The organism is Dactylosporangium sp. McL0621, from assembly GCF_049995355.1.
In the GTDB taxonomy this organism is placed as follows: domain Bacteria; phylum Actinomycetota; class Actinomycetes; order Mycobacteriales; family Micromonosporaceae; genus Dactylosporangium.
The window spans coordinates 57,672-115,342 of sequence record NZ_CP188259.1 but is presented as its reverse complement, the minus strand read 5'-3'; the positions used below and the strand labels follow the sequence as shown (position 1 = coordinate 115,342).

47 protein-coding genes, 1 tRNA gene, 1 pseudogene and 1 riboswitch (2 of these 50 cut by a window edge) are annotated in these 57,671 nt (G+C 71.1%); of the genes and pseudogenes, 26 read left to right on the top strand and 23 right to left on the bottom strand.

Annotated features, from left to right (window positions below; all coding sequences use genetic code 11):
- The 4 genes from trhA to ACPPVO_RS00500 all read left to right on the top strand — a co-directional run.
- Positions 1 to 67 carry the end of a PAQR family membrane homeostasis protein TrhA gene (trhA, locus tag ACPPVO_RS00515; protein WP_426514480.1) on the top strand. Its footprint begins 563 nt before the window's first position, so 67 of the gene's 630 nt are visible here — the last part of the coding sequence; the start codon falls outside the window, past its left edge; it ends in the stop codon at positions 65 to 67.
- Positions 68 to 172: 105 nt separating this feature from the next.
- Positions 173 to 2,485, top strand: coding sequence for a right-handed parallel beta-helix repeat-containing protein (locus ACPPVO_RS00510; RefSeq protein WP_426509145.1), 2,313 nt, complete (start codon positions 173 to 175; stop codon positions 2,483 to 2,485).
- Between the two features lie 58 nt (positions 2,486 to 2,543).
- A complete protein-coding gene (locus ACPPVO_RS00505) occupies positions 2,544 to 4,889 on the top strand; it encodes a PKD domain-containing protein (protein WP_426509143.1) in 2,346 nt (781 codons plus the stop codon).
- The gene (locus ACPPVO_RS00500) at positions 4,882 to 7,200 is read left to right on the top strand and encodes a PKD domain-containing protein (RefSeq protein ID WP_426509141.1); all 2,319 of its coding nucleotides are present in this window, start codon (positions 4,882 to 4,884) and stop codon (positions 7,198 to 7,200) included. The genes ACPPVO_RS00505 and ACPPVO_RS00500 overlap by 8 nt, the downstream gene beginning before the upstream one ends.
- 61 nt (positions 7,201 to 7,261) lie before the next feature.
- On the opposite strand, the gene ACPPVO_RS00495 is transcribed toward ACPPVO_RS00500, so the two are convergent.
- Positions 7,262 to 7,534, bottom strand: a complete 273-nt coding sequence (locus ACPPVO_RS00495; protein ID WP_426509139.1) for a DUF6458 family protein — start codon at positions 7,532 to 7,534, stop codon at positions 7,262 to 7,264.
- Positions 7,535 to 7,620: 86 nt separating this feature from the next.
- Between ACPPVO_RS00495 and ACPPVO_RS00490 the strand changes: the two genes are divergently transcribed.
- Complete coding sequence (locus ACPPVO_RS00490; RefSeq protein WP_426509137.1) at positions 7,621 to 8,097, top strand: SixA phosphatase family protein; 477 nt, start codon at positions 7,621 to 7,623, stop codon at positions 8,095 to 8,097.
- A gap of 47 nt (positions 8,098 to 8,144) precedes the next feature.
- On the opposite strand, the gene ACPPVO_RS00485 is transcribed toward ACPPVO_RS00490, so the two are convergent.
- From ACPPVO_RS00485 to ACPPVO_RS00470, 4 genes are all read right to left on the bottom strand, one after another.
- Positions 8,145 to 9,998, bottom strand: a complete 1,854-nt coding sequence (locus ACPPVO_RS00485) for an acyl-CoA dehydrogenase (RefSeq protein ID WP_426509135.1) — start codon at positions 9,996 to 9,998, stop codon at positions 8,145 to 8,147.
- A 480-nt stretch (positions 9,999 to 10,478) separates the two neighbouring features.
- Positions 10,479 to 11,585: a PP2C family protein-serine/threonine phosphatase gene (locus tag ACPPVO_RS00480; RefSeq protein WP_426509133.1), complete on the bottom strand. Its 1,107-nt coding sequence runs from the start codon at positions 11,583 to 11,585 to the stop codon at positions 10,479 to 10,481.
- Positions 11,586 to 11,650: 65 nt separating this feature from the next.
- On the bottom strand, positions 11,651 to 12,244 hold the full coding sequence (locus tag ACPPVO_RS00475) for a septal ring lytic transglycosylase RlpA family protein (RefSeq protein WP_426509131.1): 594 nt from the start codon (positions 12,242 to 12,244) through the stop codon (positions 11,651 to 11,653).
- A 245-nt stretch (positions 12,245 to 12,489) separates the two neighbouring features.
- A complete protein-coding gene (locus ACPPVO_RS00470) occupies positions 12,490 to 14,259 on the bottom strand; it encodes a proline--tRNA ligase (RefSeq protein WP_426509130.1) in 1,770 nt (589 codons plus the stop codon).
- Positions 14,260 to 14,309: 50 nt separating this feature from the next.
- Here ACPPVO_RS00470 and ACPPVO_RS00465 point away from each other — a divergent pair, with 50 nt between their 5' ends.
- The 4 genes from ACPPVO_RS00465 to ACPPVO_RS00450 all read left to right on the top strand — a co-directional run bounded on the left by ACPPVO_RS00465 (position 14,310) and on the right by ACPPVO_RS00450 (position 18,269).
- On the top strand, positions 14,310 to 14,846 hold the full coding sequence (locus tag ACPPVO_RS00465; protein WP_426509129.1) for a YbhB/YbcL family Raf kinase inhibitor-like protein: 537 nt from the start codon (positions 14,310 to 14,312) through the stop codon (positions 14,844 to 14,846).
- Positions 14,847 to 14,900: 54 nt separating this feature from the next.
- Entirely contained in the window at positions 14,901 to 15,674 is a 774-nt protein-coding gene (locus ACPPVO_RS00460; RefSeq protein WP_426509127.1) for an endo alpha-1,4 polygalactosaminidase, read from the top strand.
- 73 nt (positions 15,675 to 15,747) lie between these two features.
- A complete protein-coding gene (locus ACPPVO_RS00455) occupies positions 15,748 to 16,308 on the top strand; it encodes a hypothetical protein (RefSeq protein ID WP_426509125.1) in 561 nt (186 codons plus the stop codon).
- 38 nt (positions 16,309 to 16,346) lie between these two features.
- Positions 16,347 to 18,269, top strand: coding sequence for a hypothetical protein (locus ACPPVO_RS00450; protein ID WP_426509124.1), 1,923 nt, complete (start codon positions 16,347 to 16,349; stop codon positions 18,267 to 18,269).
- On the opposite strand, the gene ACPPVO_RS00445 is transcribed toward ACPPVO_RS00450, so the two are convergent.
- On the bottom strand, positions 18,253 to 19,050 hold the full coding sequence (locus tag ACPPVO_RS00445) for an alpha/beta fold hydrolase (RefSeq protein ID WP_426509122.1): 798 nt from the start codon (positions 19,048 to 19,050) through the stop codon (positions 18,253 to 18,255). The genes ACPPVO_RS00450 and ACPPVO_RS00445 overlap by 17 nt on opposite strands.
- Positions 19,051 to 19,110: 60 nt before the next feature.
- Between ACPPVO_RS00445 and ACPPVO_RS00440 the strand changes: the two genes are divergently transcribed.
- Positions 19,111 to 19,902, top strand: a complete 792-nt coding sequence (locus tag ACPPVO_RS00440) for a MerR family transcriptional regulator (RefSeq protein WP_426509121.1) — start codon at positions 19,111 to 19,113, stop codon at positions 19,900 to 19,902.
- A 45-nt stretch (positions 19,903 to 19,947) separates the two neighbouring features.
- On the top strand, positions 19,948 to 21,954 hold the full coding sequence (locus ACPPVO_RS00435; protein ID WP_426509119.1) for a beta-propeller fold lactonase family protein: 2,007 nt from the start codon (positions 19,948 to 19,950) through the stop codon (positions 21,952 to 21,954).
- 8 nt (positions 21,955 to 21,962) lie between these two features.
- Here ACPPVO_RS00435 and ACPPVO_RS00430 read toward each other — a convergent pair whose 3' ends face one another.
- Complete coding sequence (locus ACPPVO_RS00430) at positions 21,963 to 22,595, bottom strand: class I SAM-dependent DNA methyltransferase (RefSeq protein WP_426509118.1); 633 nt, start codon at positions 22,593 to 22,595, stop codon at positions 21,963 to 21,965.
- Positions 22,596 to 22,684: 89 nt separating this feature from the next.
- Here ACPPVO_RS00430 and ACPPVO_RS00425 point away from each other — a divergent pair, with 89 nt between their 5' ends.
- Together ACPPVO_RS00425 and ACPPVO_RS00420 are read left to right on the top strand one after the other, a co-directional pair.
- On the top strand, positions 22,685 to 23,548 hold the full coding sequence (locus tag ACPPVO_RS00425) for a LamG-like jellyroll fold domain-containing protein (RefSeq protein ID WP_426509116.1): 864 nt from the start codon (positions 22,685 to 22,687) through the stop codon (positions 23,546 to 23,548).
- A 108-nt stretch (positions 23,549 to 23,656) separates the two neighbouring features.
- A riboswitch (cyclic di-AMP (ydaO/yuaA leader) is annotated at positions 23,657 to 23,791 on the top strand.
- A gap of 11 nt (positions 23,792 to 23,802) precedes the next feature.
- Entirely contained in the window at positions 23,803 to 24,801 is a 999-nt protein-coding gene (locus ACPPVO_RS00420; protein WP_426509114.1) for an NlpC/P60 family protein, read from the top strand.
- A 43-nt stretch (positions 24,802 to 24,844) separates the two neighbouring features.
- Here ACPPVO_RS00420 and dcd read toward each other — a convergent pair whose 3' ends face one another.
- Together dcd and ACPPVO_RS00410 are read right to left on the bottom strand one after the other, a co-directional pair.
- On the bottom strand, positions 24,845 to 25,423 hold the full coding sequence (gene dcd, locus ACPPVO_RS00415) for a dCTP deaminase (RefSeq protein ID WP_426509113.1): 579 nt from the start codon (positions 25,421 to 25,423) through the stop codon (positions 24,845 to 24,847).
- Complete coding sequence (locus ACPPVO_RS00410) at positions 25,404 to 25,889, bottom strand: MarR family winged helix-turn-helix transcriptional regulator (RefSeq protein WP_426509111.1); 486 nt, start codon at positions 25,887 to 25,889, stop codon at positions 25,404 to 25,406. The genes dcd and ACPPVO_RS00410 overlap by 20 nt, the downstream gene beginning before the upstream one ends.
- A 67-nt stretch (positions 25,890 to 25,956) precedes the next feature.
- Here ACPPVO_RS00410 and ACPPVO_RS00405 point away from each other — a divergent pair, with 67 nt between their 5' ends.
- Complete coding sequence (locus ACPPVO_RS00405; RefSeq protein WP_426509110.1) at positions 25,957 to 26,463, top strand: pyridoxamine 5'-phosphate oxidase family protein; 507 nt, start codon at positions 25,957 to 25,959, stop codon at positions 26,461 to 26,463.
- 9 nt (positions 26,464 to 26,472) lie between these two features.
- A tRNA-Gly gene (locus ACPPVO_RS00400) sits at positions 26,473 to 26,543 on the top strand.
- A 689-nt stretch (positions 26,544 to 27,232) separates the two neighbouring features.
- Here ACPPVO_RS00400 and ACPPVO_RS00395 read toward each other — a convergent pair.
- Positions 27,233 to 27,523 (bottom strand): helix-turn-helix domain-containing protein, encoded by a 291-nt coding sequence (locus ACPPVO_RS00395; protein ID WP_426509109.1) that lies wholly within the window; start codon positions 27,521 to 27,523, stop codon positions 27,233 to 27,235.
- 25 nt (positions 27,524 to 27,548) lie between these two features.
- Positions 27,549 to 27,920 carry a type II toxin-antitoxin system RelE/ParE family toxin gene (locus tag ACPPVO_RS00390; RefSeq protein ID WP_426509108.1) on the bottom strand — a complete coding sequence of 124 codons (372 nt, stop codon included), beginning with the start codon at positions 27,918 to 27,920 and terminating at the stop codon, positions 27,549 to 27,551.
- Positions 27,921 to 28,266: 346 nt separating this feature from the next.
- Between ACPPVO_RS00390 and ACPPVO_RS00385 the strand changes: the two are divergent.
- From ACPPVO_RS00385 to ACPPVO_RS00370, 4 genes and pseudogenes are all read left to right on the top strand, one after another.
- Positions 28,267 to 28,362, top strand: a pseudogene (locus ACPPVO_RS00385) (haloacid dehalogenase); the annotation flags it as partial.
- Between the two features lie 50 nt (positions 28,363 to 28,412).
- Positions 28,413 to 29,585 carry an ImmA/IrrE family metallo-endopeptidase gene (locus ACPPVO_RS00380; RefSeq protein ID WP_426509106.1) on the top strand — a complete coding sequence of 391 codons (1,173 nt, stop codon included), beginning with the start codon at positions 28,413 to 28,415 and terminating at the stop codon, positions 29,583 to 29,585.
- A gap of 39 nt (positions 29,586 to 29,624) precedes the next feature.
- Positions 29,625 to 29,981 (top strand): hypothetical protein, encoded by a 357-nt coding sequence (locus ACPPVO_RS00375; RefSeq protein WP_426509105.1) that lies wholly within the window; start codon positions 29,625 to 29,627, stop codon positions 29,979 to 29,981.
- Between the two features lie 441 nt (positions 29,982 to 30,422).
- Positions 30,423 to 32,735, top strand: coding sequence for a PKD domain-containing protein (locus tag ACPPVO_RS00370; RefSeq protein ID WP_426509103.1), 2,313 nt, complete (start codon positions 30,423 to 30,425; stop codon positions 32,733 to 32,735).
- A 66-nt stretch (positions 32,736 to 32,801) separates the two neighbouring features.
- On the opposite strand, the gene ACPPVO_RS00365 is transcribed toward ACPPVO_RS00370, so the two are convergent.
- Positions 32,802 to 35,675 carry a hypothetical protein gene (locus tag ACPPVO_RS00365; protein WP_426509101.1) on the bottom strand — a complete coding sequence of 958 codons (2,874 nt, stop codon included), beginning with the start codon at positions 35,673 to 35,675 and terminating at the stop codon, positions 32,802 to 32,804.
- Positions 35,672 to 38,518, bottom strand: a complete 2,847-nt coding sequence (locus tag ACPPVO_RS00360; protein WP_426509099.1) for a hypothetical protein — start codon at positions 38,516 to 38,518, stop codon at positions 35,672 to 35,674. The genes ACPPVO_RS00365 and ACPPVO_RS00360 overlap by 4 nt, the downstream gene beginning before the upstream one ends.
- A gap of 162 nt (positions 38,519 to 38,680) precedes the next feature.
- Between ACPPVO_RS00360 and ACPPVO_RS00355 the strand changes: the two genes are divergently transcribed.
- Positions 38,681 to 39,715 carry a pectinesterase family protein gene (locus tag ACPPVO_RS00355; protein WP_426509097.1) on the top strand — a complete coding sequence of 345 codons (1,035 nt, stop codon included), beginning with the start codon at positions 38,681 to 38,683 and terminating at the stop codon, positions 39,713 to 39,715.
- A 154-nt stretch (positions 39,716 to 39,869) separates the two neighbouring features.
- Complete coding sequence (locus ACPPVO_RS00350; protein ID WP_426509096.1) at positions 39,870 to 39,992, top strand: hypothetical protein; 123 nt, start codon at positions 39,870 to 39,872, stop codon at positions 39,990 to 39,992.
- Positions 39,993 to 40,068: 76 nt separating this feature from the next.
- Here the strand turns inward: ACPPVO_RS00350 and ACPPVO_RS00345 are convergent, their stop codons facing one another.
- Genes ACPPVO_RS00345 through ACPPVO_RS00335 form a run of 3 tightly spaced genes read right to left on the bottom strand, consistent with a single transcriptional unit; the run spans position 40,069 to position 44,457 of the window.
- Positions 40,069 to 42,060, bottom strand: coding sequence for a PKD domain-containing protein (locus ACPPVO_RS00345; protein ID WP_426509094.1), 1,992 nt, complete (start codon positions 42,058 to 42,060; stop codon positions 40,069 to 40,071).
- A gap of 44 nt (positions 42,061 to 42,104) precedes the next feature.
- The gene (locus tag ACPPVO_RS00340) at positions 42,105 to 43,136 is read right to left on the bottom strand and encodes a hemolysin family protein (RefSeq protein WP_426509093.1); all 1,032 of its coding nucleotides are present in this window, start codon (positions 43,134 to 43,136) and stop codon (positions 42,105 to 42,107) included.
- Positions 43,129 to 44,457 carry a hemolysin family protein gene (locus ACPPVO_RS00335; protein ID WP_426514931.1) on the bottom strand — a complete coding sequence of 443 codons (1,329 nt, stop codon included), beginning with the start codon at positions 44,455 to 44,457 and terminating at the stop codon, positions 43,129 to 43,131. Before ACPPVO_RS00335 ends, ACPPVO_RS00340 begins: the two co-directional genes overlap by 8 nt.
- A gap of 210 nt (positions 44,458 to 44,667) precedes the next feature.
- Between ACPPVO_RS00335 and ACPPVO_RS00330 the strand changes: the two genes are divergently transcribed.
- Positions 44,668 to 44,901, top strand: coding sequence for a hypothetical protein (locus ACPPVO_RS00330; protein WP_426509091.1), 234 nt, complete (start codon positions 44,668 to 44,670; stop codon positions 44,899 to 44,901).
- Between the two features lie 17 nt (positions 44,902 to 44,918).
- Here ACPPVO_RS00330 and ACPPVO_RS00325 read toward each other — a convergent pair whose 3' ends face one another.
- The gene (locus tag ACPPVO_RS00325; protein WP_426509089.1) at positions 44,919 to 47,048 is read right to left on the bottom strand and encodes a (Fe-S)-binding protein; all 2,130 of its coding nucleotides are present in this window, start codon (positions 47,046 to 47,048) and stop codon (positions 44,919 to 44,921) included.
- A 113-nt stretch (positions 47,049 to 47,161) separates the two neighbouring features.
- Positions 47,162 to 47,446, bottom strand: a complete 285-nt coding sequence (locus ACPPVO_RS00320) for a cell division protein CrgA (RefSeq protein WP_426509088.1) — start codon at positions 47,444 to 47,446, stop codon at positions 47,162 to 47,164.
- A 130-nt stretch (positions 47,447 to 47,576) separates the two neighbouring features.
- Here ACPPVO_RS00320 and ACPPVO_RS00315 point away from each other — a divergent pair, with 130 nt between their 5' ends.
- The 4 genes from ACPPVO_RS00315 (at position 47,577) to ACPPVO_RS00300 (ending at position 50,424) form a co-directional block, all read left to right on the top strand.
- On the top strand, positions 47,577 to 48,386 hold the full coding sequence (locus ACPPVO_RS00315) for a DUF881 domain-containing protein (RefSeq protein WP_426514930.1): 810 nt from the start codon (positions 47,577 to 47,579) through the stop codon (positions 48,384 to 48,386).
- Positions 48,387 to 48,802: 416 nt separating this feature from the next.
- Entirely contained in the window at positions 48,803 to 49,501 is a 699-nt protein-coding gene (locus ACPPVO_RS00310; RefSeq protein WP_426509086.1) for a class E sortase, read from the top strand.
- Between the two features lie 4 nt (positions 49,502 to 49,505).
- Complete coding sequence (locus ACPPVO_RS00305; protein WP_426509084.1) at positions 49,506 to 49,772, top strand: hypothetical protein; 267 nt, start codon at positions 49,506 to 49,508, stop codon at positions 49,770 to 49,772.
- Between the two features lie 7 nt (positions 49,773 to 49,779).
- Positions 49,780 to 50,424 carry an aminodeoxychorismate/anthranilate synthase component II gene (locus ACPPVO_RS00300; RefSeq protein WP_426509083.1) on the top strand — a complete coding sequence of 215 codons (645 nt, stop codon included), beginning with the start codon at positions 49,780 to 49,782 and terminating at the stop codon, positions 50,422 to 50,424.
- A 61-nt stretch (positions 50,425 to 50,485) separates the two neighbouring features.
- Here the strand turns inward: ACPPVO_RS00300 and pknB are convergent, their stop codons facing one another.
- The 5 genes from pknB to ACPPVO_RS00275 all read right to left on the bottom strand — a co-directional run.
- Positions 50,486 to 52,210, bottom strand: a complete 1,725-nt coding sequence (gene pknB, locus ACPPVO_RS00295) for a Stk1 family PASTA domain-containing Ser/Thr kinase (protein WP_426514929.1) — start codon at positions 52,208 to 52,210, stop codon at positions 50,486 to 50,488.
- Positions 52,211 to 52,296: 86 nt separating this feature from the next.
- On the bottom strand, positions 52,297 to 53,991 hold the full coding sequence (locus ACPPVO_RS00290) for a serine/threonine-protein kinase (RefSeq protein ID WP_426514928.1): 1,695 nt from the start codon (positions 53,989 to 53,991) through the stop codon (positions 52,297 to 52,299).
- Between the two features lie 13 nt (positions 53,992 to 54,004).
- A complete protein-coding gene (locus ACPPVO_RS00285; RefSeq protein WP_426509082.1) occupies positions 54,005 to 55,525 on the bottom strand; it encodes a peptidoglycan D,D-transpeptidase FtsI family protein in 1,521 nt (506 codons plus the stop codon).
- Positions 55,522 to 56,997, bottom strand: coding sequence for an FtsW/RodA/SpoVE family cell cycle protein (locus ACPPVO_RS00280; protein WP_426514927.1), 1,476 nt, complete (start codon positions 56,995 to 56,997; stop codon positions 55,522 to 55,524). Before ACPPVO_RS00280 ends, ACPPVO_RS00285 begins: the two co-directional genes overlap by 4 nt.
- 60 nt (positions 56,998 to 57,057) lie before the next feature.
- On the bottom strand, positions 57,058 to 57,671 hold the 3' portion of the coding sequence (locus ACPPVO_RS00275) for a PP2C family protein-serine/threonine phosphatase (protein ID WP_426509081.1). Its footprint extends 799 nt past the window's final position; 614 of the gene's 1,413 nt are visible here — the last part of the coding sequence; its start codon lies off the right edge, out of view; the stop codon is at positions 57,058 to 57,060.

Genomic DNA, 57,671 nt, shown 5'->3' with positions numbered 1-57,671 from the left:
CGCTTGCACGCTCGTTGCCGCGATCTGTCACCAGATCGCCATTTATTTTGCGCTGTACGCGCACTGAGCGTTCCGTCATAATTGCCCGCGCCGATATTAAGCATCCCCGACATTCGTGCGGAGGAACAGCGTGGGCACAAAACATCCCTTATCCGGCCTCGCAATCATTGCGGTGGCCACCGGTGCAGCTCTGGTCGCGGGGGCCGGACCTGCCAATGCCGAGACACCCTCCCCCCTCTACGTCAACAACGACCCCGCGGCGAACTGCTCCGACGCCGGAACCGGAACGAAGGCCCAGCCGTACTGCACGATCGCGCCCGCGGTCGCGGCGGTGACGGCGGGCCAGACGATCTTGATCGCCGGCGGCTTCGACGAGCGCGTCACCATCGCCAAGTCGGGCAACCCCGGGCAGCCGATCACGCTCAAGGACCTCGGCGACGCGGGCCAGCCGCGGGCTCGCCTGCAGGGCGCCGGGGCCGGGTTCACCATCGACGGCCAGCACGACATCGTGATCGACAACGTCTGGGTCCTGAGCGCGACGAACGGGTCCGGGTTCGACGTCAGCCGCTCCTCCCGGATCGCCGTCCAGAACACCAGGGTGCAGCCGGGCGCGGCGGCCGGGCCGGGCGTGCGCTTCGCCGGCGTGACCGACTCGACGGTCACCAATGTCGTGGTCCTCGGGTCGCAGCTGACCACCGGGATCTCCCTCGACGCCGCGACCTCGGGCGTGGTCGTCAAGTCCGCGCACATCACCGGCACCGGCGGCGCGCTCGGCACGAGCGACCGCGGCATCGAGATCCTCGGCTCGCACGACACGGTCCTCAACAGCACCGTCTCGGCCCTGACCACCGGGGTCTTCATCGGGCCGGGCGCGACCGGCAACACCGTGGCCAACACCTCGATCACGAGCGGCAAGGGCACGGGCATCGACAATGCCGGCGCCTCCGGCACCGCGATCACCAACGTCACGGTGCAGGACAACTGCGGGCCGGGCATCCGCGTCTCCGGCGCCTCGAGCGGCGTGTCGGTGCAGAACAACATCGTCGCCGCCAACGGTGCCGCCGTCTCCCATACCTGCACTGCGGCGGCCGGCCCCGAGATCGGCGTCTACGACGGGGCCGTAGGCGCCACGGTGGTCGACTACAACGGCGTCAACCACAAGTCCTCCCCGGACACCTACGCGTGGGGCACGGCCACCTACTTCGCGCCGGCGGACTTCCGGGCGGCGTCCGGGCAGGCCGCGCACGACGCGATGGGGGCGCCCATCGACACCTCGGAAGACTCGGCGAACTCGGCCGCGCCCGGGTACCAGACAACCGACGCCGGCGGCCGCCCGCGCGAGGACGACCCGGCCCGGCCGAACACCGGCGCGGGCCCGGTCACCTACGCCGACCGCGGCAACACCGAGCAGATCAAGGCACCGAGCGCGCAGGTGACCGTCAAGTCGACCGACCAGAACGCGCTCTCGGTCACCGTGGACGCGTCGGGTTCGACGCCGGGGTGGGCGCCGCTCGGCTCCACCGCCTACCAGTTCGAATTCAACGACGGCACGCCGACCGTCAAGCAGGCGTCGCCGATCGCGACGCACAAGTACGCGCAGCCGGGCGTGCACAGCGGGTACGTCACCGTCGTCGATGCCAATGGGATCAGCGGCACCAGCCAGCCATGGAGCACCTCGCTCTGGCCGACGGTCCGGACGGTGACGCTGCTGGCCGACAACGGCACCTACGTCAGCGCCGGCGCCGACGGCAACCAGCCGCTGCGCGTGGGCAGCACCACCGCCGGCCCCGGCGAGCAGTTCGAGCTCGTCCAGTCCGGCACCCAGATCGCGCTGCGGTCCAAGGTCAACGGCCGGTACGTCGCGAACAACGTGGGCGACACGACGCTCAAGGCGCAGGCCGAGACGACGATGCTCGACTACGACAGCTCCGCGTTCCAGCTCCAGTCGTTCGACGACGGCAGCGTGGCGTTCCTCTCCGCCTACTACTTCAACAACAACTCGTACGTCAGCAGCAACAGCGGCACCACCAAGGTGCTGACCGTCGACCGCTCGGTGGCCGGGCCATGGGAGAAGTTCCGCATGGTCGACGTCGGGAACACCGCGGTCACGCTGCACGCGCACGCGAACGGCAAGTACGTCACCGCCGACCTCAACGTCAGCGGCACCCTGATCGCCAACCGCGGCGTGGTCGGGGCCTGGGAGAACTTCGACCTCGTGGACGCCGGCAACGGCTCCGTGGCCCTGTTCTCGCACGCCAACGGCAAGTACGTGACCGCCGAGAACGCTGGCAACTCCGCCCTCATCGCCAACCGCACCGCGGTCGGCCCATGGGAGAGGTTCACCGTGGTCAAGAACGCCGACGGCAGCATCGCCCTGGTGGCGGGCGTCAACGGCAAGTACGTCACGGCCGACCTCAACAACAGCGGCACCCTGATCGCCAACCGCACCGCGATCGGCGCCTGGGAGTCGTTCGACCGGCCCTGATCGAGCACGTCAACCGGCCCCGGCGGGACATCCCGCCGGGGCCGTTCCGGTCGCAATCATGCAGAGGAACAGCGTGGGAACCAAGCACCCCTTGTCCGGCCTCGCGCTCGTCGCGGTGGCCACCGGCGCAGCTCTGGTCGCGGGGGCCGGACCGGCCGGCGCCGAGACTGTGCCCGCACTCTATGTCCAGTTCCTCGCCCCGACCGGCTGCACCGACGCCGGCCCCGGTACGGCGGAGAAGCCCTACTGCACCATCGGCGCCGCGCTCGCGGCGGCCACCGCGGGCCAGACGGTCAACGTCACCGGCACCTACAACGAGCACGTGACCTTCCCCCGGTCGGGCGAGCCCGGCCGGCCGATCACGCTGCGCGGCAACGGCGGGGCCCGGCTCGCGGGCGGCACGGGCGTCGGCTTCACCATCGCGGACCGGCGCGACATCGCGATCAGCGGCATCGACGTGGCGAGCGCGCGCTCCGGGGCCGGGATCGACGTCAGCACCTCGAACCGGATCGCCGTGGACAACGTCTCGATCCTGGTGGCGACCGGGGCCGCGATCCCCGGCGTCCGGCTGACCGGCGTGACGGACTCTTCGCTGGCAAACATCACGGTCAGCGGAACCGAGATGACGACCGGCATCGCCCTCGACTCGGCGACCTCCGGCGTGCTCGTCAAGTCGGCGAGCGTGTCGGGCCCCTACACCCGGCCGGGTACCCGCGGCATCGAGGTGCTCGGCTCGCACAACACGATCCTGAACAGCAGCGTCACCGGCGGCGGCGAGGCCGGGATCGTGCTCGGGCCCGGGGCCGACGCCAACGTCGTGGCCGGCAGCACCGTCAGCGCCTCCTTGGGCGCCGGGATCGACAACGCGGGCGCCACCGGCACGGCGATCGCCAACAACCTGATCCAGGACAACTGCAAGGGCGGTGTCCGGGTGACCGGCGCGTCCTCGGGCGTCTCGGTGCAGAACAACATCCTGCGCCTGAACATGCCGGGCGCCGACAACACGAACTGCGACCGGTCGCAGCCGGCGGCCGAGATCGGCATCTACGACGGCGCCGCCGGGCGGACCGCTGCCGACTACAACAACGTCTACCACGGGTACGACGGGACCGGGGCGCCGAACACCTACGCGTGGAGCGGCACGGCCATGGGCCTGACCGCCTTCCGGGCGGCGTCGGGCCAGGCCGCGCACGACCTCGAGGCCTCGAACGCGAACACCATCGACAACGCGAACTCGGCGGCGCCCGGATGGCCGAGCACCGACCGCACCGGCAACCCGCGCGAGGACGACCCGGGCGTGCCCGACCACGGTGCGGGCCCGGTCCCGTACGCCGACCGCGGCCCGACCGAGCTGACCAAGGGCCCGACGGCCGCGCTGGCCCTGAAGGCCGACCACGCCGGGAACTCGCTCACGGCGGACGCGTCGGGCACCCGGCCCGGGTACTCGCCCGTCACCACGTACGCCTTCGACTTCGGCGACGGGGCCAAGGTGACCCAGGCCGCGCCGGTCGCCTCGCACCACTACGCCCGCCCCGGCACGTACACCGTGCAGGTGCTGGCCACCGACGCCAACGGGTTCAGCGGCCTCCAGGTCGCCTCGGCCTCGCTGTGGCCCACCGCGCGCACGATCGCGCTGCTGGCCGACAACGGCCGCTACGTGAACGGGGGCCCGGAGGGGTACAACTTCCTCAGCCTCTATGCCCGGGCGGTCGGCCCGGGCGAGCTCTTCGAGGTCGTCGACCTGGGCAACGGGCACGTGGGGCTGCGCTCGCGGGTCAACCAGACGTACCTCGGCGTCAACTACGGCCCCCAGGCGCTCCTGTCGGCCGGCAGCCCCTCGACGGACGAGCCGGCCAAGCAGTTCGACCTCACCACAAACGCCGACGGCAGCATCAGCCTGCGCTCGCTGCTCACCAACGCGTACGTGAGCAGCAACAGCGGCCTGACCCAGGTGCTGACCGCGGACCGCACGGCGATCGGCCCGTGGGAACGCTTCGGCGCGGTCGACACGGCCAACACGTCGGTCACGCTGCACGCACACGCCGACTCCCGGTACGTCGCGGCGGAGAACGGCGGCAACGCCCCGCTCATCGCCAACCGCACCGCGGCCGGCCTCTGGGAGACCTACGACCTCGTCGACGCCGGCAACGGCTGGGTGGCCCTGTACTCCCACGCCAACGGCAGGTTCGTCACCGCCGAGAACGGCGGAAATGCCGCTCTCATCGCCAACCGCACCGCCATCGGCCCGTGGGAGAAGTTCAAGGTCGTCAAGAATGCCGACGGCAGCATCAGCCTGCTCGCCGCCGTCAACGGCAAGTACGTCTGCGCCGAGAACGGCGGCAACGCCGCCCTCGTCGCCAACCGCACCGCCATCGGCGCCTGGGAGGAGTTCGACCGTGGCTAAGCGTGCCTTCGTCGTCGCATTGACCACCGGGGCCGCGGTGTTCGCGGTCGCCGGGCCGGCCCGCGCCGACACCCCGGACCTCTACGTCAACAACGCCGCCAACTGCTCGGACGCGGGCGCCGGCACGGCGAGCCAGCCGTACTGCACGATCGCGGCCGCGCTCGCCGCGGCCTCGGCCGGCCGGACGATCACCGTCAGCGGTGACTACGACGAGCACGTGACAATCGACAAGTCGGGCGAGCCCGGCCGGCCCATCACCCTGAAGAACGCCGGCCCGGGCCTGGTCACGCTGAACGGCGGTCCCGGCCTCGGGTTCACGATCGACGGGCAGCACGACATCGCGATCAGCGGCTTCCTCGTGCGCAACGCGACGAGCGGGCCGGGCCTCGCGGTGACGGGCTCGACCCGGATCGCCATCGACAACTTCTACGTGGCGCTCGCATCCGGGACGACGGCTCCGCCGGCCCGGCTGGCCGGTGTGACCGACTCGACGCTGACGAAGGTCGGGCTGAGCGGGTCCACCACCTCGCCCGTCGCGCTCATGCTCGACGCGGCGACCTCCGGCGTCGTCGTCAAGTCCGCGATCGTCTCGCGGCCCGCCATGGCGGGCGCGCACGGCGTCGAGGTTCTCGGCTCGCGCAACACGATCCTCAACAGCCAGTTCCAGAACGCCGGGGTGCTGATCGGGCCCGGGGCGAGCGGCAACGCCGTCGTCAACAGCGTCGTCACGAACGGCCGGGGGGTCGGCATCGACAACACCGGAGCGACCGGCACGGCGATCACGAACAACACGGTGCAGAACAGCTGCGGTTCGGGCATCCGGATCGCCGGCGCCTCCTCCGGCGTGTCGGTGCAGAACAACGTCGTGACGAACAGCGGGCCCGGATCGTCCGGCAACTGCGGCTCGACGGCGGGCACGGTCGAGATCGGGGTGTACGACGGCGCGGTGGGCACCACCGTGGTCGACTACAACAGCGTGTACCGCGGCGCCGGCACGCTGCCGGCGCCGGACACGTACGCCTGGGGCACCGCGATGGGGCTGGCCGCCTTCCGGACGGCCTCGGGCCAGGCCGCCCACGATCTGGAGGGCGCGACCCCGGACACGCTCGAGGACTCGGCGAACTCGGCCGCGCCCGGCTACCAGGCAACGGACTACTTCGGCCGCCCGCGCCTGGACAACCCGGGACGGCCGGACACCGGCGCCGGCCCGGTCAAGTACGCCGACCGCGGCTACCGGGAGACGATCAAGGGCCCGAACGCCACGCTGACCGTCCGCACCGACCAGAACGCGCTGTCGGTCACCGCGGACGCGTCGGGCACGACCCCGGGGTACGCGCCCATCACCTCGTACACCTTCGACTTCGGCGACGGCACCGCCGCGGTCACGCAGGCCACGCCGGTCGCCACCCACCGGTACGCGCAGCCGGGCAACTACTACGTGCGGATCAACGTCGCCGACGTCAACGGGTTCGTGCCCGGGACGGCCGAGCAGTACGTCTCGATGTGGCCGACGACCCGCACGGTCGTCCTGCTGGCCGACAACGGCACCTACGTCAGCGCGGGCGCCGACGGGAGCCAGCAGCTGCGCGCCGGCGCCACCACGGTCGGCCCCGGCGAGCTCTTCGAGCTGATCGAGCGCGACGGGCGGGTGGCGCTGCGGTCGAAGGCCAACGGCAAGTACGTCACCGACGGCTTCGACGCCCGCCGGCAACTGCTGGCCCAGTTCCTCACGACGACGCTCGAACCGGCCGACATCACCTCGTTCCAACTCGTCGCGGGCGCGGACGGCAGCGTGAGCCTGCGGTCGCTGGCCAACAACACCTACGTCAGCAGCAACAGCGGCACCACGAAGCTGCTGACCGACGACCGCACCGCGATCGGGCCGTGGGAGAAGTTCCACCTGATCGACGCCGGCAACGCGACCGCGAGCCTGAAGGCGCACGCCAACGGCCGTTTCGCCGCGGCGGAGAACGGCGGCAACGCCCCGCTCATCGCCAACCGCACCGCGGCCGGCCTCTGGGAGACCTACGACCTCGTCGACGCCGGCAACGGCTGGGTCGCCCTGTACTCGCACGCGAACGGCAAGTTCGTCACCGCCGAGAACGGCGGCAACGCGCCGCTCATCGCCAACCGCACCGCCATCGGCCCCTGGGAGAAGTTCAAGGTCATCACGAACGCCGACGGCAGCACCAGCCTCCTCGCCGGCGTCAACGGCAGATACGTCTGCGCCGAGAACGGCGGCAACTCGTCACTCATCGCCAACCGCACCGCCATCGGCGCCTGGGAGGAGTTCGACCGGCCAGGCGCCTGAGCACGCACGTACGGCCCGGGCGGGAAGCCCCGCCCGGGCCGTAACAGTGGTCTCGGGGAACTCAGTAGCGACGCGTGCGCCGCTCGATGACCTCGTCCGCGGTGGGCGGGATCACCGTGCCGGCCGCGGGCGGGGGCGGCGGCGGGGCCGCCGAAACCACCGTGCGGCGGCGCGAGTTCCAGAAGTACAGGGTCAGGGCCAGGCCGACGAGGCCGGCGAGCTGGAGGATCCAGCCGATCGTGTCGAGGTTGAACGGCCCGACGTCCGTGTCGTCGAGCCCGAAGGTCATGATCGCGCCGACAACGATCAGTAGGATGCTTCCGCCGATACCCATCGAAGGCCTCCCGAGGCGTCTGTTGGGTAACTGTCTGTGGCTGGGTTACCCACGCGCGACGTTCTTCAATCGGGGAGGCTTGTGCAATGACCGTCCGCACGCTCATTCTTCTCCGGCACGCCAAGGCGGCCGACCCGGACGACTACGCGACCGACATCGAGCGGCCACTCACCGCGCGGGGGCACCGCGACGCCGCCGCGGCCGGCGCGTGGCTCGAGGACCAGGGTCTGAAGCCGGATGCCGTACTGTGCTCGACCGCCGTCCGCACCCGGGAGACGCTCGAGGAGCTCGGCGTCGACGCGCCGGTCATCTACGAACACCGGATCTACACCGGCCCGGCCCTCGACACGCTGGACCTGCTGCGGCAGGCCGGCGCGACCGTGGAGACCCTCCTGCTGGTGGGGCACAACCCGACGCTCTCCGACCTGTCCCACGAGCTCGCCCCGAACGGCCTCGCCGACCGCGGCCTGGCCACGTCCGGCATCGCCGTACACCGGTTCGAGGGCGCCTGGTCGAGCCTCACCGAGGCCGCGCTCGACGCCGAGCACACCGGACGGGGATAAAGAAAGCGGGAGGGCGCCATTGCCCTCCCGCTTCGACTCGTCAACGCCTAGAAGGCGTCCTCGGTGAGCTGCATCGCGTCGAGCGTCGTGGACTCGACGATCCGCCGGTCGGCGCCGACGCGCGGCAGCACCTCGTGCGCGAAGAACTTCGCCGCGGCCACCTTGCCCTCGTAGAACGCCTTGTCCGCGGGCGAGACCTCGCCGGCGAGCGCCTTCAGCGCCACCTCGGCCTGCCGCTGCAGCAGCCAGCCGACCACGATGTCGCCGAGGCCGAGCAGGAACCGGCGGGAGTTGAGGCCGACCTTGTACAGCGCCTGCGGGTCGCCGGCCTGGGCCTCGCCCAGCCAGCCGGTGAAGATGCCCAGGATCTGCTGTACCTCGGCGAGCGCCTTGCCCAGCGCCACGCGCTCGACCTTGAGCTGGCCGTTGCCGCCCTCGGACTCGAGGAACTGCTGGATCTCGCCGGCCACGGTGAGCAGCGCCTTGCCCTGGTCCTTCACGATCTTGCGGAACACCAGGTCGAGGCTCTGGATCGCGGTCGTGCCCTCGTACAGCGTGTCGATCTTCGAGTCCCGCACGTACTGCTCGAGCGGGTAGTCCTGCAGGAAGCCGGAGCCGCCGAAGGTCTGCAGCGCCTCGTGGCCCAGCAACTCGTACGCGCGCTCCGAGCCGACGCCCTTGACCAGCGGCAGCAGCAGGTCGTTGACCCGCTTGGCGATCTTCCCGGCCTTCTCGTCGCCGGCGGCCTCGGCGAGGGCCACCTTGTCCTGCCACGTCGCCGTGTAACAGACGAGCGCGCGCAGGCCCTCGGCGTACGACTTCTGCATCAGCAGCGAGCGGCGCACGTCGGGGTGGTTGATGATCGCGACCCGCGGGGCGGCCTTGTCCGTGGAGGTCAGGTCGGCGCCCTGCACGCGGCTCTTGGCGTACTCGAGCGCGTTGAGGTAGCCGGTCGACAACGTCGCGATGGCCTTGGTGCCGACCATCATCCGGGCGTACTCGATGATGAGGAACATCTGCCGGATGCCCTCGTGCACATCGCCGAGCAGCCAGCCCTTCGCCGGCACGCCGTGCCCGCCGAAGGTGACCTCGCACGTCGTGGAGACCTTGAGGCCCATCTTGTGCTCGACGTTCGTCACGAAGACGCCGTTGCGGTCCTTGAGCTCACCGGAGTCGCCGTCGAAGTGGAACTTCGGCACGACGAACAGCGAGAGCCCCTTGGTGCCGGGCCCGCCCGCGCCGGGCGTGTCCACCGGCCGGGCCAGCACGTAGTGCACGATGTTCTCGGCCAGGTCGTGCTCGCCGCTGGTGATGAAGCGCTTGACGCCCTCGATGTGCCACGACCCGTCGGCCTGCGGCACCGCCCGGGTGCGGCCGGAGCCGACGTCCGAGCCGGCGTCCGGCTCGGTCAGCACCATCGTGGAGCCCCACTGCTTGTCGACGAAGAGCTTCGCCCACTTCTTCTGCTCCTCGGTGCCCTCGATCCGCAGCGTGTTGGCGAAGGAGGGGCCGGAGGCGTACATCCAGATGGGGGCGTTGGAGCCGAGCACGAGCTCGGCGAGCGACCACCACAGCGCCCGCGGCGCCGCCGTGCCGTCGAGCTCGGCGGGCAGGTCGAGCCGCCAGAACTCGGCGGCCATGAAGGCCTCGTAGGACTGGCGGAACTTCTCGGGCATGCGCACCGAGAACGTGGCCGGGTCGTACACGGGCGGGTTGCGGTCGCCGTCGACGTAGCTCGCGGCGAGATCCTCGCGCGCCAGGCGGTCCACCTCGCCGAGAATGCTGCGGGCGGTGTCCACGTCGATGTCCCCGTAGGGCCCCTGACCAAGGACTCGGTCCACGCCGAAGACCTCGAAAAGGTTGAACTCGAGATCCCGCAGGTTGCTCTTGTAATGGGTCATCGCGGAGTGGCCCCCGTCTCTGGGTTCGCGTCGCTGGTGCCGAAAAGCATGGCCGACTGGGGTTACCAGTCGGTAACAGCCATCTTATTACTCGCTAGTAACGAGGAACAAGGCGCTCCGCCGAGTGAACATGACCACAGAAAAGGTGAGTGAGTACCGGTGAGGAGTAGTTGAGTAGCAGACACGCCGTCACCCGCGGGTGATGCGGTCGTTGACCGGTTACTCCCAGTCATAAGGAGGGCCGCCGCGATGATCGTCCGACTCATGGGCACGCTGTTCGCCCCCAAGTACCCACGCTTCTACACGGGCCGCCACCGGGCCCCGATGCGCCGCCTCATCCCCCGCCAGCGCGCGGTGGAAGTGGAAGCGGCATAAACGCTCAGCCGAGCTCGTCCGATCGCCCGGCCGCGAGGCGGGACCACTGGGCGATCGGGCGGCCGTCGAGCCGGTGGAACGCGCCGTCGACCTCGACCATGGGCATCAGGACGACGCCACTCCCGCGCCGCCGATCTCCCAGCTGGGCACCTGGGCCTGCGGTTTCACTCCCTGGTACTCCACCAGCACGAGCGCGATGTCGTCGTCGAGCCGGCCGCGCACCCAGTCCAGCAGCGCGCTCTCCAGCGACTTCAGCCCGTCGGCCACGGTGCCGTGCCCGAGCAGCCGCTGGGCGCGCTCCGCGGTCGGGAAGAACTGCCCGTCGCGGCGGGCCTCGGCCAGGCCGTCGGTGAAGAACAGCAGGCGGTCGCCCGGCTCCAGGCGCTCCACGCGCGGCTTGACCACCGGCATGAAGCCGAGCGGCGGGGCGTTGGCGGGCGGGTCGAGCGGGATCACGCGACCGCGGCGCAGCAGCAGCGGGGCCGGGTGGCCGCAGTTGACGATGGTCAGGGTGCCGCCGCGCTCCTCGACCAGCGCGGCCGTCACGAAGTCCTCGTCGCCCAGCGAGCGGGCCACGGCGCGGTCCAGGTCGGCGACGATGGCGCGCAGGTCGGCGCGTTCGAAGGCCACATGGCGGTACGACCCCAGGACGATGCTCGCCAGGCGCACCGCGTCGAGACCCTTGCCCCGGACGTCGCCGATGATCATGCGCACGCCGTACGGGGTGTCGACGGCCTCGTACAGGTCGCCGCCGATGTCGGCGGCGGCGCTGGCCGAGATGTAGCGGGCCGCGACCGTCAGCGGGCCGACCTGGGGGCCCAGCGGGCGCAGCACGGCGCCCTGGGCCACCTGGGCGAGGTGGGACAGCTCGGCGTACCGCGCGATCTGCCGCTGCCGGATCGCCCCCACGGCCGACGCGATGCCGCTGGCCACCACGACGCCGCCGAGGTTGAGCATCAGCACGAGCATCCGGTCGCGGGTGTGCATCAGCTCGATCGAGCAGAAGACGAAGGCCAGCAGCGTGGAGGCGCTGCCGACGGCGAGCACCTCCGGCCACGACGCGAACGCGGCGGCCAGGAAGGGCGCGGCGGCGAGCATGCCCACGTAGTCGGCCTGGGAGCCGTCGGCGACCTCCGCGGTCAGCACGAGTGCGAGCAGCACGAAAGCCGCGCCGACTCCGGCGCGGGCCTCGGGAAGCAGCTGACGTTTCATAGGTCCGGCCAACAGCATGCCACCAACCGACCGCCGGACCGTTCCATCAAACGGCCGGGTCTGTGTTACTTGAGTACCTCATACTTCGCGTTGATCACTCCGGCACTCACCGAAGCGATCGTCACGAAGGCGCCCTTGGCGAGGTCGAGACAGCGTCCCGCCACGAAGGGCCCCCGATCGTTGATCCGCACATCGACGGACTTGCCGTTGGCCAGGTTCGTGACCCGGACGATGGTGCCGAACTTCAGCGTCTTGTGAGCCGCGGTCAGCCCGTTGGGATCGAAGTTCTCGCCGTTGGCGGTCTTCTGCCCGTCAGCGTAGTACGACACCTCGCAGGTGCCGCTGCTCGCCACCTCGGCCGGCGCCTTGGTGGTCGGGCTCTTCGTCGGCGTCTTGGTCTTGCTCGGCGTCTTCGAGGGCGTCGGCGAGGCCGTGACCTGCACGGACTCCAGTCCCTGGCCCGGGTCGAGGCTCGGCTGGGCCGAGGGCGACGGGCGCTCGCCGCGGTCCGCGCGCTCCTGGGGGCTGCGGGGGGCGTCGACCGCCGCGACGGTCTTGGGGTCGTCACCGCCCATGTTGACGGTCGCCACCGCGCCGCCGACGAGCACTACGACGGCACCGACCCCGGCGATCAATGGGATGAGATGACGGCGACCCACGACGGAATGTCGTCCGGACAACGTCTGCACCCTTCGTCGACAGCAGAGCCACTCTTCTAGGAAACCCTGGCGAACGTATCGGCCCCTCCCTGACGCCAGTCAAACCGAAGAGTTCTTCATGTGGTGATTTGCCCGCATAGTTCCGACCGTTCGGACGAGCCGCCAAGGAGCCGTTCGGACGACCCCGCGAAAACACCATGGCCGGTCCAGATACTGGACCGGCCCGTGGTGCAGAAACCACCGAACTAGGAGCGAACCGCCGAAACCACCGCGGCGACCGCGGCGCCCGCCTCGATCTCCGTCTTCTCGCCCGACCGGCGGTCACGCAGCTCGACCACGCCGTCGGCGAGCCGCTTGCCGACCACCACGATCGTCGGCACGCCGATGAGCTCGGAGTCGTTGAACTTCACGCCCGGCGAGACGTCCTTGCGGTCGTCGAGCAGCACGGTCAGCCCGGCCGCCTCGAGGTCCGCGGCCAGGCCGGCCGCCCCGTCACGGATCTCCTCGGTCTTGCCCGCGGCGACCACGTGCACGTCGGCCGGGGCGAGCTCGCGGGGCCAGCACAGGCCGCGCTCGTCGGCGGTCTGCTCGGCGACCACGGCGACCGCGCGGGTCACCCCGACGCCGTAGGAGCCCATCGTGACGACCTGCGCCTTGCCGTTCTGGTCGAGCACCGACAGGCCCAGGGCCTTCGCGTACTTGCGGCCGAGCTGGAAGATGTGCCCGATCTCGATGCCGCGCGCCTGCTCCAGCCGCCCGCCGTCGACCGGGCAGATGTCGCCGTCGACGATGCGGACCGCCTCGATGGTGCCGTCGGGCGTGAAGTCGCGGCCGGCGACGAGGTGCACGACGTGCCGGCCCGGCTCGTCGGCGCCGGTGATCCAGCTCGTGCCGTCGACGACCCGGGGGTCGACCAGGTACCGGATGCCCGAGGAGTTCTTCTCGCCCAGCACGCCGGGCCCGATGTACCCCTTGACCAGCGCCGGGTGCTGTGCGAACTCGGCCTCGGTCATGGGCGTCACCTCGGCCGGCGCGACGACCGCCTCGACCCGGCGCAGGTCGACCTCGCGGTCGCCGGGCACCCCGACGGCCAGCGGCTCGCGCTTGCCGTCGGGCAGGGTCAGCATGAGCATGACGTTCTTGAGCGTGTCGGCGGCGGTCCAGGCGCGATCGTCGCGCTTGAGGTCGTCGCGGCCGTTGAACAGGTCGACAAGCGTCTCGATCGTCGGCGTGTCGGGCGTGTCGGCGACCCGGGCCGCGGGCTGCCCCTCGACGGGCAGCGCGGCGGGCGGCGGGGTCGTGACCGCCTCGACATTTGCCGCGTAGTCGCCGTTGGCGCAGCGCACGAACGTGTCCTCGCCGATGTCGGCCAGGGCCAGGAACTCCTCCGACGCGCTGCCGCCCATCGCGCCGCTCATCGCCGAGCAGATCACGTAGTCGAGGCCGAGCCGGTCGAAGATCCTGATGTAGGCCTCGCGGTGGCGGCCGTAGGCGGCGCGCAGGCCGTCGTCGTCGACGTCGAAGGAGTACGAGTCCTTCATGACGAACTCGCGGCCGCGCAGGATGCCGGCCCGGGGGCGCGCCTCGTCGCGGAACTTCGACTGGATCTGGTACAGCGTCAGGGGCAGGTCCTTGTACGAGGAGTAGAAGTCCTTCACGGCGAGCGTGAACATCTCCTCGTGCGTGGGGCCGAGCAGGTAGTCGCCCTGCCGCCGGTCCTTCAGGCGGAAGAGGTTCGGGCCGTACTCCGCCCAGCGCCCGGTCGCCTCGTAGGGCTCGCGGGGCAGCAGCGCCGGGAACGTGAGCTCCTGGCCGCCCATCGCGTCCATCTCCTCGCGGATCACCCGCTCGACGTTGCGCAGCACCCGCAGGCCCATCGGCAGCATGGTGAAGATGCCCGGCGCGACGCGTCGCACGTAGCCCGCGCGGACCAGCAGTTTGTGGCTGGTGACCTCGGCGTCGGCGGGATCCTCGCGCAGTGTCCGCAGGAACAGCGAGGACATCTTCAGGACCATTTGTGTCCACCTTCTTGTGGCCGTTTCCGTCACATTGGACGATACCGAACGTGTCTTCCCGGTTTTCCTGGCTGTGCGCCGTCCTGCTGCTGGCCGGGTGCACGGCCGACGAACCCGCCGCGACCAATGCCGACAAAGCCAGCACACCGGACACCACCCTGACCGTCACCAGCCCCGACTTCGTCGAGGGCGCCCCGATCCCGGCCGACTTCACCTGCGCCGGGGCCGGAAAGGCGCCGAGCATCGCCTGGACGGGTGACACCAAGGGGGCCGCCGCCCTCGCGGTCGTCGTCGACGACCCCGACGCCCCGAGCGGCACCTACGTGCACTGGATCGTCCTGGACCTGCCGGCCGGCACGACGTCGCTGCGGGACGGCGACAAGGTCACCCAGGGCAAGAACTCGTCCAGCGGCAAGGGCTGGACCCCGCCCTGCCCGCCGTCGGGCACGCATCACTACCGGTTCACGGTGTACGGCCTGAGCCGCCCCACCGGCCTCGGCGACGGCGCCGGCCGCCAGGAGGCTCTCGACGCGATCTCGAAGAGCGCCGTCACCTCGGGCCGGCTGACGGGACTCGTCACGCACTGATCTCGCACCCCGCTTTCACCCGGCCGGGGCGCCCGGCGCGCCGATCTCGGGGCCATGCGCCGACTCCTGATGACCGTCCTGGCCGCGACGGCCGCCGTCCTCGCCGTGGCCGCCCCGGCGAACGCCGCGACCCCGGCCCGGTGGCAGCCCGCCGTCGGGCTGAGCTGGCAGATGCAGTTCAGCGGGAAGCTCGACACGAGCGTGAATGCGCAGGTGTACGACATCGACGGCGCCGACTCCACGAAGGCGCAGGTCGCCGCGCTGCACCAGGCCGGGCGGAAGGTCGTGTGCTACGTGGACGCGGGCTCCTTCGAGAACTGGCGGGCCGACGCGGCGAAGTACCCGGCCGCGGTGCGCGGCAAGGCGCTGGACGGCTGGGCCGGCGAGCGGTGGCTCGACGTTCGCAACTGGGCCGCGCTGGGCCCGATCCTGGCCGCGCGCTTCGCCGACTGCAAGGCCAAGGGCTTCGACGCGGTCGACCCGGACAACATGGACGGGTACAGCAACGACACCGGCTTCCCGCTCACCGCGGCCGACCAGCTCACGTTCAACCGCCGGGTGGCCGACCTGGCCCACGGCCTGGGCCTGGCCGTCGGGCTCAAGAACGACCTCGACCAGGTCACGGCGCTCCAGCCGGCGTTCGACTTCGCGGTCAACGAGTCGTGCCGGCAGTACAACGAGTGCGGGCAGCTGAGCCCGTTCGTCGCCGTCGGCAAGGCGGTCTTTCACGTCGAGTACAAGGCCGCCCAGTGCCCCACCCCAGCGTCGCTGCGGTTCGGCAACATCCGCAAGAACCTGAGCCTGGACGCCTTCCGCACGGCCTGCTAAACCGGGACGCATCGCGCGGCTGATCGGGGGTGAGCTGCGCCGGCTCGCCCGCTGGTGGCCGGCGTGGGCCCTGTTGCCCGCGGTCGCCCTGCTGGGCCGGGCCCTGCGGCCGCTCAACGCCGGCTTCTACCTGCGGTACATCAACTTCGACCCGCAGAGCGACGCCGAGCTTCTCGACCAGCGGCACGCGGACGCGGCGGCGCTGGCCACCTCGGGGCTCGGCGCCGCCCAGCTCGTCGCGCTGCTGCTCGGCGCCGCACTCGTCGCCCGCGGCCGGCCCTCCCCGGCGCGGACGGTCGCGCGGATGGCCGCCGCCGCGGTCGCCGGGCTCGTGCTCGCCGCGGCCGACCTGGCCGCCGTCCTGCCCGGGCAGCACCGGGTGCCGTGGGCGCCGGTGGTGTGCGGCGCGCTGCTCGTGGCGGTCTCCGGGGCGCTTGGGGCCGCCCTCGCCGGCGCCTCGCGATGGCCGTGGATCGGCCCCGCACTGTTCGCGCCCCTCCCCGGCTGCCCCACGTACCTCATGATCATGACAAATCCGCTGGTCGCGCTGGCTTTGTGGGCCGCGCCCGCCGTACTCTTCGGCCTGGCGGCACTCGTCCGTACAGGTAGGGCCCCCACCACTATGAGCAGGTAATTCTTGACGCGTCATACCCCTCGCCTACACTCCACCGGGTGAGAATTCGGGGGCGGGTGCCGGCCAAGGCCGTCGACGCACTGGTCATGCTGGGCTATTTCCTCGGCGCCGTGTATGTGCTGGGCCATCTCTGGGCGGACCCGAACGGGCGCTACCTGACGCTGAACTACCAGGACAGCTTCACGTTCGAGTGGTTCCTGACCCACGCCACCGAGCTGTTCACCAAGGGCGAGTCGCCCTTCTTCTCCGACGACATCAACTCGCCGCTGGGCGTCAACCTGATGGCGAACACGTCGATCCTGACGCTCGCGCTGCCGCTGACCCCGGTGACGCTGTGGCTCGGCGTCGGCGTCACCTTCGCGATCATCTCCACGCTGGCCCTGGCCGGCACCGCGATCGCCTGGTACTGGGTGCTGACCCGCCACTTCGGCCGCTCCCGGGCCGCCGCCGCGGTCGGCGCCGCCTTCCTGGGCTTCGCACCGGCGATGATGTCGCAGATCGCCGGGCACCCGAACATCGCCGGGCAGTACTTCATCCCGCTGATCATCGCCACGGTCTTCAAGATGCGCCTCCCCGGCCAGGTCTGGCGGCAGGGCATCTGGCTGGCCGTCCTCGTGCTTCTGCAGGCCGGCATCAACGAGGAGATGCTGTTCTTCACGGCGATGGCCCTGTTCGTGTTCATCCTGGCCTACGTGCCGTGGCGGCAGCTGCCGGGCTTCGCGAAGGTCATGCTGCCCAAGTGCGGCGTGACGCTGCTCGTCGCCGGGGTGGTGCTCGCCTACCCGCTGTACTTCCAGTTCACCGGACCCCAGCACTACAGCGGCCTCGACGAGGGCGTGCGCGGGATCAACCTCGACGCGTACTCCTACGTCACCTTCGGCCGCTACTCGATCGCCGGCGACGTCGCCGAGGCGGCGCGGCTGAACAAGAACAACGCCAGCGAGGAGAACAGCTTCTTCGGCTGGCCGCTCGCCCTGGTCCTGGTGACCGGCGCGATCGCGCTGTGGCGCAACCGGCTCTCCCGGGCGCTGTTCATCACCGCGGGCGCCTTCGCCGTCTTCTCCCTCGGCCCGACGCTCCGGTTCAACGGCGTCGACCGCACCGAGACGCACGGCCCGTGGAAGTGGATCAGCCAGCTGCCGCTGTTCGACTCGGTGGTGCCGACCCGGCTCGGCCTCATCGTGACGGTCTGCGTCGGTGTCGGCCTGGCCCTGCTGGTCGACAAGCTGGTGGTGGAGCGGCTCCGCCCGGTGGCGGCCACCGTTCCGGCCGAGGTTCCGGCGCTCGAGCCCGAGCCGGCGCTGGTCGGCACCGGCTCGTCCGACTCCGCCGCCTCCGGCGAGACGCCCGTCGAGAAGCCCCCGGCCCGCCCGCTCGGCCGTCCCGAGCCGTCCCCGCGCCGCAGCCCGAAGCTCGCCCTGGTCTGGGGCGTCGCGCTGCTGGCCGCGCTGGTGCCGCTGTTCCCGACCCCGCAGCCCGCCGACGGCCGCCCGCCGCTGCCGGCGCTGTTCACCAACGGCAACTGGCGCACGAAGCTGCCCCCGAACCCGGTGGTGGCGCCGCTGCCGGGCGGCTGGGACGACAACATCAAGATGATGCGCTGGTCGACCGAGACCAACTTCGAGGTGAAGGTGACGGCCGGGTACTTCCTCGGCCCGAACGACACCAACCCCGAGGACAAGTTCGCGCACTTCGGGCCCGGCTACCGCGACACGATCATCTACCTCAACGGGGTCATCCGGCAGCGCACCTCGCCGGCGGTGACCGAGCAGCAGAAGCAGATGATCCGCGCGGACATCCGGTTCTGGAAGGCCACCAACCTGGTGATGCCGGTCGGGTACTACAACGAGAAGGTCCTGCGCGAGACGATCGACAAGCTGGTCGCCCCGGACGTGGCGCCGGCCCAGGTCGTCGACGGGGTCTACCTCTGGGACGTGCGCTCGATCAGCGGCACCGGCTGAGCACCAGCTCCGCGGCCCGGCGGGGATGCATCTCGGGGATCCAGTGGCGCACGCCGCGCAGGATCTCGAAGGTGTACTCCCCGTCGACCCACCGCCCGCAGCGGCGCGCCAGCCGCTCGGTGACGAACTCGTCGCCATCGCCCCACACGAAGAGCGTCGGCACGGTGACCCGCGGGAAGTGCTTGCGGCCGGGGACCAGCATCGCGCGGTACCAATGCAGCGCCCTTCGGTTTCTCGCCGTGGCGTAGCGGCGCGCATGCTCGGCCCCGAGCCCGCTGCGAACGAGCCGGCGCTCCAGGAACCGGGGCGTCAGGGCCAGCTCCGGCAGGACCGGCAGCTGGAAGAGGCCGACGTAGGCCGAGCGCCACAGCTGCCTCGCCCCGGCCCCGGCCCACGCGCCGCGGTGCGGCACCGAGAACGCGGTGAGCGTGCGGACGCGCTCGGGGTGCCGCCCGGCCACGTGGAACGCGAGCGCGGCGCCCCAGTCGTGACCGACCAGGTCGAACCGGTCGACCCCGGCGGTCCCCGCCAGCGCGAGCACGTCGGTCGTCAGGACGTCCAGGGTGTACCGCCGCCGCGAACCCGGGCTCCCGTGCTCCGCGTATCCGCGCAGCTCGGGCACGAGCACCCGCCGCCCCGCGGCCACGAGCAGCTCCGCGACCCCGGCCCAGGCCCGGCGGTCCTGCGGGAACCCGTGCAGCAGCACGACCGCGGGCGCGCCGGGGTCCCCGAGATCATCGACCTCGAACTCGAGCCCGTCGTTGGCGAATCGCTCGACCATCCGATCATTCTGCGCCCGGGACTTGAACCTGACGGACCGTGAGGACCTAGCGTCGACGGCGTGGAGCAAGACCGCGACATGAGGGTCGGCGAGCTGGCCCGGGCGACCGGGCTGACCGTCCGGACGCTGCACTACTACGACGAGATCGGGCTGCTGACGCCGTCGCAGCGCAGCTCGGGCGGGCACCGCCGGTACAGCGGCACCGACATCCAGCGGCTGTACCGCATCTGCCTGCTGCGCCGGGTCGGGGTGCCGCTGGAGCAGATCGCCCGCGCGCTCGACGACCCGGCGTGGAGCCTGTCCGCGGCCGTGCACCGGCACCTGGCCGAGATCGACCACCGCCTGGCCGCGGCCCACCGGCTGCGCACCGGGCTGCAAGGCATGGCCGACGCGCTCGGGGCCGACGACCCGCCCGACGCCGAGGCCCTGCTCACCACCGTGGAGGAGATGACCATGCTGCAGGGGACGATCCAGCGCCGCATCATCGGCCTGGTGTACGAGGATCTCGAGGCGATGCACGCGTACCTCGTGGACGTGTTCGGGCTCGGCCCCGGCCGCGTCGAGCGGGGCCCCGACGGCACCGTCCTCCACGCCGAGGTGGAGGCGGGCGACGGGGTGATCTGGCTGCATCGGGTCTCGCCGGACTTCGGGCTGGCCTCGCCGCGCACGCTCGGGGTGACCACCGCGGGCGTGTCGGTGCTGGTCGACGACGTGGACGCGCACCATGTACGGGTCGCCGCCACGGGGGCGGCGATCGTGTACGCGCCGATGGACCAGCCCTACGGCGTGCGCGAGTACAGCGTCCGCGACCCCGAGGGCGGCTTCTGGTCGTTCATGACCCCGCTGGACTGATTTGCCGGGGCAACATCGATCGGCGTTGCGAGCCATAATCCGTTCGTGCGTAAACCCTTATTTGCCGGGATCACGGCGGCGGCGGTCGGTGCGGCCGTCACGCTCGTGGCCCCGGCGATTCCGGCCACCGCGGCCACCGCGGACCGGCCGGTCATCTACGTTGCCGACACCGACGGCAACTACCTCGGCGTGTTCGACGCGAACACCTACGAGTACCTCACCGTCATCCCCGTCGCCCTGCGCCCCACCGGCCTGGCGGCCACCCCGGACGGCGGCCGGGTCTACCTCACCGAAAACGGCGCCGCCCAGGTCTCGGTGCTCGACACCGCGACAAGCACAGTCGTCAAGACCATCGCCGTCGGCACCGAGCCGCGCGGCATCGCGATCACGCCCGACGGCGGCCGCGTCTACGTCGTGAGCGGGTCCAACACGGTGAAGGCGATCGACACGGCCACCAACGCGGTCGTCGCCACCATCGGCGTCGGCACCGACCCGGACCACCTCGTCGTGAGCCCGGACGGCCGGCGCGTCTACGTGCCCAACTCCGGCAGCGGCAACCTGACGGTCATCGACACGGCCACGAACACGGTCGCCGCGACCGTCGCCGTCGGCCACGAGCCGCACGCGGTCGCGCTGACCCCGGACGGGCGTCGCGCCTACGTGGCCAACTCCGCCGCCAACACCGTCTCGGTGCTCGACCTCACGACGAACACGATCACCGCGACCGTGCCCGTCGGCAGCGGGCCGCTCGGCATCGCCGTCACGCCGGACGGTGGCCGCGCCTACGTGTCCAACTCGCTCGGCAACACCGTGTCGGTGCTCGCCACCGCCACGGACAAGGTCATCGCGACCGTCCCGACCGGCAAGGGGCCGCAGACGGTGACGATGGCGGCCGACGGCACCCACGTCGTCGTGGCCAACCACACCGACGGCACGCTGACGGTGATCGACCCGGCCACCAACGCGACGACGACGACCGACTACGTGGGCGAGGGCCCGGCGGGCCTGGCGATCGCGACGGTGCAACCGGCCCCGCCGACCGCGAACCTCGTGCTCTCGTCGCTGCCGGAGTCGGGCCGCGTCTCGTTCGACGCGTCGGCCTCGAAGCACGGTTTCGGCTTCAACATCGGCTTCAGTGTCGACTGGGGCGACGGCACCGCCCCGAACGGCCAGAACTTCCACAACTACGCGCACGGCGGGACGTACACCGTGACCCTGACGGTGACCGACGACCTGAACGTGAAGGCGACCGCCAAGCAGCAGATCTCGGTGCAGCCCATCACCCGCATCTTCTCGATGCTGTCGGCCAGCAACCTGCGGTACGTCTCGGCCGAGACGGCCGGCGCGGACCCGCTGGTCGGCAACCGGACCGTGGCCGGGGCGTGGGAGACGCTGTTCCAGGTCGATGTGGGCGGTGGCGCGGTGGTGTTCCGGGCCGGCGTCAACGGCAGGTACCTCACCGTCGACCCGGCCGGCAAGCTGACCGCGAACGGCGCGGCGCGCGACGACGGGTCCCGCTTCAAGGTCATCGCCGGGGCGAACGGGTCGTTCAGCCTGCTGTCGGTGTCCAACAACCGGTACGTCAGCGGCAACAACGGCTCCGGCCCGCTCACCGCCGACCGTGCCGCGATCGGCCCGTGGGAGCAGTTCTACGCGACGAGGACCACCAACATATCGATCGACGCGCAGGCCAACTACAACTACGTGACGGCGGAGAACGGCGGCAACGCGCCGCTCATCGCCAACCGTGGCGCGCCCGGCCCGTGGGAGACGTTCGACGAGATCGAGGCCGGGGACGGGTACGTCGCCTTCTTCTCGCACGCCAACCAGCGCTTCGTGACCGCGGAGAACGGCGGCAACGCGCCGCTCATCGCCAACCGCACCGCCGTCGGCGCGTGGGAGAAGTTCTACCTGTCGGCCGGCTGGAACAGCACCGTCAGCATCCGCGCCAACGCCAACAACCTCTACGTGACGGCGGAGAACGGCGGCCGGTCGCCGCTGATCGCCAACCGCCCCGTGGCCTCGGTCTGGGAAGCGTTCACCGGACTGTAGGAAAAGCTCTACCGACGGGCGAAGACAGCGGCGCCCGGGGTCTTCGCGGCGAGGTCCAGCAGGTGCTGGGCCTCGACCGTGAAACCGGCCTCCTCCAGCCAGGCCGTCACCTTGGCCGGCGGGCGGAGATGGACGTGGACGCGCATCGGGTGGCCGCCGTAGCCCTCGGTCTTCAGCCGGTGCGCGTCGCCCACGTGGAAGCCCAGCAGCAGCCGGCCGCCGGGGCGCAGGACCCGATGGAAGTGGGCCAGCACCTGCGGCACCAGGTCGTCCGGGATGTGGATCAGGGACCAGAAGGCGATCACGCCGTCGAGCGAGGCCGCCGGCAGGTCGAGTCCGGTCATGTCGCCGACCTCGAAGGCGAGGGCCGGGTGCGTCGTACGGGCCAGGTCGACCATCGCCGGGGACAGGTCGATGCCGAAGGCGTCCACGCCGGCCGCGTGCAGGTACGCCGTGACATGGCCCGGCCCGCACCCCACGTCGGCCACGCGGGCGCCCGGCGGCAGCAGCGCCGCGAACAGGTCGAGGGTCGCCCGCAGGTACGCGTCGTTCGTCAGCGCATCCCGGACCAGGTCCGCGTAGCTGGTCGCGACGGTGTCGTAGGACGCTCGCGTGTCGTTGCGCCAATCCTCGGGGGCCACGAGCGGCAACCTTAGCCGGACCGGCCCTTTGAAACGTAGCCGTCCGAGTGACTGCGCGGATCACGGCATTCGCGGCATCATGTGCGGTTATGCGCCGCCGCCGACGGTTGTTGTTGTGTGCTCTGCTCGCCGGTCTCGTCGTGGTGGCCGGGCTCGCGGTTCGCTGGGTGGCGGCCCCGTCGGACGAGCGGGCCGACCTCTCCACCCGGCCCGGCACGTCCGCCCGGCCCGGCCCGTTCGTGCCCGGCCCCGGCATGGGCAGCGCGCCGGGAGTGGGGCCGGCCTCGAACGCGACGGCGGCCCACGGGAGCGAGGCCGGCATCCGGTACACCTTCGACGGCGGCCTCGGCGAGCCGGTCACCGACGCGGCGGGGCGGCTCGGCCTGCGGGCGCGGCGCGCGGGCGGCGGGCAGCTCTCCGCCGTCGCCCACGACGGCGGACTTGCGGTGCGCTTTCCGCCGCGGTGTGAGCATTACGGTGCGGAGAGTTGCGCCCGGGCCATCGTGCAGAGCGGTCCGGCCGGATTTCTCAATCCGGGCCGCGGATCCATTACGTACGGGGCCACCGTCCTGGTTCAGCCGAATGAGACTTCCAAAGGCGCCAATGTGGTCCAGAAAGGGTTCTCGGTCGGTGACAGTCAGTTCAAACTGCAGGTCGACGGCGAGGCCGGACAGCCCAGTTGTGTGATTGTCGGCACTGGTTCGAGCGCAATTTTCGTGGCCGTCGCGGCGCGGTCCATCGCCGACGGGCGGTGGCACCGGATCGCGTGTTCGCGCGGTAACTCCCTGCTCACGGTGGTCGTGGACGGCGCCGAGGCGGGACGCACCGCGGTACCGCCGTCACTGTCGATAGCGAACGACGACCCGTTGTGTATTGGCGGCAAGGGAACCAGCGCGAACAACGATCAGTTCGTGGGCGCAATCGATGATGTGTTCGTCACTCGAATCGCCTGACCTTAGGGACAAATCGGACAACAATCGCGCTCCGACTTGAACCTGGGAACGGTGCGCCCTTAACGTGAATTCCGGTCGGCTGGATGTCCGCGCCCCACCCGGGTGCGCCAGGCGGCACCGTCGAGTCGAATTTCGAGCCGGGGACCCACGTGTTCCATCGGGGTGAATCCGCGCGATTGCGCGGTAGGGCGACCTTCCCGCCCGAACCCGTCAGCTAACCCGGTAGGCGGCCAGGAAGAAGGAGTAACTCCTCGGTGGAGACCCATCTGAGGTGGTCGAGGCGGCCCTCCCGTCTGCTGCGGCTCCTCGTCGCCACCCTTGGCGGTCTGTCCCTCGCCCTCGGCATCACGGGCCTCGCGCACGCGGACCCCTCGCCGGGCGAGGTCGAGAAGCAGATCGACGAGAAGTGGAACCAGATCGAGCCGGTCATCGAGCAGCACAACAAGCTCAAGCTCGAGCTCGCCGCCAACAAGACCAAGCAGAAGCAGCTCGAGGACCAGATCGCCCCGCTCAAGGCCCAGGTGGACGCCGCCTTCGACAAGGTGAGCGCGTTCGCGGTCCTGCAGTACAAGAACGGGCGGGTCTCGAAGCTCGACGCCATGCTCACCACGGGGTCGCCGGACACGTTCGTCGACCAGATGACGTTGCTCAACATGGTGGCCAAGGACGAGCAGTCGCGGATCAAGGACGTTCTCGTCGCCAAGCAGCAGTACGACGCCCAGAAGGGCCCCATCGACCAGCTCATCGCGCAGCAGGCCGAGCAGGAGGCCGCGCTGGCGAAGCAGGAGACGCAGGTCAACGCCGACATCAAGACCCTGCAGGACATGCGCATGCAGGCGTACGGCAGCGCGGCCGGCACCGGCTCGCTCGCGCCGGTCGCGTGCCCGCAGCAGTACGACGGCTCGCCGGGCAGCAAGGCCGCCCAGGTCGCATGCAAGCAGATCGGCAAGAAGTACGTCTGGGCGACCGAGGGGCCGAACACGTTCGACTGCTCGGGCCTGACGATGTACTCGTGGAAGCAGGTCGGTGTCACCTACCTGCGGCACTACACGATGTGGCAGTACGAGGACACCAAGCGCGTGGCGCGGTCCGACCTCAAGGCCGGTGACCTCGTCTTCTTCTACTCCGACAAACACCACGTCGGGCTGTACGTCGGCAACGGCTGGATGGTGCACGCACCGAACTCGAGCCAGCCCGTGCAGATGAAGAAGATCGATTCTGAGCCGATATCCGGGTACGGCCGGGTGGCGTGACTTTGACGAAGGGCGGGCCTGCGGGCCCGCCCTTCGTGTTTCATCACTTGGTCGGCCAGGTCCGCCAGTTCTGCCAGGAGCGGCTCGGCGTCGGTCCGCGCTGGCCCTGGTACCGCGACCCGTACACCGCCGAGCCGTAGGGGTGCTCGGACGGCGAGGACAGCCGGAAGATGCACAGCTGCCCGATCTTCATGCCCGGCCACAGGCGGATCGGCAGGTTGGCCACGTTGGACAGCTCCAGCGTCACGTGCCCGGAGAACCCGGGGTCGACGAAGCCGGCGGTCGAGTGCGTCAGCAGCCCGAGCCGCCCGAGACTCGACTTGCCCTCGAGCCGCCCGGCGAGCTGGTCGCCCAGCGTGATCACCTCGAGCGTGGACGCGAGCACGAACTCCCCCGGGTGCAGCACGAAGGATTCGCCGTCGTCCACCTCGACCATCGACGTGAGATCGTCCTGCTGGATGGCCGGGTCGATGTGCGTGTACAGATGGTTGTTGAACACCCGGAACCACCGGTCGAGCCGCACGTCGATGCTGGACGGCTGCACGAGCGCCGGATCGAAAGGCTCGAGGCGCAGCTGGCCGCCTTCGAGCTCCTTGTTGAGGTCACGGTCGGATAGCAGCACCCTCTGAGGTTACGGGGTTCGCTTCGTCGGCCGCCCTGGTGGTCGCGGTGAGCGCCCTTTGCAGCACTTCCGCCGAGATCTCGATCTCTTCGGTGGTGAAGTGCGAAAAAGCTTCCCGCATGTGTACCCCCAGAGGCGCGAAAAACTCGTGCGCCAGCGCCTGGGCCTTGGGCTGAATGTGCAGGTGCAGCCGCCGCCGGTCCTCGGGATCGGGCCGCCGCTCGACGTGCCCGGCGCGCTCGAGCCGCACGAGGAGCGCCGTGGTGGCCGCGGGGCTGAGCGATAGCCGCCGAGCGAGCTCCCCGGGCGTCAGCGGCGTACGGTCCTCGGCCGCGCGCCAGATGTGCGCAATCGCGTTCATGTCCGTGCGGTGCAGCCCGTGCCCGCGCGCGAACACGTCGACAAACCGGTCCGCCTCGACGTTGAAGCGCCGCAGGAGGTCGATGAGATCGTCGGCACCCGTCACCGCTTCAGTTTCCCCCGTTCGGGGAAAACGGCAACGATCGTACAGGTGTTCGAGTACTTTTGGAGGCATGGCATCGTGGGCTGACTTCGCCGCCGCCGACCCCGCACTGGCGGCGTCCATTCGCACGCTCGTCTGCCAGTACGGCCCGGGCCTGGGCTACCTGGCAACCGTCCGCCCCGACGGCGGCCCCCGCATCCACCCCGTGTCCCCCGTCATCACCGACGAAGGCCTGTTCTGCTTCGTCCTGGCCTCCCCGAAGCGCCACGACCTGGACCGCGACGGCCGCTACTCCCTGCACAGCTTCCCGTCGGACGACTCCGCCGACGAGGCCTACCTCTCGGGCCGCGCCACCCCGGTAACGGACGACGTGCGCACCGCCGGCTTGGCCCGCCTGATGCACGCGGCCCCGGGCATAGACTGGAAGCTCTACGAACTATCGGTCGACCTGGCCATGTACGTGCACTACGACACCCCGACGACGTCGACCCGCACCGTGTGGAAGGACCGCCCGGGCCACGTACCGAGAGCAAGGCAGAATGGTCCGTGCACTGAGGCCGTGGATTCGGTACAGTAGGCGTCGCTCGCGGGTGTAGTTCAATGGCAGAACATCAGCTTCCCAAGCTGACAGTGAGGGTTCGATTCCCTTCACCCGCTCGGACGAGAACGCCCTGGTTTGGACGTAGTTCCGGCCAGGGCCTCTTGCATGTCCGGTCACCCGGAAGTCGCTGCGGGCCATCAGCGTGCCATTAGCCCGACTGTCCGCTGTGTCGTTGGCGCCTGCTTACCCGCTCGGATGCGAGCGCTCAGGGCTCCCGGCCCGGGGCATGCCCGGGAGCCGGATGTGCACGGCCTCTGGCGGCGGGGACAGGCTCTACCTCTAGTGAGTGAGCTTGCGGTCGATTGCGAGCCGAGGGCGTGCCGTGCTCGGCGGGGCTGCGCGGCGGCCTCATGCGGCCTTCAGGATTTCGCTACGACCGGTGACGCGGAGTTGCCGGATCTGCATCGTCTGTGCTGATGAGCTCGAACAGACCGGTCTGGAATATGCGGGCAGCCTCCCGCAAGGAATCTCTCTCGGAGCTCGGCGGACGTGAACCGGAACTTCGCCTGCTTGTCGTTCTTCTCCCACACATCGCCGGTGGTCCCGCCGGAAGAGATCTGGGGATAGTCGGCAGTCTCCACCTCGAAGGACAGGCCACGCAGCGCGCCAAGAACAGATTTGTCGGTTGCTTTGATCGTGGCCCTGAAGTGGTACAGCGAGTGGTGGAGCGACATGGCATCCTTCCGGACTACCTGATCTGGGCTGTTCCGAACTGCCGAGCCGAATTGGTCGGTGCCGAGCGACTTCAGGCGGCGGCGTCGCGGTGTGGCTTGAAGGTGATGTCGAGCTCCGCATCAAGTGCAGCTGCGAGTCTTGCCAGGAGCGGCACGGTGGGTGTGGCACCCCCTGATTCCAGGCGGGACAGTTGGGGCTGGGTCATGCCGGCGCGTTCGGCGAGTTCGCCCTGTGTGAGTCCGAGTTCGGTGCGACGATCGTGGACCATCTGGCCGAGCAGGAGCGCTGCTCGTGCCTCCTCGTAGGCGGAGTTGTGCTGCTCGGCGCCGGTGCGCTCCCAGCGAGAGTGGCGTGCCGTCATGGTCCTTCCGCCCTTCCGTTGTGCTTCATTGCCATTTGCGCTCGAAGATCTCGGTCGCCGGCGCATGGTCGTCATGTCCCAGTTCGCATGTCTGCTGAGCGGCGATGGCTCGCATGACCTCGGCGCGTTCGACCTGGCGGGACTTTCGGAACACGGTCAGCAGTACCACCCGGGTCTGTGGTGCAAGCCAGTAGCTGATGCGGACGGCCGACCTGTCGAGGTGAAACCGCAGTTCACGTGTCTTGCCGCCGAGATGGCGCGAGTAGGGTTCGCCGAGCGTCTCGGCGCGCTCGGCAAGGATGTCGGCCATCGCCTCGACCTTGGCGTACTCCGTGAGCCGCAAGGTTTCGAGCCAGTCCCGCACCTCCGGCTCCAGCTCGATGACGTAGCGTCTCACCCGTCGAACGATATACCGGTCTTGGTATATCCGGCAAGCCGCGTCCGGGCCATTGGCCGGCCATTAACCCAGGCGAAGGCTGGCCGCTCCAGGCCGCTCGCCGTCAGCGTGACCTAGATGTTCAGTCGTTCGGTGAAGGCACGCCTGCTGTCGCCGCGTCCTCGAACTCAGGCCACTTCATCGCGAGGTGTCTCCCGCATCGTCCGTGGTATCGGACGTGTGAAACCTCCCCGCCCGCGCGCCGACACGGCCAGCGACGATCCGACCGGGCAGGACTGCCGAGCGGATCACGGGCCCGCTCGCTCGATGCGATCTTCGATCAGGCCCACGAGCTCGGGGTCGGGCGCTGCTCGCGCGCAGCCGGGCCGTTCTGCTCGACTTCGACGGGCCGGTGTGCAGCATCTTCGACGGCCGCCCGACACCGCTCGTCGCAGCCGAGATGCCAAGAAACGATGGCCGGGCCGCGTTGCGGTGCACTGGCATAGTGAACCAATGGCCGCGGACGAATCGGTGACAGAGTCGGCCGAGGCCGAGGCCGAGGCGGCGCCCGCCGTTGGCGATGGTTCCGCCCTTTACCAGGGACTCTGCTGGGATGCCGACGGCTACTTCTTCTGGATGGCGCAGCGGAACACCGGACAATGGTCGGCCGCCTGGCCGTATCTGGTGCCCGAGGGCGAGAAGATCCCGGAGTACTGGGAGATGATGCAAGCCCTGGGTATCGTGCACGGCTCGCTTCGATCGGCGCTGCACGTCACCATGCTCGCGACGGACGAGGATCGCGAACAGTTCAAGCAATGGAGCCGGCTCTGCCTGCAGATCGCGCGCGAGCACGCGGGGGCGCTCGTGCGGGCAGACCACCTGGCCGTGCCGTTCTGGGCGACGATTCACGATGATTCGCTGAAGCAGGCGATCGGCGACGAGTATGCGGTCGCACGAGACGTGAAGGTGTTCGCCAACCTCGAGGCGCGACTCTATGCGCGTTCATATCCCGGGAAGCGCGAGATCCATGTATCGGTACTCACCCGCGAGTATCTGATCAAGTTCAACGTGCTCATCTGGCGCTACGTCTGGGCAGTGCTGGAGGACCGTGACAACCAGGCACTGCCGGAGCTGGCGTCGGCGATGCTGCCGCACCTGCTGTCGCTGTACCTCGACGCCAACTACTCGGCGCTTCCGGTGAATCGCTCCCGAGACACGGCGATGTTCACCCGTGCCCACCAGACCAGCACCATCCAGATGCGGTTCATCATCGCGCACGAGTACGCCCACATCGTCCTGCACGGCGACTCGCCGAACACCCCGCAGGAGGAAGCGGAGGCCGATGCCTTCGCCTTGGGCGTCGTCCTTCGCTCCGAACCGGCCTTTCCGGTCGAGGACGTCCACACGGCGTTGTCGTGGTTGTTCGGCACGCTGCGCCTGGATGCCGCGCTCGGTGATGCGCTCAGTGGGAGTTCGTCGAACTCGCGGACCGCGGTCATCCGGCGGGCCGATGTGCTGTCGCGGCTTTCCGCCGAGTCGATCCCGGCGTGGGACGAGGCGATCGAGTCGACCGGTACCGCTGGGCTATCCCTGCTGAATCACCAGTTCTCCATGCTTGACTGGGCTCGTGTGGCGGCTATGCGCACCCAGTTCTTGGAGAACTTCGGGCTCTTCGAGCATCTGTAGGACGGGCGACGCCAGCCGGCGCGACAGGACGGAGCGACCATGCGACACATCGAACTGGAACTCGAACTGGAATCGAGCCGCCGGCCCGACTCACCGTTGTCGTCCGGTGCGTGGATTGGGCACGACCGATACGAGGGCATCGAGATCACGGTCAACGGTCGCGAGGACGGCCACGGATTCGGATTCAGCGAGATCGTGACGATCGCTATGAGCGTGGCCTCGGGGGTGACGATCGACCTCCTCTCGGACGCGATCCGGACGGCCGCCGGCGGCGCGATTCGTAAGGTTCGAGGACGACGGAGGCGCTCCGATGGCAGCGCCGAAGGTGTCGCCGGCGTGCTCCAGGACGAGATCGGCGACCCGGACAGCGATCCGGATACAGCCGGAGACCGATAGGTCGACCCCCGCCCGCAACCCCGGCGAGGACAACGGTAGAGGGTCACTGCTCGGCGAGGAGGCGAGCCGTCGGCAGGCGGCGAAGGGAGCGCACCGGCATCGTAGCGGCCCCCACCGCCACCAAGGCCCGGCCACCGCAGCGACCGCGGCCACCGCGTACGAGGTCGCGATGGTGCCGGCGATCTGCACCTATACCGGCGTTGCCCATCGAGGAAGTCCCGTGGTTCGGCTCTCGTGAAGAGAGCCGACATCTTGCCGGCGACGACGTCATCGGCGTGCAGGACCGGACCGATCACGAGGCCGCGACTATGGCCCGCCGGGGGCATTTCACCGCCCCGATTCGGGGTTGTCCAATGTGGTCGGACCGCGCATAATCGGCGCGCGCCGCTGAATGATCAGTGGCTGTGCAATCCCGCCGAGTGCCCCCGAAAGAGGAGCAGCGTGGGTAAATCTGTCCTTTCCGGCCTCACGACCGTCGTGGTGGCCGCCGGTGTGGGGCTGGTCGCGGGGGCCGGCTCCGCATTCGCCGCAACGGCCCCGCTGTACGTCAACAACACCGTCGGCGCCGGCTGCTCCGACACCGGCGGGGGCAGCCCGAGCAAGCCGTTCTGCACGATCACGGCCGCGGTCGCGGCGTTGGCGCCCGAGCAGACCGCCCAGATCACCGGCGTGTTCAACGAGCGCGTGACCGTCAACAAGTCCAGCGTCGTGCTGCAGGCCTCCGCGGCGGGGGCGGCGCGGGTGTCCGGGCCGAACGCCGGGTTCACCATCGACGGGCAGCACGACGTTGCCATTCTCGGCATCAACGTGCAGAACGTGGTGAGTGCGCCCGCGTTCGCGGTGAGCAACGGCGTGCGGATCTCGGTCGTCGACGGCAGTGTGACAATGGCGAACGAGGCGACCGGGCCGGCGATCAAGCTCTCCGCCGTGACGGATTCGGTGCTCAACGGGGTGAAGGTCAGCGGCGGCGCGGTGTCGGCCGGCGTGGCCGTCGACGCGGCGACGTCCCGGACCGTGCTCAAGGGGCTGACCGTCAGCGTCGGTAGCCCGGCCGGCAGCGTGGGCGTCGATGTCGCCGGCTCGAACAACACGATCCTCAACAGCAGCGTCTTCGGCGGAGCGGTCGCGGTCGTCGCGCTGCGGCCCGGGGCGGCGGGCAACACGGTCGTCAACAACACGGTGATGAGCGGCCACGGCGTCGGCATCCTCAACAACGGTGCCACCGGTACCGCGATCACGAACAACTCGCTGGACTTCAACTGCCTCGGCGGCATCCGCGTGGCGGGCGCCTCCACCGGCGTGTCCGTGCAGAACAACGTCGCGACCAGCAACGTGTCCTCGACGACCGGCTGCGAACCGGGCATCCCGAGCGGACCCGAGATCGGCCTGTACGACGGCGCGGCGGGCACCACGGTGGTCGACTACAACGCCGTCTCCCGGTCGGCCGCGCCGAACTCGCTGTACTGGTGGAACGGTCCGCTGGGACTGACCGGCTTCCGGGCCGCCTCCGGTCAGGCCGCCCACGACACCGACGTCGTCGACCAGGCGCACATGGAGGACTCGGCGAACTCGGCCGCGCCCGGCTACCAGAGCACCGACGCCTACGGCAAACCGCGCGAGGACAACCCGGCGCAGCCCGACACGGGCACCGGTCCGGTCACCTACGCCGACCGCGGAAACTCCGAGATGATCCCGGGCCCGTACCCGATCATGACCATCACGGCGGACAACGCCGGCAACTCGGTCACGGTGGACGCGTCGCGCTCGGCCCTCGGCTACGTGCCCATCGCCACGTACCGCTTCGACTTCGGCGACTCCACCAACCCGGTGACGCAGACGTCGCCGGTCGTCGCCCACCACTACTCGACGCCGGGGACCTACGCCATCTCGGTCACGGCCGTCGACGTCAACGGCTACAGCGGGACCCGGCAACAGGTCAAGTCGCTGTGGCCGGCGGCCCGGACGTTCGCCCTGCTGGCGCACGACAACAACCGCTACGTCAGCGCCACCGAGGGTGGCAACATGCAGATGCGCGCGTACCAGCCCACGATCGGCGCCGGGGAGCAGTTCGACCTCGTGAAGGTCGGCGGCGACCTGGTCGCGTTGCGGTCGCGCGTCAACGGCGAGTACTTCGCGGTGAACGTCGGCCCGGACGTTCCCGCCGGGTCGAACGTCGTGTGGGCCTGGAGCGACTCCACGAACAGCGACGACACGCTGTTCACGATCACGAACAACGCCGACGGCACGATCAGCCTGCGTTCGGTGGTCAACGGCAAGTACCTGAGCAGCAACCACGGCGTCAGCATGATGACCGCCGACCGCGCCGCGATCGGCCCGTGGGAGGAGTTCAGCCCGGTCGACGTGGCCAACGCGGCGGTCTCCTTGCGCGCCCACGCCAACGGCAGGTACGTGACTGCGGAGAACGGCGGCGCCACCGCGCTGATCGCGAACCGCACCGCAATCGGCTCGTGGGAGCAGTTCGACCTGGTCGACGTGGGCGGCGGCTGGGTGGCGCTGTACTCGCGGGCCAACGGCCTCTTCGTCACGGCGGAGGCGGGCGGCAACCAGCCGCTCATCGCCAACCGGGCGGCCGTCGGGCCGTGGGAGAAGTTCAAGGTGATCACCAACGCCGACGGCAGCATGAGCCTGCTGGCCGGGGTCAACAACCGGTACGTCACGGCGGAGAACGGCGGCAACTCGTCGCTGATCGCGAACCGCACGGCGATCGGTCCGTGGGAGGAGTTCGACCGCTGATCCGGTCGAAAGCACAGAGAAACGGCAGGGTCCGCGTCAGTGCGGGCCCTGCCGTTTCCGGTTGAGTTACCGGCGCCGGCGGGAGGCCAACTGGCCGGCCAGGGCGACAACGGCCAGCGCGGCGCCGGCGACGAGGACGGTCCACAGTGGAGTCCACGACGGGCGGGGCGCGTCGATGGACAGGGACGGCAGGAACAGGCCGATCGTCGCCCACGCGACGACCGCGGCCACCAGCCCCGCGACAACGCCGGCGATCACGACGCTGAGGGCAGTGGCCGCGTCGGTCCGGGCCGTCACCCGGCGCGACACACCCTGGACGCGCAGAACGCCGTACGCGTCGGTGGAAGACACCGCGACCACCACGATCCCGGCCGCGCCGAGCAGCGCGGCCAAGGCGCCCGCGACGAGGAAGAACCGCAGGGCCAGCGGCGCCCCGCGGCGGCCCAGGGCGGCGCGCTCGTCGGCGACCGTGTGGTGGGCGACGACGGTGATCCCCCGCGAGGCCAGGTCGATCTCCACCGTGGGCGGCGCGCCCGCGGCCAGCCACACCTGGCCCTCCGTGACCTCGCCGGAGTCGGTCGAGAGCAGGTCGGCGCGCTCCAGGTCGACCAGCATGCCGCGCCGGCCGAGGCCCGGTACCGCGCGCAGCGGGGCGGCCACGGCCGCGGTGGCCGCGTCGCCGTCGAACAGGCCCAGCGCGCCGTCGGGCGGCAGCGGGCCCGTCGACAGGACCGGCAGCGGGGCGGTGAGGTCCAGTGGGCGTACCGTGCCGGCGTTGCTGCGGCTCGTGCTCGGCAGTGTCAGCGCCAGGCCGTCGGCGGTCGCGGTGGCCGTCGCCGACGGGGCGGCCTCCCAGTGCCGGGTCAGGTCGACCGGGGTGCCGTCGGCGTCCAGGCGGTGCACGGTCAGGTGGCAGACCGGGCCGATGGCGGTCGTGATTCCGATCTTCAGGGCCACGAGGCGGCAGCCGGCGGCGCAGGCCGGGTCGTGGGCCTGGTAGGAGTGCCGGCCGGCCTGGAGGGCGCCGAACCCGACCGCCACCGCCGGGGCGCCGTTGTCCGGGGCCAGCACGGCGTACAGGGTCGACACCACCGTGCTCGGGTCGGCCAGGGTCAGCTCGACGGTGAGGGTCGTGCCGCGCAGGCGCACGGGGTCGGCCGCCGGGCCGGCCTGCAGGCGCGCGGCCAGGTCGCGCGGCGGCAGCTCGGCGTAGCCGGGGCGCCAGAGCGCGACCGCGGGCAGCCGGGACGAGTCGACGGCGAGGACCGGGCGGGCGCCCGAAGAAAGGGCCGGCAGCGGTACCGCCGCCATCGCGAATTTTCCCTCCGGATCCACGGCCCGGGTCGCCGCCAGCAGCGCGGACCGGGTCGTGCCGTGCACGGTCAGCACGGTCGGAGCGCCGGCGGCCAGAGCGGCGTCCTGGTCCACGGTCGCGGCGGACACGTCCGTCGCGGTGGCCGCGAAGCCCAGCGAGCCGATCGCCACGACCAGCAGCACCAGCAGCCTCCGGCCGGTGGGCTGACGGGCCAGCCGGGTCGCCGTCAGGGCGGTGACCAGCCGCCCGCGGTGCAGCGCCCAGCCGGCGATCCGGGCGGCGAGCGGGCCGGCCAGCCGCGCGGCGATCAGGCCGACGGCCAGCATGACCAGCGGCGGGGCGAGCAGCGCGACGCCGGACAGCGTGCCGCCGCGGGCCTGCACCTGGGCCACGGCGACCGCGGCCAGCACCACCACGAGGATCTCGAGGGTGAGCGAGCGCCAGTGACCGGAGCGCCGGTCCGTCTCGCGCAGCAGCTCGGCGATGGGGCGGCCGGCCGAGCGCAGCTGGGCGGCGACGGCGACCGCGAGCGCGCCCACGGTGGTCACGCCGGCCGCGGTGAGCATGAGCGGGTCGGCGTACCGGCCGCCGAGCACGGCCACGGCCAGGTAGCCGATCGGCGCGCCGGCCAGCACCGCCAGCGCCGTCTCGGCGGCGGCGAACCAGCCGCGGCGCACCCCGGTGACCCCGCGCAGCGCGACGACGCCGAGCTCCTGGCGGCGGGCGCGGGCCGCGGCGGCGGCCGCGAAGACGACCAGCGCCCAGCTGAGCGCGGCCAGCGGTACCGCGGCCACGGGGGCGACGGCGCGGGCCTGGGCGAGGTCGGCGTCGATCCGGCCGACCAGGTCGGGCAGGCGCGTGCCGAGCTGGGTGCCGCCGTCCTTCTGCGCGCCCGAGGCGGCCAGCCAGGCGCGCAGGGCCGGCAGCGTGGCGACGGGGACGCCGCGCGGCGCGAAGTACGCGGCGAGGTGCTGCGTCTCGTCGGGGTGGTCGATCGCGTTGAGGGTGGACCGCGAGATGTAGAACGGTGCGTCGCCGACGGTGCCGCACCAGTACGGCTCGGCGCCGTCGCGGGCGCGCACGACCCCGACGACGGTGAGCAGGACGGATGCGCCGGCGGGCCGGTAGATCTGCTCGGCGCCGGAGTAGGTCCCGGCGCTCAGGTCGAGCGCATCGCCGGGGCGTACGCGGAGGGCGGCCGCGGCGCGCTCGGTGACGACCACCTCCATGCCGCCCATCAGGCAGCGGCCGGCCACGACGACGACGTGGTCGCAGAGGTCCTGCCGGTAGCCGACCCGCCGGGAGTCGGCCGGGGGGACCTTGTCCGGGCCGGCCGGGATCATCGTGATCTCGGCGCTGAACACCTGGGTGAGGCCGGGGCCGGCCAGACGGGGCGTCGCGTCCCGCTCGAACCCGACGTCCAGGCGCGGTACCGTCGCCGCGAGCTCGACCGTGCGCTCGACCGTCGAGGCGGCGGCGAACCGTCCGGCGACGATCTGGGCCTCGACGGCGCCCAGGTAGGCCGGGCTGGCCACGGCGGCCGCGGTGGCCAGCGCGGCCAGGACCAGGGTCAGCCCGAACTGCCCGCGCCGGCCCCGGACCATGTCCCACAGCAGGCCGGTCACGCCGCCTCCCCGCGTCGCCGCGAACGGGCGGTGAGCAGGGCCACGGCGACGAGGCAGAGCACGGCGGCCGCCGCGGCGGCGGCGAGCGGTACCAGCGCCGGGCCGGTCGGCGGCGGCAGCACGGACCAGCCGTCGGCGAACGGGTCCACGGGCGGGGCGGCGAGCAGGCGCGCGACCACGGCGGTGAGCAGCCCGATCAGCACCGCGGCGACCGCCGGCACCGTCGCCGCCACGAGCCCGGCGGCCCGCACCACCCGCTGCGGCGCGCCCTGCACGCGCAGCGCCAGCAGCTGTGCATCGCGGTCCGGGCGCTGCGTGGCGCCGGCGACCGCGAACGCGCCGGCCACGAGCAGCAGTGCCAGTACACCCGCCAGCAGGTCAAAACGCAGGGCGGCGGCCGGACCGTAGCCGTCCAGGCGGCGGTGCGCCGCGGCCGTGGTGTCCTCGGCGACGACCCGCAGGCCGGCCGCGCGCAGGTCGTCCACGATGGACTGTGGCGCGTGCGGGGCCAGCCAAACCTGCTGCAGGTCGCCCGGGATCGCGGTGCCGGCCAGCCGGGCGGCGTACTCGAGGTCGACGATCGTGCCGTCCGCGCCCGCCCGGGGCAGTACCGCCGAAGGGTCCGGCGCGATCGGCACGGCCACGCCGCCGAAGGGGCTGGCGGTGACGGGGTTGTGCTCGTCGCCGACGGCCACGTAATGCCCGGTGACCAGGGCGGGCAGGGGCACCGGGGTGTCCACCGCGTACACCTTCGGGTCGGTCGAGCCGGCGTTGCCCGGCGGGAGGGCGGTCAGGACGAGCGCGCCGTCGCGGTGGGCCGGGCTGACCGACGGCACGGTGTCGCCGAGCGCGGTCCGCCAGCGGGCCGGGTCGCCGAACACGGCGGCGGGCACGGCCACGGCGCCGTCGGCGCTGAGCTGCCGGATCGTCACGGTGGTGCGGGCCCCGGTGAGCTCGACGGTGGTCATCCGGCAGCCGCGCCGGCACTGCGGCACCTCCACAGTGGACGCACCGACCGGAAAAACCGCAGAGACCTTTTCGCCGGTACCGCCGACAACGAGCCCGACCACGACGGACACGCCTGGCGCATCGGCGGTGGCGTCGAGCCGCAGCGCCGTGCCGGTCACGATCAGCGGCGCCGGCGCGGGCGGGTGCAGCCGGGCCGCGACGGCCGCGCCCATGCCGGTGACGGCGGCCAGGCGGGACGAGTCGACGGCGAGCACGGGCCGGCCGTCCGGCCCCGCACTCTGCACGACCGCCATGGCGAAGGTCCCGGGCGGGTCGGCGCCGCGCACCGCGGCGAGGAGCCGCTCCTGGTCGCCGGCGTCGACGGTGAGCACGCGCTCGGCCCCGACGGCGATCGCGGCCCGGTCGGCCCGGGCCTCGTCGGCCGCGACCCAGTCCTGCACGGCGACGGCGAACAGGCACGCGCCGGCGGCGAGCAGCGGCACGAGCCGGTGCACGGCGCCGCGCCGGGCGAGCAGCAGCACGCCGATCCCCGCGCCGAGCCGGCGGTGGTCGTCGCTCGCCACGGCGGCGGCGTGACCGGCCCGGGCGGCGAGCGGCAGCAGCAGGCGGGACAGCAGGACCGCGGCGGCCAGCGCGAGCAGCAACGGCACGAACGCCTCGAGGCCGAGCCCGGGGTCCGGCCGCCCGTGCCGGCTGACCGCCTGGTACACCGCCGCGCCGGCCAGCGCGAGCGCGGAGACGTCGAACGTGGCCCGGCCGAGCCGCGAGACGTGCGGGGCGCCGGGCTGCAGCAGTCGCTGCACGGGGGTACTGATGGTCCGCCAGTCGGCGACGATGATCGCGCCGAGCCCGCCGGCGGCGACCGCCGCGACGGCCGGCGGCGGGTACCTCCACGCGAACCCCCCGAGCGCGATGCCCGCCAGCAGCGGCAGGGCGCCCTCCCCCGCGACGAGGACGAGGATCCGCGACCGCGCGGTGCCGTGCAGGGCCATGCGGGCGATGTCGAGCCGGCGCGCCTCGGCCGCGTACCGCGCGGTGACCGCGAACGCCAGCAGCGCGACCACGAACAGCTCCGCGGTGGCGAGCTGCACCCCGCGCCGCACCGCCCGCCCGTCGTCGGCGAGGTGGGCGTCGAGGTCGGCGGCGCCGGAGGAGTACGCGAACTGCAGCCCGTGCAGGCGGTTCAGGGCCGCGTCGATGCGGCCGGGATCGGCGAACAGCCCGGCGGGCAGCAGCGCGTCGAGCGTGGCGTCGGCGAAGCCACTGCCCGCCAGCACGGTGTCGGCGGTGCCGTAGAACGCGGTGCCGCCCGTCCCGAACCAGTACCAGTCGGCGGGGTCACGGGCCCGGTAGGTGCCGACGACCGTGAGGGCCAGCGGCTTCGCGCCGGCCTCGGCCGTGTAGCCGGCCCGGTCGCCGACGGTGATGCCGAGCGGCAGCTGCGCGCCGACGACGACCTCGCCCCGGGCGGCCGGGCAGCGCCCCGTGACCAGGACGGCCTCGCAGAAGTCGTCGCGGTACCGCAGGTCGGCCGCGATTGTCCGCCCGCCCAGGTAGAGCGTGCCGGCGCGCCGGAGCCCGATCGCGGTCCGCTCGGCCGGCAGTTCCAGCCCGACGCTGTCGCGGAACCGCCGCAGCGCCGCCGCCGCGACCTCGGGCCGGTCGTCGCCGCCGCTGCTGACCCGGCCCTGCACGCTCAGCGTCCGCTGCGCCGGGGTGGCGTCGCGGACCAGGGCGGCCGCGCTGTCCCGGGCCGCCGCGGCGGAGTACGCCGGCGCGGCCGCGAGTGCCGCCACGGCCAGGGCCGCGAGCAGCCCCAGGGCGAGCGACGAGACGCGGCGCGCGCGCACCGCGTCCCAGATCAGCTCCAGCACCGGAAAAGGGTACGACGGATCGGCGCGAGGCGATGCGCGAAAGTTTCACGAATGTGACGTCACTGGATGGGTCCCTCAGGAAAGCGCTTGCCTGGTCCGCGCCGGACTGACATCGTCCGGTGAGTAATCGACCTATCTGGATGCGTTGCCCTGGGAGGACAGATGCGTACCGGAAGAATCTCGCTGGTCGTGCTCATCGCCGCCGGCGCCGTGGCGGCCGGTGGGGTGCCGGCGTCGGCGGCCACGACCGTCACCGTGGCCGCCGACGGCTCCGGCAACTACCGCACCGTGCAGGCCGCGATCGACGCCGCCCCGGCCGGCAACAGCAGCACCTACACGGTGAACATCAAGGCCGGCACGTACCGCGGCACCGTGAACATCCCGTCGAACAAGCCCTACATCAGCCTGGTCGGCACCGGCTCGGCCGCCACCGCCGTGGTGCTCGTCGAGGGCCACGCGTCCGGGCTGACCAAGCCGGACGGCAGCACCTACGGCACGGCCGGCAGCGCCACCGTCACCATCGCGGCCGCCAACACCACCGTGTCCAACCTGACGATGTCCAACGACTTCGACGAGGCCGCGCACAACCTCAGCGCCGAGCAGGCGGTGGCGGTCAACACCTCCGGCGACCGCGTGCAGTTCAGCAACGTGCGGATCCTGGGCAACCAGGACACGCTGCTGGTCAACACGTCAGGGACGGCAGTGCGCCGGCTGTACGTGCGCAACTCCTACGTGGAGGGCGACGTCGACTTCATCTTCGGCGGCGGCACGATGGTGTTCCAGAACGGCGAGGTGCGCTCGCTGACCCGCGGCTCGTCGTCGAACAACGGGTACATCACCGCCGCCGCGACGAACATCAACAACAAGTTCGGCTTCCTGTTCTGGGGCACCCACCTGACCAGCAACGCCCCGGCCAAGACGGTCTACCTGGGCCGGCCCTGGCACCCGGGCGGCGACGTCAACGCGATCGCCCAGGTGCTGTACCGCGGCGTGACGATGGACGCCCACATCCGCAACGACCCGTGGACGGACATGTCCGGCTTCTCCTGGCGCAACGCGCGCTTCACGGAGTACAGCAGCACCGGCGCCGGGGCCGTGGTCAACAGCAACCGCCCGCAGATGAGCGCCTCGACCGCCGCCCAGTACACCCCGACCCTCTACCTGGCCGGCTCCGACGGCTGGAACCCGATCCACTGACCTTCGACGCACAAAGGCCGGCGTCCGGGGCCGGCAGTAGGGCAGCCGGCCCCGGGGAGCCGCTCGGCCGCATCGAGGCCGAAGCACGCGCGCCGTCGTCTCGTCGGAGGGGGTCGCCGCACACCGCGCCGCGGGACTGGACAAGACGCTGATCATGCAGCACAGCGGAACGCTGCTGTTCGACGCGGCCGGGCAGGAGCGCTACCGTCTCGTCGCGACGCTGCCGACCGGGAGCTTCGACGCCGCCGCCCTCGGCGCGGCCGTCGACCGGCTCTGAACGCCGGCTTCTCGTGCGGCCTCGGCGGGCGAACCAGCCGGGCGGCTCCCAAGTTCGGAAGCCGCCCGGTGCGAGGTCAGAACCTCAGGTTGAACTTCTCCCACGCGCCGATCGCGGTGCGGTTCGCGATCAGCGGCTGCTTGCCGCCCGCCTCCGCGGTCACGTACTTCCCGTTGACCCCGGCCACCAGGGAGCCCGTGCCGTCGTCGTTGCGGACGAGCCGGAACTTCTCCCACGCCCCGATCGCGGTGCGGTTCGCGATCAGCGGCTGGTTGCCGCCCGCCTCCGCGGTGACGAAGCGGTAGTCGGCGTGGGCCAGGATCGCGACCCAGCCGTCGCCGGCGTCGATCAGGTCGAAGGTCTCCCAGGAGCCGACCTGCGCACGGTTGGAGATCAGGGGCTTGGCCCCGGCCGCCTCGGCGGTCACGTAACCGTTCACGCCGAAGATGAACGTGCTCACGGAATGGGCGGTCGCGAACTGCTCCCACGGGCCCAGCGCCGGGCGGTCCGCCGTCAGCGGGCCGGTGCCGTTGTTGCCGCTCACGAACATCCCGTTGCCGCGGTACCGCAGCCCGAACGCGCCGTTCGCGCCCGTGACGAGCTCGAAGCGGTCGGGAACGGCGCTGTCGGCCCGCAGGCGCGTCGTGCCCGGGTCGACCGTCAGGTACTTGGCGTTGGTGTAGGACTGCAGGCCCACGTCCCCGTGGCCGAGGTCGACCAGGTCGAAGACCTCCCACGGGCCGGCCTCGGGTCGGTTCGCGACCAGCGGCTGGTTGCCGTTGTCCTCGGCGCTGACGAACCGCAGGTTGGACAGCGACAGCAGCGCGGCCGACCGCAGGTGCGACAGGGCGCGGACCGTTCGCGTGGAGGTGCTCGTCGCGCCGGCGGCGTCGGTGACCGTCAGCGTCACGGTGTAGTCGCCGGGCTGCGCGTACTCGTGCGTCAGGCCCCAGTCCGCCGTGGTGACGACGGTACCGTCGCCGAAGTCGAAGGTGTACGAGCTGATCCGGGCCAGGCCCGCGATCGATCGCTGGCCATCGGCGAAGACCGTCGGCTTCGGGCCGCCGGCGGCGACCTCGAGCTGGGCCACGGGACCGCCGGCGGTGATCGCCCCGACGGCGATGCCCACCGCGGCGTGGCCGAGCGGGATGGCCGCGGCCGCGGTGTTCGTGGTGGTGTCGATCGGCGTCACCGAGTCGCCGGTGACGTACGCGCGCTTGCCGTCGCCCGCGATGTCGACGCCCTTCGGGTGGGCAACGACCGGCACCGTCGCGACGACCGCGTTGGTCGCCGTGTCGATGACCGACACGGTGCCGGCGCCCGAGTTGGTGACGTAGACGCGCTTGCCGTCCGGCGTGACGGCCACGTCGTAGGGCTCGGCGCCGACCGGGACGGTCGCGGTCACCGCGTTCGTCGCGGTGTCGATGACCGACACGGTGGCGCCGCTCAGATCGGTGACGTAGACCTGCTTGCCGTCCGGCGCGACGGCGACGCCCCACGGGCGGGAGCCGGCCGCGACCGTGGCGGTGACCTGGTTCTTCGGCGCCTCGACGACCTGCACGCCGCCGGCGGTGGTGACGTAGACGTGCCGGTTGTCGGGGGCGACCGCGACGCCCTGCGGGTGCTCGCCGACGGCCAGCCGCGGATAGGGCGAGTAGGAGAGGCCGTCCAGGATCGCGAGGGTGTTGGCCGCGTAGTTGGCGACGTAGACGCGGTAGCCGTCCGGCGAGACGGCCACGCCGTGCGGCTCCGTCCCGACGGTCACGGACCGGACCACGGCGCTGCGGCTCGGTTCGATCACGCTCAGCGTGTCCAGGTCGGAGCTGGCGGCCAGCACGTAACCGGTGCGCGGGGCGAACGCGATCTCGCCCTCGCCGCCACCGGTCGGGATCGCGTTGAGATCCTTGCCGGTCGCCGCGTCGAGCACCGATGTCGTGGTCGACCCGGTGCCCGACACATAGAGAATGTCCTTCGGACCCGCCGCGGCGGCGGGAGCAGCGCCGGCCAGCAGGCCGACGCCGGCCGTCACGACCACTGTCGTGAAGCCGGCCAATATGCGGTTGTGCACGGCGGGATTATTTGCTGATCTTGCCCGGCGTCGCGGCCCGTATTTCAGGCGGGTTGGGGCTCGTTGACGACCGGCGCGCCGACGACCGCGGTCAGCACGTCGTCCAGGGTCACCACGCCCAGCGGCACGCGGCCGTCGCTGACCAGCACGATGTGCTGACGCTCGCGGCGCATGGCCAGGAGCAGCTCGGCGAGCGTCCGGGTCGGCGGCACGATGCCCAGCGGGCGGATCAGGTCGGCGGGAATGGGCGCCCGGCGCTGGGGGCCGACGAAGCCGAGCACGTCCTTGACGTGGACGAAGCCCAGCACGCGGCGGCTGGCGCGCTCGACCACGGGGAATCGGGAGCGGTTCGTACGGGTCGCGAGGACCTCCAGCGACGCCGGGGAGACGTCCTCAGCGATCGTGGTGATCTCGGACCAGGGGCGCAGGGCGTCGCGGGCGGTGCGGTGCGACAGGGCCAGCGCGCCCGCAATGCGGGCGTGCTCCTCCGGGGCCAGCAGGCCCTCGGTGGTCGCCTGCGCGGCCAGGCCGGCCAGCTCCTCGGCGGTGAAGACGGTCTTCACCGAGCCGGTCGCCTCGATGCGCCACAGCGACAGGATCGTGCGCGACGCCCACTTCATGGCGACGAGCACCGGCTTGGTGCCCATGCAGAAGGCGTACATCGGCGGGCCGAGCCACAGCACGGCGCGCTCGGGGTTGGCCAGGGTCAGGTTCTTCGGCACCATCTCACCGGCCACCGTGTGTGCGAACACCACGACCGTCAGGGCCAGGGCGAACGCCACCGGGTGCACGAGGTTCTCCGGCAGGTGCACGGCCTCGAAGGGGCCCTGCAGGCCGTGGGCCAGGGCCGGCTCGGCCATGGCGCCGAGGCCCAGGGTGCAGATCGTGACGCCCAGCTGGGCACCGGCGATCATGAGCGGGATCTCGTTCATGGCGCGCATGGCGGTGCGGGCCCGCCGCGATGTCGCCGCCATCGGCTCGATCACGGTGCGGCGGGAGGCGATCAGGGAGAACTCGCCCGCGACGAAGAAGCCGTTGCCGAGCAGCAGCACGATGGCGGCGATCAGCTCAATCATCCTCGGGCACCTCCGGACGCACCACGCGGACCTGCTCGATGCGGCGGCGGTCGACCTCGACCACGGTGAACTCCCAGCCGTCCTCGTTCCAGGTCTCGCCGACCGTCGGGATGTGACCCAGCCGCGCCATCAGGAAGCCGGCGAGCGTCTCGTACGGCCCCGGCGGCACGTGGAACCCGGTCAGCTCGGCCAGCTCGTCCTCGCGCAGCACGCCGTCGACCAGCACGGTGCGCTCGGCGCCGGGCGCGGTCAGGTCGGGCATGCCGTGCACGGTGGCCGGCTCGTCCTCGATGTCGTGCTCGTCGGCGATCTCGCCGACGAGCTCCTCGACGAGGTCCTCGACGGTGACCACGCCGTCCGTGCCGCCGTACTCGTCCACGACGATCGCCACGTCGGAGTTGCCCCGGCGCAGCGCCGCGAGGACGCCGTCGAGGTCGAGGCTCTCCGGCACGAACAACGGCTCCCGGGCGACCGCGCTGACCCGTGTGGTCGGGCGGCGCACGGGCGGCACGCCGAGCGCGTCGGTCACCGTGACGACCCCGGTCACCTGGTCGAGGGTCTGCTCGTAGATCGGGAAGCGGCTGTAGCCGGTCTGCACCGAGGTGGCCAGCAGGTCGGCCACGGTGGCGTCGGCCCGCAGCGACACCACGTCGACCCGCGGGGTCATCGCCTCCGCCGCGCGCTTGTCGCCGAAGCGAATGGTGCGCTGCAGCAGTACCGCGGTCTCTCTCGGCAGTGCGCCGGCCCGGGCCGAGATCGCGGCGAGCAGGCCGAGCTCCTCGGGCGAGCGGGCGCTGGCCAGCTCCTCCTGGGGTTCGATGCCGAAGCGCCGCACGATCCAGTTGGCGGAGCCGTTGAGCAGCGTGATCAGCCACGAGAAGAACTTGGAGAAGCCGCGCTGCGGTCCGGCCGTGGCGCGGGCCAGCGGCATCGGCTTGGCCAGGGCGGCGTTCTTGGGGACGAGCTCGCCGAAGAGCATCGAGAGCAGGGTGGCCACGATCAGGCCGCAGACGTGCGCGACGGTGTCGGTCACCGAGCCGAAGATCGGGTGGAGGGCGGGCGCGAAGAGGCGCGAGAGGGCGGGCTCGGCCAGGTAGCCGGTGAGCAGACCCGCGAGAGTGATGCCGAGCTGGGCGCCGGAGAGCTGGAACGACAGTTCGCGCAGGGCCTGACGGACGGTGCGGGCCTTGCGGTCGCCGGCGTTGGCACGCTGCTCGATCTCCGCGCGGTCGACGGTGACGAGCGAGAACTCGGCGGCGACGAAGGCCGCGTTCGCGGCGGTGAGCAGCACGAACGCCAGCAGGGGCAATAGTGTGGTCAACACGCTCGCGCGATGGTCCCTTCAGGTGTGATCCGATTGTTCCACGTGAACCCAAGCCGTGCTGAAGCTGCCCACGGGTCCGTGTCAAACGAGCCACCCGAAGATCGAGATACGTAGATCACCTTCCCTCTTTCGAGGGCCTTGCGCCGCGTTGAACAGCGCCGATGCTAATGCCAGCGGGGGTCACGGCAAGCATCGAGGGGGACTTTGATGGGTGCGGCGTTGATCGGCGCGTGTATAGCGCTCGCGGCCGGCATCGCGGTGGGCAACGCCGGCGCGAGGGCGAAGCGGGCCCGCCTCGACTACGTGCGGACCAAGGCGCTGGTGCCGGGGGCCCGCAAGACAGCCATCGCGGAGGGCCTGAAGGGGCTGCGGATCATCGCGACCGCGGCCGCCGTGCTCATCGCGCTCGGACTCGCGATGAACGTCATCGGACAGCGTTGACGCGGGGCGCCGAACCCCTACTTCTGCACCGCCCGGAGCAGCACGGACGCCACGTCGACGACCTCGACCTCCTCCGGCGCGGCCCCCGCGGCCTTCTTGCCGGTGACGCCGTCGCCGAGCATCGTGAGGCAGAACGGGCACGCCACCGCGACCGTCCTGGCGCCCGTCGACAGCGCCTCCTCGACCCGCTCCACGTTGATCCGCTTGCCGATCCGCTCCTCCATCCACATGCGCGCGCCGCCGGCGCCGCAGCAGAACGAGCGCTCCGCGAACCGGTCCATCTCGACCAGGCCCTTGTTGTCGTCCGCCGGCCCTGCGACGGCGCCGAGCACCTCGCGCGGCGGGGCGAAGACGCGGTTGTGCCGCCCCAGGTAGCAGGGGTCGTGGTAGGTGACGGCGCCGTCGAGCGGCTGGACCGGGGTCAGCTTGCCGGCCGCGACGAGCTGGGCGAGCAGCTGGGTGTGGTGAATGACGTCGTAGTGGCCGCCGAGCTGGCCGTACTCGTTCGACAGCGTGTTGAAGCAGTGCGGGCAGGTCGCCACGATCTTCTTCACGCCGGCCTCGTTGAGGGTCTCGACGTTCTGCTGGGCGAGCATCTGGAAGACGAACTCGTTGCCGATGCGGCGGGCCGGGTCGCCGGTGCAGGTCTCGCCCTGGCCGAGGATGGCGAACTTGACGCCGGCCTCGTGCAGCAGGGTCGCGACGGCGCGCGTGGTCTTCTTGGCCCGGTCCTCGAACGCGCCGGCGCAGCCGACCCAGAAGAGGTACTCGAAGTCGCCCTCGTCGATCTCGGCGACGTTGGGGACCTCGAAGTCCAGCCCCTTGGTCCAGTCGTCGCGGGTGGACTGGGCCGCGCCCCAGGGGTTGCCCTTGTTCTCGAGGTTGCGCAGCATGACGCCGGCCTCGGTCGGGAAGTTCGACTCGATGAGCACCTGGTACCGGCGCATGTCGACGATGTGGTCGACGTGTTCGATGTCGACCGGGCACTGCTCGACGCACGCGCCGCACGTGGTGCACGACCACAGCACGTCGGGGTCGATGATGCCGTTCTCCTCGGCGGTGCCGATGAGCGGCCGCGCCTGCTCCGCCAGCGCGAGCGCGTTCACGTGCGAGTGGTCGTCGCCGGCGAGCAGGTACGGCGCCTTGGCGTAGGCGTGGTCGCGCAGGTTGAGGATCAGCAGCTTCGGCGAGAGCGGCTTGCCGGTGTTCCAGGCCGGGCACTGCGACTGGCACCGCCCGCACTCCGTGCAGGTGGTGAAGTCGAGCATGCCCTTCCAGCTGAACTGCTCGACGGTCGCGACGCCGAACTGGTCCTTCTCGGGGTCGGCCTCCTCGAAGTCCAGCGGCTTGCCCTGGCTGGTCATCGGGCGCAGGGCGCCGAGGCCGGAGCCCTTCCGGCCCGGGGTGCGCTTGAAGAAGATGTTGAAGAAGGCCAGGAAGCGGTGCCAGGCCACGCCCATTGTCACGTTGCTGGCGATCACGATGACCCAGGCCATCGAGATGATGATCTTCAGCATGGCCACGATGCTCACCGCGGCCGGCCAGGCGGGCAGGATCGAGCCGAGCGCGTGGCTGACGGGCGCGGCCCAGGTCGGCCACTCGAGCTCGTCGTTGGCGGCCTTGAAGCCCCGGATGAAGAAGCCACAGATCAGAACGCCGAGGATGGTGTACTCGACGTAGTACGCCTGCCACATGGTCGAACCGGTGAAGCGCGACCGCCGGTTGGGGTTGCGCGGGAGGTTGCGCAGCCGGATGCCCATCAGCACGAGAATGCCGATGAAGCCGAAGACGCCGATCCACTCGGTGACCAGGCCGTAGACGTTCCAGGCGCCGATCAGCGGCAGGCCCAGGCCCGGCTTGACGACCTCGAAGTAGGCCTCGACCACCAGCAGCGAGAGCGCCAGGAACGCGATCATGACGAACCAGTGCGCGGCGCCGACGACCGTCCAGCGCAGCATGCGGGTGTGGCCGAGCGTCTCGGCGAGCATGGTGCGCAACCGCAGGCCCTTGTTGTCCCCGCGGGTCGGGTCGGGCTGGCCCAACCGGATGACCGCGAGCATGCGCCGGACGGTCCGCACGACCAGGACCGCCGCGACGATAGTGATCGCCGCGGCGACACAGGTCGTCACGATCTGCACTGCACCCATGCCGAAGCCTCCCACGGTCCGGGCTGGAACATCTCCAGAAGGACCTTAGTCCCTCTTGTTACCCATGAGTAACGTGAAGTTTGTCGCAGCGCGAGGGGGCGACGGTCAGTTGGTCAACGCCACTTGGAGAAGACCGCGAGCGACGCAACGAGGAACCCGAAGCCGATGGCCAGGTTCCAGTACTTCAGGTCCGCCAGCGTCGAGAGCCAGTTGACGTCGAAGAAACCCTGCGTCAGGTAGTACGACACCAGCCACGCGATGCCGATGACCACGAACGCGACGGCGAGCGCGGGCACCCACACCGGGCTCGGCCGGCGCCTCGCGGACACAGTCTCCTGCGGTCGGAGCTCCGCCGGGGCGGTGTAGACCTTCTTCTTACGAACTGTCGACTTCGGCACGGCGCTCTCCTGGAGGGGTCGTCTGGCCAACACTATCCACGTGACGCCGCCACCTCCGCCAGCGTCGGCCTGAATAATGTTCTCCGTCTAGCGTAGTCAAGTCGGCACGCGCATGTGGGGAGGGGTCGTGGTGGAGTACACATCGGGCGGCTCCTCGTGGACCCACGCCCTGCGGCGGCTCGGTCGCGCTATGCTTCCGCGCCGCCCTCAGAAACAGGGTTTCGCCTGGTCAGTGCTGACGCCGGTGGTGCTGCTGGTGGCCGGGATGCTGTTCTCGCTGAGCGCCGCGACCGCCCACGGCACCGACCTGCGCGACGACCGGCGGCCGGAACTGACGAACCTCATCGCCGAGCGGAAAAAAGAAATCGCCGACGCCCGGTCCCGCGCCGCCCGGCTGCGCGCCGAGATCGACAGGCAGCAGCAGGGCCAGGCGGGCGCCGACGGACAGGTCGACGAGCAGCGCCGGCGAGGCGCCGCCGAGCAGGCGGCGGCCGGGCTGACGGCCGTGCACGGGCCCGGCCTGCGGGTCACGCTCAACGACGCCCCGCGCCGCGCCGACGGCACCCGGCCGGCCGGCGCCACCCCCGATGACCTCGTCGTTCACCAGCAAGACGTACAGGCCGTGGTGAATGCCCTGTGGGCCGGCGGGGCGGAGGCGATGACGCTGATGGGCGTCCGGGTGATCTCGACGAGCGCGGTACGCTGCGTGGGAAACACGCTGCTGCTCGACGGGCAGGTCTACTCCCCGCCGTTCGAGGTCGCCGCCATCGGCGACCAGGCAGCCATGCAGCGCGCGCTCGACGCCTCCGAGGGGGTCCGGTTGTTCAGTGAGGCCGCCAATTCCTTCGGGCTCGGCTATCAGGTGAAGGTGGAGGCCGACGTGCAGGCCAGGGCGTACGACGGCTCGACGGCACTGCGCGCCGCGCAGGCCGGGTCCTGACCGGAGCCGCGGCCGTGGACCCGCACCGCCCCCGCCACCGCGCGCTCGACCAGGACGACATCGCCACCACGGTGATTCCGCGCCTTCCACCGGCTCCGACGCCGCCACCTCCCGCTCCGACGCCTCCGCCGCTCGCTCCGGAGCCGGACGCCACGGCCGTGATTCCGCGGATTCCGTCGGCTCCGGAGGGGGATGCGACCGCGATAATCCCCAAAATCACCTCGGACGCCGCCGAAACCGCCTATATTCCGAAATTCAGCGACACCTCGACGGCCGGTCCCTCCGCCGCCGAGGCCGAGAAACTTCCACCGACTCCCACCCCCGAGGACGAGGACCAGCCGGCCGCACCGCCGGCGCCGAAGGGCGCCGTGGTGGTTCCATTGCGCCCGGTCCGCACCGAGGAAGGGTACCGGAGCGTGTACTCCGAATACACCAGGACCACGTTCGGCTCGGTGGCCCGCGCCATCAGCCGCGGCACGGGCGAGGTGCTCATCACCTTCGGCCTCATCGTGCTGCTGTTCGCCGGCTACGAGGTCTGGGGCAAGTCCGCGATCGTCGACGCCCACCAGAACGAGCTCAACCGCCAGCTCGAGCAGCAGTGGGCCCAGCAGCCCACCGTCGGGCCCAGCACCGGGGCCACGCCGCAGGTGGTCAAGCCGGCCAACGGCGCCGTTATCGCCTCCGTGCACATCCCGCGGCTGAACAAGAAGTGGGCCGTCGTGCAGGGCGTGACCCCGGCCGACATCCGCTACGCGCCCGGGCACTACCCGGACACGGCCCTGCCGGGGCAGATCGGCAACTTCTCCATGGCCGGGCACCGCACGCCGGCCATCTGGTGGGACCTCGACCAGCTCAAGCCCGGCGATCCCGTGCTGGTCAAGACCGCCGACACCTGGTACGTCTACAACGTCACCGGCCACGAGATCGTCCTGCCCACCTCCGTGCAGGTGGTGGCGCCCGTGCCGGACAAGCCCGGCGAGGTGCCGACCAAGGCGCTGCTGACGATGACCACGTGCAACCCGAAGTTCAACAACTACCAGCGTCTCGTGGTGCACGCCGAGCTCTCCCGCACCCAGTCCGCCGCCGACGGCGATCCCGCCGAGCTGAAGGGCTGAGCGCGTGTACTCCTGGCTCTGGCGCCACATCCCCTTCAAGCAGTGGCAGCTCAAGGCGCTCGTCTCCGGCGTGCTCGCCCTCGGCGTCGCGGCGCTGCTCTGGTATCAGGTCTTCCCCGCGGTCGAGCCGATCCTGCCGTTCGACGACGTGCAGGTCGAGACCAACGACCCGGGCGCGGACATCACGATCGAGAGCCCGGCCCCGTCCATGGCCCCGTCGGCGAAGACGGGCGGCACCAGCCCGGCCCCCCAGGTGGTCCTCCCCAGTTAGGAACAACGTGCGCGTCCTGGTCATCGACAACTACGACTCGTTCGTCTTCAACCTGGTCCAGTACCTGGGCCAGTTGGGCGTCGAGTGCGACGTCCGCCGCAACGACGAGATCACCGTCGCCGAGGTGGCCGCGGCGAACCCGGCCGGGGTGCTGCTCTCCCCCGGGCCGGGCACCCCGGAGCGCGCCGGCATCTGCATGGCGGTCATCCAGGAGCTGGCCGGGAAGCTGCCCATCTTCGGCGTGTGCCTGGGCCACCAGGCCTTCGGCGCGGCCTTCGGGGCCACCGTCACGCGCGCACCGGAGCTGCTGCACGGCAAGACCTCGCTCGTGGAGCACACCGGGCAGGGCGTGCTCGCCGGGCTGCCGAACCCGTTCATCGCCACGCGGTACCACTCCCTCGCCGTCCTCGAGGAGACGCTCCCGCCGGAGATCGAGGTGACCGGGCGCACGGAGTCGGGCGTCGTGATGGCGATGCGCCACCGTGAGCTGGCGATCGAGGGCGTGCAGTTCCACCCCGAGTCGGTGCTGACCCAGGGCGGACACCAGATGCTCGCCAACTGGCTGGCGACCTGCGGGCGGCCGGACGCGCTCGAGCGCGCCCCGGAGCTCGTCGCCGAGGTCGAGGCCCGCCGGGTCGCCGCTTTCGCCTAGGGGGTTGTGCACAACCCTGTGGATAACTGCCGAGTTATCCACAGGGCACGGACTGTCAGGGTCAGCCGCCGGCGCTCTTGCTCGGGTTGGCCGACGCCGGTACGGACGGCGTGTTGTCGGCCTGGCCGACCCGCAGGACGATCTTCTCGGTCTTGAGGTAGACCTTGCCGATGGTCTGCGTCGCGCCGACCACGAGCCCGACCTTCGAGTCGTCGGTGACCGTCACGTTCTGCGTGGTGACGTTGGTGAAGCCGTTGGCCTGGAGCAGGCCCTGGGCCTCGCCCGGGCTCTTGTCCAGCACGTTGGGCATGGTCGCCTGGTTGAACTTCGAGACGTAGATGGTGACCGTAGAGCCGACCTTGACCTGGGTGCTGGCCGCCGGCTCGGAGGTCTGGACCTCGTCCTTGGGCTCGATGCCGTCGCGCTCCTGCACCTGCACCAGCAGCTTGAGGTTCTGCAGCTGCTGCGTGGCCTCGTTCTTGCTCAGGTGGGTCAGCGGCGGCACGGTGACCAGGGCCGGCGCGCCACAGACCTCGTAGTCGACCTGCGAGCCGTGCTTGACCTCGGCGCCGGGCGTCGGGTTCTGCAGGGTCACGACCCCGGTCTGGCAGTTCTCGGTCGAGCCCGCGCGCGGGTCGCCGGTCAGGCCGGACTGGCGCAGCACCTCGGCCGCCTCGCCCTGGTTGCGCCCGGTGATCTGCGGCACACGCACCGGCGGTTCCTGGTTGGCCAGGTAGAGCCCGATCGACAGCGCGGCCACCGCGAGCAGGCCCAGCACCGTCAGCGCCACCACGACGCCGGTGGAGCTCTTGCGCTTCTGCCGCTGGTTGGCCCGGGCCGGCTGGCGCGAGGCCGGCGGCGGCCGGTACTGCGTGGTCTGCTGCTGGGCCATGACCGCGGCCATCTCGTCCTCGGTCATCACCGGGGGCGCCGAGACCGGGCGGCCGGCCGCGGCGCGCATGACGTCCGCGCGCATCTCGCCGGCCGACTGGTAGCGGTTGAGCGGGTTCTTGGCCAGCGCCTTGAGCACGACCGCGTCGATCTCGGGCGTCACGTCGCGGTTGCTGGAGCTCGGCGGCCGCGGGTCCTCCCGCACGTGCTGGTAGGCCACCGACACCGGGTTGTCCCCGACGAACGGCGGATGGCCGCAGAGCAGCTCGAACAGCACGCAGCCGCTCGCGTAGACGTCGCTGCGGGCGTCGACAGGCTCGCCGCGGGCCTGCTCCGGGGAGAGGTACTGCGCGGTGCCGATCACCGCCGAGGTCTGCGTCATCGTCGTGGCCCCGCTGGCCAGGGCCCGCGCGATGCCGAAGTCCATCACCTTGACCTGGCCGGTCTGCGTGAGCATCACGTTGCCCGGCTTGATGTCGCGGTGGATAATGCCGTGCCGGTGGCTGAACTCCAGGGCGGCGCAGATGTCCGCCGTGATCTCCAGCGCCCGGCGCGGCATGAGCCGGCCCTCGGCCGCCAGCACCTCCTTGAGGGTGCGGCCGTTGACGAACTCCATGACGATGTACGGCAGTTCCTCGCCGGCCGGCCCGCGCTCCTCGCCGGTGTCGTAGACGGCGACGATCGCCGGGTGGTTCAGCGAGGCGGCGTTCTGCGCCTCCCGGCGGAACCGCAGCTGGAACGTGGCGTCGCGGGCCAGGTCGGTCCGGAGGGTCTTGATCGCGACGTCGCGGCCGAGGCGCAGGTCACGACCCCGATGGACCTCGGCCATACCGCCATAGCCGAGCAACTCCCCGACCTGGTAACGGCCGCCGAGGAGGCGTGGCTGGGCGGTCATGTCGTGTCGTCCTTCGGTCATCGACTATCTACCTTGCCACGTCTTGCGACGGGGACACATTCGAGGTGGTGAAACCTTAACGCCGGTCATCCTCCGACACAGCGGCCGTCGATCACGATCCCCGGCTGCTCGCAGGTCACGCTGGCCTTCGGACCGGCGTTGGACTGCGTCGCGCCGGGGTTGCCGGTCGGGTTGCCCGTCGCCGTGGGCTCCTCGTCGATCGCGCCCTGGTTGACCGTCAGCGTGATCGTGGTGCCCTGCGGGATGGTGGGACCGCACGGCTCCACCTTGGTGACCGCGTTCGGGAACGCGCCCTTGGTCGGCTGGGGTACGAGGGTGACCTTCATGCCCCTGCGCTCGAGCTCACGCTTGACGATGTCGCCGGTGCCGATCGGCCGGCACGACACGTCGACCGGCCTGCCCGTCGCCTTGGCGGAGGTGGCCGCCTGGGTCGGGGCCGCCGACGTGCCGGTGCCGCCGACCGGGTTGCTGGGCTTGTCGTCGCCCTTGGTGGCCAGGTAGATGCCGCCGATGCCGACGAGCACCAGCAGCACGACCGCGGCCACGCCGATCAGGATCATGTTGTTGTTGCGGCCGCTGCCGCCGGACGTGTTCCGGGGCGGCGGGGGCTGGTAGCCACCGGTCGAGCCGAGGTAGGTCGCGGTGTCGTTGGACGGCGGCGGGGGCACGCCGGCCGCGCCGCGCGCCTGGTGGCCGCCGAGACCCGCGGCCGCACCGGCGGCCGCGCCCGGCACAGCGCCGGGCATGATCCGGGTGCCGCCGGCGCCCGAGGTGGGCGGGCCGGACATCGGCGAGCCGGACATCGGCTGGTTGCCGTAGCCGGGCGAGACGGGCGACGCGGAGACCGGGCCGCCGGAGACGGGGTTGCGGCCCATCGGCGACCCGGGCGGGCCCATCGGGGCGCCCATCGGCGGGACCGCGGGGCCGGTGGCCGTGCCGCCGGAGAACTGGCCGGAGACGCGCCGGGCGGCCTGGGCGAACGCGGCGGCGCTGGGCCAGCGGGCGGCCGGGTCCTTGGCCATGGCCCGCTCGACGAGCTGGGCCACCGGCGGCGGGATGTCGGCCGGCAGCGGCGGCGGCATGTCGCGGACGTGGCGCATCGCGATCTCGAGCGGGTTGTCGCCCTCGAACGGGCGCACGCCGGAGAGGCACTGGTAGGCCACGACGCCGAGCGCGTACACGTCGGACAGCGGGGTGGCCTGGGAGCCCGAGGCCTGCTCGGGCGAGATGTAGGAGGCGGTGCCGAGCACCGAGCCGGCCGCGGTGAGCTGCGCGACGGCGGCCGAGCGGGCGATGCCGAAGTCGGTGAGCACCAGCGTGCCGTTGGGGCGCACGAGCAGGTTGCCGGGCTTGACGTCGCGGTGGACGATGCCCTTCTCGTGCGCGGCGTGCAGCGCGTCGGCGGCCTGGGCGATGAGCGCCATGGCGCGCGCCGGGGTGAGCCGGCCGACCCGGGAGAGGGTGCGGGAGAGCGCGTCGCCCTCCACGTACTCCATGATCAGAAAGGCGGTGCCGTTCTCGCTGCCGTAGTCGTAGATGTCCACGACGCCCGGGTGGTTGATGGTGGCCATGGTGCGGGCCTCGCCCCGGAAGCGCTCGGCGAAGCCGGGCTCCTCCATCAGCGCGGACAGCAGCACCTTGATGGCCACCGTGCGGCCGAGCACCTCGTCGGTGCCACGCCACACGTCACCCATACCGCCGCCGGCGATGCGCTCGTCCAGGCGGTAGCGACCGCCGAGGGTGGTGCCGGCGCTCAACATGTCGCGCACCTCATTATCGAATGCCCTTTTCGTCCGCGTATGCCTTCATGATCAGGCCGCCAATCCGAGCCGCCTCGCCGCTGCCGCCCTTGCCAGCGTTCTCGAGGAAGACCGCGACCGAGATGATCGGCTTGCCGTCCTTGAGCGCGAAGCCGATGAACCAGCCGTGGTCCTCCGACTCCTCGCCGTTCTCCGCCGTACCGGTCTTACCACCCACGTCCAAACCCGAGATGCGAGCGCTGCGGCCGGTGCCGTCGTTGGACGCCACGACGCTGAACATCATGTCCTGCAGCTCGTGCGCCACGCCGTCGGTGATCGGCGTGCGCAGCTCCTTGGGTTCGGTGTGGTCGGCGGTCGACAGGTCGGCGTTCTGCAGACGGTCGACAATGTAGGGCCGCATCTGCTTGCCGTTGTTGGCAACCGTCGCCGCAATCATGGCGCCTTGCAGCGGAGACATCTTCACCTCGCGCTGTCCGATGCTCGACTGAGCGACGGCGGGAGGGTCGACGCGGTTGTCGGTGCCCGCGGTCATGGGGCCGGTGTGGCTGGCCACGATGCCGCAGTAGTTGCGGTCCTGGTCCTCGATCAGGCGGGGCTCCTGCTCGAAGCCGAAGGCCTGGGCCATCGACTTGAGCTTGTCGGCGCCCACCCGCTCGACCCCCATGCGGGCGAAGACGGTGTTGCACGAGACGGTCAGCGCCTGCTTCACCGTGATGGTGTCGGGGCAGATGCCTTCGTGGGAGTTCTTGATGCGGAACGACGAGGTCTCCGGCGGCTGGTAGAACTCGCCGCCCTGCACGCTCGAGTCGGGCGTGAGCGAGGAGTCGGCCGTCATGGCCGCCGCCGAAGTGATGATCTTGAAGGTCGAGCCGGGCGGGTACACCTCGGAGGTCGCCCGGTTGAGCAGCGGCTTGTTGGGGTCGCCGTTGAGCGTCTTGTAGTTCGCCGCGGCCGCGTTGATGTCGTGGGTGCTCAGCAGGTTGGGGTCGTAGCTGGGCATCGAGACCTCGGCGAGGATCGCGCCGGTGGCCGGGTCGAGCGCGATGGCCGCGCCCTTCTTGATGCCGAGCTTGTTCGTCCCCAGCGCCTGGTAGGCGGTGTCCTGGGTGCCCTTGGACAGCGTCAGCAGCACGTTGCCGCCGGCCGGCTCCTTGCCGGTGAACATGCCGGCGATCCGGTCGGCCGCCTGCTTGTCCGAGGTACCGATAAGGAAGTCGTTGTTGAGCTTTTCAAGCTTGGTGGCGCCCAGGTTGACCGGCTTGTAGCCCAGGACGGAGGCGTACTCCTCCTTGAGCGGATACGTCCGCAGGTACTTCAGCGAGTCGCCGGTCAACTGCGCGTCCGCGAGCACGTTGCCCTTGGCGTCGACGATCTTGCCGCGCGGCCGCTCGTACTCGGTCGCCTGCACACGCCCGTTGCGCGAGCTCGTGCGGTAGTCGTCGGCCTTGACCACCTGCCGGTAGTTCAGGTTCAGGAACAGCATGGCGAACAGCACCATGACCACGACCCCGACCCGGCGCAGCGGGGCGTTCATCGCACGACCTCCGTGGGCATCTCTTTGATCTGGACCGGCGCGCCGCCGCCCCCGCCGGACGCCGAGCCGCCGAGCCCACCCGAGGGCGCGCCCCCGGCGGGCCGGCGCGACGCGTCGGAGATGCGCAACAGCAGGCCGATCAGCAGCCAGTTGGCCACCAGCGACGAGCCACCGGCCGAGAGGAACGGCGTGGTCTGCCCGGTCAGCGGGATGAGCTGGCTGATGCCGCCCACGATGACGAACACCTGCAACCCCAGCGTGAACGCGAGGCCACCGGCGAACAGCTTGCCGAAGGAGTCGCGGACGTTGATCGCCGCCCGCAGGCCGCGCTCGACCAGCAGCAGGTACGTCACCAGCAGCGCGGTCAGCCCGAAGAGCCCGATCTCCTCGCCGAGGCCGGAGAAGATGAAGTCGGTCCAGACCTCGGGCACCTTGGTCGGCTGCCCGGCGCCGGGTCCGGTGCCGGTGAGCCCGCCGGTGCCCAGCCCGAGCAGTGACTGGACCAGCTGGTAGCCCTTGTCGTCCGCGTCCGCGAACGGGTCGAGCCAGGTGGTCGCGCGCTCGGAGAAGTTCAGGAAGGGGCCGCCGACGGTCTTGCCCAGGAAGTACGCCAGGAAGGCCCCGCCGAGGAAGAGCCCGAGACCGATGATCAGCCAGCTGACCCGTTCGGTGGCGACGTAGAGCGTCACGACGAACAGGCCGAAGTACATCAGCGAGGTGCCGAGGTCCTTCTCGAAGATGAGGACCATCAGCGACATCAGCCACACGACCACGACCGGGCCGAGGTCGCGGCCGCGGGGGAAGTCGATGCCGAGGAACCGCTTGCTGGCCAGCGACAGCACCTCGCGCTTGCGCACCAGGTAGTAGGCGAAGAAGACCAGCAGCGCGATCTTGGCGAACTCGCCCGGCTGGATCGTGAAGCCCGGCAGCTTGATCCAGAGTTTGGCGCCGTGGATGGCCGAGTACCGCGCGGGCAGCACCGCCGGGATGAGCACGAGCACGATGCCGGTCAGGCCGAGGGTGTACGCGTAGCGCGACAGCGAGCGGTGGTCGCGCACGATCGCCATCAGCGCGACCGCGCCGACCACCGCCGCGGCGGTCCAGCCGAGCTGGCGGAAGCCGTCGCCGCCGAAGACGCTGAGGTCGGGCCGGTCGACCACCTTCGTGGTGGCCAGGTCGAGCCGGCGCAGGAACCCGACGCCGATGCCGTTGATGAGCGCCACGGCGGGCAGGATCACCGGGTCGGAGTACGGCGCCAGGAAGCGCACCGCCACGTGTGCGGCGAGGAAGATGATCGCGATAACGGCCGTCTGCACCCAGAAGTCGCCGGTGACCTTGCCGATCGCGTTGCCCTCGACGACCGCCGCGTAGATGGTCAGGATGGCGATCACGAAGAGCAGCAGACCCAGCTCCACGTTGCGTCGGGTCTGCGGGCGGGCGGAGGGCGCCGGGATGCCCGCTCCGCCGCCCATGGGCGACGGAGCCGGGATGGCGGTGGCGGTCACGACTGTCTTCCTTTTCGCCTCAGCACGTCAGCAACTGGCGCCGGGGGTCGGGGTCGGCATGGTGGACGGCTCGGTGGTCGACGACGGCGGGATGGCCGGGTCGCCGCCGGGCACGGACACGCCGCCGCTCGGATTCGCTGTCGTGGCCGACACGGAAAGAGACGCCGAGCTTGAGTCGGAAGGTTGCGCCGTCGGGCAGGCCTGCTTGCGCGAGGGGTTGGTCGGGTCCTCGAGCTGCGACAGCTTGTCCTGCGCCTGCGCGAGGGTGTCGACCTGGATGCCCTGCCTGACGGTGCCCTGCGCGGCCGGGGTCAGGTCGTCGAGGGTCAGCGTCGGGCTCTCCATGTAGACCTCGGAGAGCTTGAGCCAGGCGATCTTGCCGGGGACGCCCTTGAAGATCGCGACCCGACCGGCGTCCGTGGCGCCGACGTAGTACTGCGACTGGGTGACGCTCCAGCCGTACCAGAGCCCACCGCCCAGCAGGCCCAGCAGCACCACGAGGAGGATCGCGGTGCGCACCGGGTGGCGGCGGGAGCGCTGCTCGCCGTCCTCGCGGTTGCCCGCGCCGGCGCCGCGCTGGTCGACGTCGTCCTCGGGCACCGGCGGGCGCGGCGCGGCCAGCGCGGCACCCCGGGCCGAGG

What these genes read in the sequence shown, in the direction of transcription:
- ACPPVO_RS00330 (WP_426509091.1), top strand. Translation starts at nt 44,668, where the DNA reads ATGGGTGCGGCGTTGATCGGCGCGTGTATAGCGCTCGCGGCCGGCATC.
- ACPPVO_RS00505 (WP_426509143.1), top strand. Translation starts at nt 2,544, where the DNA reads ATGCAGAGGAACAGCGTGGGAACCAAGCACCCCTTGTCCGGCCTCGCG.
- ACPPVO_RS00290 (WP_426514928.1), bottom strand. Translation starts at nt 53,991, where the DNA reads ATGTTGAGCGCCGGCACCACCCTCGGCGGTCGCTACCGCCTGGACGAG.
- ACPPVO_RS00280 (WP_426514927.1), bottom strand. Translation starts at nt 56,997, where the DNA reads ATGGGCGGCGGAGCGGGCATCCCGGCGCCCTCCGCCCGCCCGCAGACC.
- ACPPVO_RS00380 (WP_426509106.1), top strand. Translation starts at nt 28,413, where the DNA reads ATGGCCGCGGACGAATCGGTGACAGAGTCGGCCGAGGCCGAGGCCGAG.
- ACPPVO_RS00460 (WP_426509127.1), top strand. Translation starts at nt 14,901, where the DNA reads ATGCGCCGACTCCTGATGACCGTCCTGGCCGCGACGGCCGCCGTCCTC.
- ACPPVO_RS00350 (WP_426509096.1), top strand. Translation starts at nt 39,870, where the DNA reads ATGCAGCACAGCGGAACGCTGCTGTTCGACGCGGCCGGGCAGGAGCGC.
- ACPPVO_RS00445 (WP_426509122.1), bottom strand. Translation starts at nt 19,050, where the DNA reads ATGGTCGAGCGATTCGCCAACGACGGGCTCGAGTTCGAGGTCGATGAT.
- ACPPVO_RS00395 (WP_426509109.1), bottom strand. Translation starts at nt 27,523, where the DNA reads ATGACGGCACGCCACTCTCGCTGGGAGCGCACCGGCGCCGAGCAGCAC.
- ACPPVO_RS00490 (WP_426509137.1), top strand. Translation starts at nt 7,621, where the DNA reads ATGACCGTCCGCACGCTCATTCTTCTCCGGCACGCCAAGGCGGCCGAC.
- ACPPVO_RS00325 (WP_426509089.1), bottom strand. Translation starts at nt 47,048, where the DNA reads ATGGGTGCAGTGCAGATCGTGACGACCTGTGTCGCCGCGGCGATCACT.
- ACPPVO_RS00355 (WP_426509097.1), top strand. Translation starts at nt 38,681, where the DNA reads ATGCGTACCGGAAGAATCTCGCTGGTCGTGCTCATCGCCGCCGGCGCC.
- ACPPVO_RS00470 (WP_426509130.1), bottom strand. Translation starts at nt 14,259, where the DNA reads ATGGTCCTGAAGATGTCCTCGCTGTTCCTGCGGACACTGCGCGAGGAT.
- ACPPVO_RS00425 (WP_426509116.1), top strand. Translation starts at nt 22,685, where the DNA reads ATGCGCCGCCGCCGACGGTTGTTGTTGTGTGCTCTGCTCGCCGGTCTC.
- ACPPVO_RS00405 (WP_426509110.1), top strand. Translation starts at nt 25,957, where the DNA reads ATGGCATCGTGGGCTGACTTCGCCGCCGCCGACCCCGCACTGGCGGCG.
- ACPPVO_RS00285 (WP_426509082.1), bottom strand. Translation starts at nt 55,525, where the DNA reads ATGAACGCCCCGCTGCGCCGGGTCGGGGTCGTGGTCATGGTGCTGTTC.
- ACPPVO_RS00375 (WP_426509105.1), top strand. Translation starts at nt 29,625, where the DNA reads ATGCGACACATCGAACTGGAACTCGAACTGGAATCGAGCCGCCGGCCC.
- ACPPVO_RS00495 (WP_426509139.1), bottom strand. Translation starts at nt 7,534, where the DNA reads ATGGGTATCGGCGGAAGCATCCTACTGATCGTTGTCGGCGCGATCATG.
- ACPPVO_RS00480 (WP_426509133.1), bottom strand. Translation starts at nt 11,585, where the DNA reads ATGAAACGTCAGCTGCTTCCCGAGGCCCGCGCCGGAGTCGGCGCGGCT.
- ACPPVO_RS00340 (WP_426509093.1), bottom strand. Translation starts at nt 43,136, where the DNA reads ATGATTGAGCTGATCGCCGCCATCGTGCTGCTGCTCGGCAACGGCTTC.
- ACPPVO_RS00485 (WP_426509135.1), bottom strand. Translation starts at nt 9,998, where the DNA reads ATGACCCATTACAAGAGCAACCTGCGGGATCTCGAGTTCAACCTTTTC.
- pknB (WP_426514929.1), bottom strand. Translation starts at nt 52,210, where the DNA reads ATGACCGCCCAGCCACGCCTCCTCGGCGGCCGTTACCAGGTCGGGGAG.